The following is a 52409-nucleotide window of genomic DNA, read 5'->3' on the forward strand; positions in this document are numbered from 1 at the left end:
CACCTGCGCGTACATCCCGCACTCCGCACCTCGCACCACCCCGCCGCAGACTGCCCCGGAGGAGAAACACATGAGCCGCGCAGACGTACTGGTCGACGCCGACTGGGTCGAGGCCCACATCGACGACCCGCAGGTCGCCATCGTCGAGGTCGACGAGGACACCTCGGCGTACGAGAAGAACCACATCAGGAACGCGATCCGGATCGACTGGACGAAGGACCTCCAGGACCCGGTCCGTCGTGACTTCATCGACCAGGCCGGCTTCGAGAAGCTCCTGTCCGACAAGGGCATCGGGAACGACACCACGGTCGTCCTGTACGGCGGCAACAACAACTGGTTCGCGTCCTACGCGTTCTGGTACTTCAAGCTCTACGGCCACCAGGACGTCCGCCTGCTCGACGGCGGCCGCAAGAAGTGGGAGCTCGACTCCCGCGACCTCGTGGACGGCGACCAGATCCCGTCCCGCCCGGCCACCGCGTACAAGGCCCAGCCGCAGGACGCGTCGATCCGCGCCTTCCGTGACGACGTCGTCGCCGCGATCGGCAACCAGAACATCGTCGACGTGCGTTCGCCCGACGAGTTCAGCGGCAAGCTGCTCGCCCCGGCGCACCTCCCGCAGGAGCAGTCGCAGCGCCCCGGCCACGTGCCGAGCTCGCGCAACATCCCGTGGTCGAAGAACGCCAACGACGACGGCACCTTCAAGTCGGACGACGAGCTCAAGGCCCTCTACGAGGACGAGCGGGTCGACCTGTCGAAGGACACCATCGCGCTCTGCCGCATCGGTGAGCGTTCGGCCCTGACCTGGTTCGTGCTGCACGAGCTGCTCGGTGTCGACAACGTCAGGAACTACGACGGTTCGTGGACCGAGTACGGCTCCCTCGTGGGTGTGCCGATCGAGCTCGGCGCCAACAAGTAACTCCGTACGACCCGATCAGCCCACATCAGCAGGACCCCGACCAGAAGGACAGAACCATGTGTGGAGCACAGGCCGGCGGCCCCGACGCCTCGACGATCAAGCCGGGCGAGACGACCATCCAGGGCAGCGTGACCCGCGACGGCGAGCCCGTCACCGGCTACGTCCGTCTGCTGGATTCGACCGGTGAGTTCACCGCCGAGGTCCCGACCTCGGCGACCGGACAGTTCCGTTTCTACGCGGCCGAGGGAACCTGGACGCTCCGCGCCCTGGTCCCGGGCGGCACCGCCGACCGTACGGTCGTGGCGCAGACCGGTGGTCTCGCCGAGGTCGCCATCGCCGTGTAGTCCCACGCGTATTCGGCCGGAGGGCCGCACCCCAGGGGGTTGGACGCCACCTGAGCGGGGGTGCGGCCCTCCGCGCCGTACCACGCGGACACGACGGGCGATCCGGTTCTACGCTGGGGGTATGTACGCCCGGCGCAGACGCGCCTATTTCCTGATGATGGGCGGATGTCTCGTACTCTTCGTCTCCGCCTGGGCCTTCGTGCGCCTGTGGTCGGTCCCGGCGGCGGTGGCGATGTGTGTCGTCGCCATGGTCATCCCGCCGGTCGCGGCGGTGGTCGCCAACCGGCGGGGGCCGGAGGACCGTTGGTGGGACGACCCCTCCGGTGATCCGAAGTCCGACGAGTGGTGGGACGAGCTCGACGGCAGGAGGCGCCGCAGGTAGCCGCGGCCCTGGGTACCGGCCGGATCAGTAGACGAGTGCCTGCGCGCCGTCCGCCATGGCCTCCTGCACGAACACCTGGGCGCCGGCGATCCGTACGCCTTCCAGGACGTCCTTCTCCGTGATGTCGCGCCGGGCCGCGCACTGGGTGCAGAGCGTGATCCGGCCGCCCGCCCGGATCGACTCGATCAGGTCGGGCAGGGGCGCGGAGTGCGGCAGCTCGAATTCGGCGGCGCGCCCCGGCAGCGCGAACCAGGCGGACTCTCCGGTCAGCCAGAGGGAGACCTCGACCCCGCTCGCCACGGCCACGGCGGCCACGGTGAACGCCTGGGAGCAGCGCTCGGCGGAATCGGCACCTGCGGTCACCTTGATCACGAGCTTCTTCGACATGTACCGAACTGTAATCCTCCGGTGGACAACCTCCCCTGTGACCTGTGGGTCAGTTGTGTGCACAGGTAATGGAACCTGCGCCTCAGGTCTCTTTGGGGGGACCCCTTTTGGAACCGAACGACACCATTCCTGGTGTTCCGGCGGAGCCGCCGGTCACGCCGCCTGCCGTCACGCCGGCTCCTGTCATACCGCCCGCCGTCATACCGCCCGCCGTCACGCCGTCTGCCGTGACGCCGGCTCCGGTACGCGTGCGACCGCGTGGCCGTACGGCGCTGATCGTCGCCGCCGCCGCGCTGCTCGGCATCGCGGGCGGTACGGCAGTCGGCTACGGCGTCCAGGCGGAGCGACCGCCGACGCCGCTGCCCGCGCTGTCGCAGGCGGATCTGGTGTACCCGGCGAAGGCGCTGCCCGCGGACAAGGCTCCGGACCCGCTGCCCGCCTCGCAGGACCGCCAGGTGCGGACGGACGGGGATCTGCGCAAGCTGCTCATGGACCGGCCGGCGGGCTGGAGCGACAACGAGTCGGTGACCTGGCTGAGCGACGGGTGGATCGGCCTGGACGACTACGCGCGGGACTTCAAGAGCGAAGACTCCATGCTCACGTACCTCCTGGAGACCGACGTGCGCCGCGTCGCGGGTGCCGCCTGGAAGAAGGGCCAGTACCGCGAGGCCAACGTCTGGCTCGTCCAGTTCGGCTCCGGGGCGGGCGCGGGTGCCGTGGAACACGCCGAGGGCCAGCTCTCGTACATGCCGGGGACGAAGGACGGTGCCGGCAACGAGGGCGACCCGGTCGCGGGCAGCGGGAACGGGCGCTACTACGTCTACGACGTCGTCCGGGAGCCCGGCTACATGCCCTCGTACCGGGCCAGGGCGGTCGTGCAGCGTGGCGACATCATGATCGAGGTCAACATGTTCGACACCGAGCCGATCAGCAAGAAGGACATCCGGACGATGGCCGAGCGACAGCTGGAGCGACTGTGAACGACGTCATCCCGCCCGCCCCGGAACCGTCCGAGCCGGCCTCGGAACCGGTCGTGCCGACCGCCTCGGAACCGGTCGTGCCGACCCCGGAGGCCGCGTCCGCCCCGGAATCCGAGCCGGCCGCGTCCGCCCCGGAGCCGCCCGCGGTGCCGGTGGACACGCCCGCCCCGGCGCGCTCCGGGAAGGTCCGCCGGATCCTCCTCACCGCGCTCCCCGCGGTCCTGGTGATCGGTGCGATCGGCGGTGCTGCCGCGTACACGAAGATCACGGTGGACGACGCCGACCGCACGGTCACCACGACCGTCTGGTCGTTCGCCGGGAGCGAGCCCGGCAAGGACCCCGCCGGGGACACCGGCGCGGGCCGGGCCGACACCCCGCTCGCCGAACTGCTGCTGCCCGTGCCCGACGACTACCGGCTCGGCCCGGACATCAGGGAGCTGGGCAACGACGGCGAGGTCAGCGGCAAGCAGGCCACCGCCACGATGAAGGAGTCCAACCGCGGGCTGGCGGGCAAGGAGCGCCGCGAGTACGACAAGCGGATCGACAAGCTCCGGGTGCAGGGTCTCGCGGTCCGTTCGTACGTCTCGCAGGAGAACGATCTCGTGGTGAACGCCGAGGTCATGCGGATGAAGGACAAGAAGGCGGTCCGGGACTTCTACACCTTCGGGACCGAGTTGTTCGACGCCATCAATGTCTTCCGCGACGGTCCGAAGGTCACCGGCTACACCCGGAAGGCCACCTGTCACCTGTGGCCCAAGGACAGCGAGAGCACGCTGGAGGCCATGGTGTGCAGCGCGTACGACGGCGAACTGAGCATCACCTACACGGCGTTCGGCACGAAGCCCTTCGACGGGGCGGCCGTGGCCGGCCTCCTGAAGGACCAGCTGGACCACATCACGTCCCCGGGGGAGTACGTATGACCGAGAAGACGGTGGAGCCGGCCGGCGAGGTCGCCGCCGCCCCCGACCCGTTCGCACCGCCTGCCGTCCCGCCGGTCCCTCCCCTTCCGCCCCGGGCTGCCCGGGAGACCGCGACAGGCGAGCCCGGTGCGCCGGTGGGGCCCTGGCCGCCGGCCCCGCCGCGCCCGCCCCGCCGCGTACTGAGGGCCGTCGCCCGCTGGACGGTCGCCGTGCTGGTCCTCGGTGGGCTCGGCGCGGGCACCGCCGTCGGCATCACGTCGATGGAACGCACCGACGTGCCGGGCCTGGCCACCGAGGACGACGGGCGCTGGGACTACCCCCGGCTGTCGCTGCCCGCGCTCCCGGCCGGCGCACCGCGCCCGTTCGCCGACTCCAACGAGGCGGAGGTCCACCACGCCGACCTGCGACGCCTGCTGCTGCCGGCCCCGGCGGGGGCGACCGTGGACGAGGAGCTCGACGGCGGCTGGGTGACCGGAGCGCGGTACGCCACCGAGTACGGGAAGTCCGAGCGCGCCGACCTCACCCAGCGGCTGGACGACTCCGCCCTGCGGCACATCGCGGCCCGCGGCTGGACCATGCCGGACGGCACGTCGTCCCGGATCTATCTGCTCCGGTTCAACTCGGTGGCGTACGCCACCGCGTTCCAGGACGAGCTCTTCGGGCTGGAGTCGTTCCCGACAGCGCTCGCCGGCGCGACCGAGCCCGCGTCCGACGACGACTGGCCGGGCACGGGCGGGCCGGAGTACACGACGACCCGCGTCTACACGGAGGCGAAGCCCTACGGGGCGGAGCAGGTCCGCCACGCGTACGTGCTGGCAGGGGACACCGTGGCCCTGATCGTCCAGTCGCGGAAGGGCGCGGCGGGCACGGAAACCGTTCCGTTCCACCAGACGGTGGTTCTGCAGAACCAGCTGCTGGGCTGACCGGGCCCGGGAGAAACCCCGGGCCCACGTGCGGGGGCCCCACCCATTAGGCTGGGGCCCCGGCCCCGTACTGCCGTCATGTCGTTCGTCCCGAGGAGCACCCGTGCTTGAGGCATTCTTCTCCGCCCTGCTGGTCCTGGTCTGCGTCGGCGTGCTCGCGTTCGCCGTCGTGGCCGTGAAGAAGCTGTACCAGGGCCAGCGCTGACCCTCGCCGTACTCCTGCCCGCACACCCTCACAGATCGTCTGAGCCGCTCATGATCGAGATTCCGTCCGACCTCCACCCGGACCTCGTGCCGCTGGTCTTCCTCCTCGGCAACTGGGCGGGTGCGGGCGTCTCCGACTTCCCCGGTGCCGAGAAGTGCAACTTCGGCCAGGAAGTCACCTTCAGCCACGACGGCCGGGACTTCCTCGAGTACGTCTCGCACTCCTGGGTGCTCGACGCCGAGGGCAACAAGGTCAGGCCCCTGGAGTCCGAGTCCGGCTACTGGCGCATCGACAAGGACCGCAAGGTCGAGATCGTCATGGTCCGTGACCAGGGCATCGTCGAGGTCTGGTACGGCGATCTGGCGAAGCAGAAGCCGCAGATCGACGTGGTCACCGACGCGGTGGCGCGCACCGCGGCCTCCGGCCCGTACAGCGGAGGCAAGCGCCTCTACGGCTATGTGAACAGCGACCTGATGTGGGTCGGCGAGAAGGCCACCCCCGACGTGGAGCTGCGGCCGTACATGTCGGCGCACCTGAAGAAGGTCGTCACGCCCGAAGAGGTCGCCGAGATGGCGAAGAGCCTCGGTGACATGCCGGACGACGGCATCGCGTTCTTCAAGTAGTCCGCTTCCGGGCGGTCCGGCCCTCCGGGGGGCGGTCCGCCTTGTCCGGACAATGCGGGCCCTCGTCGTCGGTCCTGCGGGCCGGTGCTCGCTCCGCCCTACACTGGGGCTGTGGTGAGCACCGACTGGAAGACCGATCTTCGACAGCGCGGCTACCGGCTGACGCCTCAGCGACAGCTTGTCCTGGAGGCCGTCGACACCCTGGAGCACGCGACGCCCGACGACATCCTCTGCGAGGTGCGCAGGACCGCGTCGGGGGTGAACATCTCCACCGTCTACCGCACCCTGGAGCTCCTCGAGGAGCTCGGGCTCGTCAGCCACGCCCATCTGGGGCACGGCGCGCCGACGTACCACCTGGCGGACCGCCACCACCACATCCACCTCGTCTGCCGGGACTGCACGAACGTCATCGAGGCGGATGTGGAGTTGGTCGCCGACTTCACCGAGAAGCTGCGCGGTACGTTCGGCTTCGAGACCGACATGAAGCACTTCGCGATCTTCGGCCGGTGTGCCGACTGCACGGCGAAGGCCGCGGAGGCGTCCGGTCCGGACCGGGCAGCCGGTAGCGGGAGCTAGCGGCCCCGGGCCGAGTCGTACGCTGGTCGCATGAAGAGCCCCCTGCTGTCCCTGCCCGGCGCCGTTCCCGCCGAAGGGCGCGACGAAGGCGTCGCCGCGCACTACGGTGACCTGTTCCGCGAGCAGCGCGCACTCGCCGACGGCAACGGCCTCGTCGACCTGTCGCACCGCGGCGTCGTCGCGGTCACCGGTGACGACCGGCTGGCCTGGCTGCACCTGCTGCTCACCCAGCACGTCAGCGACCTGGCGCCGAACCAGGCGACCGAGGCGCTGATCCTCTCCGCCAACGGGCACATCGAACACGCCCTCTATCTGGTCGACGACGGTACGACGGTCTGGACGCACGTCGAGCCGGAGACTCAGGGCGAGCTGATCGCGTACCTGGAGTCGATGAAGTTCTTCTACCGGGTGGAGGTCGCCGACCGTACGGAGGACACCGCCGTCGTGCACCTGCCGGCCGGTTCCATCGCCGAGGTGCCGGACGGTGTCGTCGTACGGGAGACGGCGCACGGCCGTGACCTCTTCCTGCCCCGCGCGGACCTTGAGGCGTACGCCGCCGGGCACGGGCCTGCGGTCGGCATCCTGGCGTACGAGGCGCTGCGCGTCGAGACGCACCGGCCGCGCGTCGGCTTCGAGACCGACCACCGCACCATCCCGCACGAGCTGGGCTGGATCGGCACCGCCGTCCACCTCCAGAAGGGCTGCTACCGGGGGCAGGAGACGGTCGCCCGTGTCCACAACCTGGGGAAGCCGCCGCGCCGGCTCGTCTTCCTCCACCTGGACGGCAGCGAGGTGCACCTGCCCGGCCACGGCACGCCGGTGCGGCTCGCCTCCGACGGCGAGGAGGGCCGTCAGCTCGGTTTCATCACCACGTCGGCCCGCCACCACGAGCTGGGCCCGATCGCCCTGGCGCTGGTCAAGCGGAACGTGGCCGTGGACGCGGAACTGATCGCCGGGGACACGGCGGCGGCCCAGGAGACGGTCGTCGAGCCGTAGGCCGACGCGGCCCAGGAGACGGTCGTCGAGCCGTGGTTCGGCCCCCGCGACCGTCCTGCCGGTCCGGATCCCGGTCCCGGAGCACAGAAGCGGGCCCGGATCGCCTACGCGCGGCCGTCCACCCGGACCGGACGCCCCGCTACACCTCGATCAGCACGGTGAACGGGCCGTGGTTCGTGAGCGAGACGCGCATGTCCGCCCCGAACCGGCCCGTCCCCACCCGCGCGCCGAGCGCGCGCAGTTGTGCCACGACCTCGTCGACCAGCGGCTCGGCGACTTCGCCGGGCGCGGCGGCGTTCCAGGTGGGCCTGCGGCCCTTCCTGGCGTCCCCGTAGAGGGTGAACTGCGAAATGACCAAAAGCGGTGCATTCACGTCCGAGCAGGACTTCTCACCCTCCAGGATCCGCAGGGTCCACAGCTTGCGGGCGAGCTGTGCCGCCTTCTCCGCGGTGTCCCCGTGAGTGACCCCCACCAGCACACACAGTCCTTCGCCGACGATCTCGCCGACGATTCCGGTCCCCGACGGGTCGTCCGCGGCGCCCGCCACGGTGACGCTCGCGCCGTCCACTCGCTGTATCACTGCACGCATACAGACCAACCTATCTTGGGCTGAACGGGTACAGAGCACCTGCGTGAACACCGTGCGTAGTGGCACCATGCACGATGTCGGTGTGCCGACGCACCGGTCGAGGGGACGGAACATCATGAGTTCACATGGAATTGGGCCATCACCCGGTGCCGTACCGGTGACCCGTACACCCGGTGCGCTGCGACCGCCTGTGCAACGGACCGGTGCCTCGCCGCAGGGACCACTGCCCGCGCCGCTGCCCACGCCACTGCCGGGGACGGCATCCGGCCAGTCGTCCGGCCCGCTGTCCGGCCCGTTGTCCGTGCCGGGGCAGACGGGCGCCGCCGGGGCCGGGGAGGCGCTGGCCGCGGTGCGTCCGCAGGCCGGATTCCGCGGACTGCGGCTGCCGGAGCTGCGCACCCTGCGCCGGGACGCGCAACGTGACGAGGCGGACCTCAGCTACGTACGCCGGCTGGTGCAGGGCCGGATCGACATCCTGCGGGCGGAGCTCGCCGGCCGTGCGAGCCCGGGGTCACCGGTCGTGGACCGGCTCTCGGAGATCCTCGCCGACACCCCCTCCGCCCACCGCTCCTCGGCCCGGCACGTCACCCTCACCACGCCGCGCAGCGACGAGTACCGGCAGCTGGCCGCGGACACGCTCGCCGAGGTCGAGCTCTCCGACCTCGACGCCCGGACGGACGAGGAACTGCTGACGGCCATGGGGCGGCTGGTGCGCTACGAGCAGCAGGTGTCGCGGCGTCGTCACCGGCTGCAGCGGACCGTCGACGATTGCAGCGCGGAGATCGCCCGCAGGTACCGTGACGGGGAAGCACAAGTAGACGACCTGCTCGCCTGAGGCGATCCTTCCGGGGGCAGGTTCCGCCCGTCCCCGGAAGGCCGACCGCCATGACCTCCATATCCCCCTCCGCGTCCTTGGCGCACCCGGTCCTGGCCGAGGTCGTGCGGTCCGGTTTCACCGAGGGGCACCACCGGGGGTCGCTGGTCGTCCTGGCCGCCGACGGCAGCGTGGAACACGCGCTCGGCGATCCGGTGGCCCCGGTCTTCCCGCGCTCGTCCAACAAGCCGATGCAGGCGGCGGCAATCCTGCGGGCCGGGCTGGACCTCTCGGGGGAGCGGCTGGCCCTGGCCGCCGCGAGCCATTCCGGGGAGGACTTCCACCTCGGCCTCGTCCGCACGATGCTCGCCGAGCACGGACTGGAGCCGGACGACCTGCAGACCCCGCCGGACCTGCCGTTGGACCCGGTGGAGGCGGAGGCGTATCTCGCCGCGGGGCGGGTGCGGGAGCCGCTCACCATGAACTGCTCCGGCAAGCACGCGGCGATGCTCGCCGTCTGCCTGCGCAACGGCTGGGACACGGCCACGTACCTCGACCCGGCGCACCCGTTGCAGCAGCTGGTCGGCCAGGTGGTCGCGGAGGCTGCGGGCGAGCCGGTCGCGGCGGTGGGCACGGACGGCTGCGGGGCGCCGCTGATGGCGATCGGACTGGTGGGCCTGGCCCGGGCGTTCCGTTCGTTCGTGCTGGCGGAGCCGGGCACCGCGGAGCGCCGGGTCGCCGACGCGATGCGCGCGCACCCGGAGTACGTGGCGGGCACGCGCAGGCCGGACACCTGGCTGATGCGGGAGGTGCCGGGCACGCTCTCGAAGATGGGTGCCGAGGCGGTGCAGGCGGTGGCGCTCGCGGACGGCAGGGCGCTGGCCTTCAAGATCGACGACGGCTCGACGCGAGCCCTGGGCCCGGTGCTGGCCCGCTCCCTGGAACTGCTGGGCATCGACGCCCCGGTGGTGTCCCGTATCGGGCGGGCGCCGCTGCTGGGCGGGGCCCGAGAGGTCGGCGAGATCCGCGCGGCGTTCTGAGGACGGGCCGCCGCCGATATCCGCGAGACATTCCGGAGAGGGTCTGCCTAGCGTGGGGCACATGAGTTCTGATCTGCGTCATATCACCGCCTCCGAGTACCCCGAGTGGCTGCGCGCCGTGAGCACCGGGTTCCTGATGCCGTACGAGGCGACGGACGAGGAGATCGCGGTGCGGCTGGCCCATACGGATCTGGACCGCACCCAGGGCGTGTTCGACGCCGGGCGCTGCGTGGCGACCTTCCGTTCCTTCTCCCAGGAACTGACCGTCGTGGGCGGTGCCACGGTACGGGCCGACGCGATCAGCGCGGTCACGGTGACGGCCACACACCGCCGTCGCGGGCTGCTCAGCCGGATGATGGCCGCGGACCTGGCAGCGGCGAAGGAGCGCGGCGACGTGGTCGCCTCGCTGATCGCGGCCGAGTACCCGATCTACGGGCGGTACGGATTCGGTCCGGCGACCTGGACCTCGCAGTGGGAGATCGACGTGCCCCGGGCCGGCCTGGACCCGCGCGGGCGCGTCCCCTCCGAGGAGGACGGGGGCCGGATCGACCTGGTGGGCGGTGCTGAGGTACGGAAGATCGGACCCGAGCTGCACGCGCGCCTGGCGGCCCGGCAGCACGGTGTGGTCAGCCGGGACACCCACTGGTGGGAGCGGCACACCGGCGTCGATGTACCGGCGCACGAGAAGTGGACGGAGCCGTTCTACGCGGTGTACCGCTCGGCGGACGGGCAGGTCGACGGGCTGATGCCCTACCGGATCGACTCGAAGTGGAGCGAGGCGAAGCAGCCGCTGGACAAGGCGACCGTCCAGGGGATGATCGCCCTGACCCCGGCGGCGGAACGCTCGCTGTGGCGGTTCGTCTGCTCGATCGACTGGATCGCCACGGTCCGTACGGGACACCGGGCCACCGACGACCTGCTCCCCCTCCTCCTCCCGGACCCCCGTGCCGCGCACATCGTGACGCAGGCGGACTGGCTGTGGCTGCGCGTCCTGGACATCCCCCGGGCCCTGGAGGCCCGCACGTACGGGACCGCCGCGTCCCTGGTGCTGGACGTCCGCGACGGGACGGGCCTGACGGCCGGCCGCTTCCTGCTGGACGCCTCCCCGGACGGTGCCTCCTGCACCCCGACGACGCGGAGCGCCGACCTGGCCCTGGACGTACGGGAGCTGGGATCGCTGTACCTGGGCGACGAGTCGGCGGTACGGCTCGCCGCCCTCGGCTCGGTTGAGGAGCTGCGGACGGGTGCGGCGTCCTCGTCGGACGCCCTGTTCCGGGCCGACCGCCGGGCCTGGTGCCCGGACGTGTTCTGAGCGAGGCCCACCGGCGGATACTCCGGGGGCGGCCCGGCGGGTCCGGGTCGCCCCCGCCGTCACCGCGTCCGGATTCCGAACAGCACTCCCGAGGCCGCCACCGCCACGGTCAGGATGCCCGCGGCCCACGCGAGCGCGATCCACGGTGTGTCGCCCACCGGCTGGTCCAGCAGGAGGCCGCGGAGCGACTCGATGGCCGGGGTGACCGGCTGGTGGTCGGCGAAGCCGTGGAGCCAGCCGGGCATCGAGTCGACCGGGACGAACGCGCTGCTCGGGTAGGGCAGGAAGGACATGAAGAAGGTGAACCCGCCGGCCGCCTCCGGGGTACGGGCGAGGAGGCCGATGGCGGCCGAGATCCAGGACAGGGCCGTGATGTAGGCGAGGAGCACTCCGGTGACGGCGAGCCAGCCGCCCGGGGTGGCGGCGGGGCGGAAGCCGATGAGGAGGGCCACCCCGAAGACCAGGGTGGTGGAGACCAGGTTGCGTACGACGCTCGCCGCGACATGGCCGGCCAGGACCGGCGTGGCGCCGATGTCCAGGGAGCGGAAGCGGTCGATGATGCCGCCCTTCATGTCCTCGCTCACGGCCACCGCCGTGGTGGCCGAGCCGAATCCGGCGCACAGCAGCAGGACGCCCGGGACGACGTACATGACGTAGGAGTCGTAGGCGGGCCCCGTCTCGATCGCGCCGCCGAAGAAGTAGACGAAGATCAGCATCAGCATGACCGGCAGCATCATCGAGGTGATGACGGCGTCGATGTTGCGGCGGCTGATGCGCAGGCTGCGGCCGGTCATGACCGTGGCGTGGGTGAGGAATCCGGGTGCGGTCGTGGCGGTGTCAGACATGGGCGGGTGCCTCCGTGGTGCCCGCGGTCTCCGCGGTGCCCGCGGTCTCCGCGGTGAGGGTCAGGAACACGTCGTCGAGGGTCGCGCTGTGCAGCGAGAAGCGGTCCACGTCGGTGCGGTGCGGGTCGATCTCGTCGAGCAGGGCCCGGACGTGGGCCGCCGTGCCGTCCGTGGGCAGGCCCAGGGTGAGCGACCCGGGGGAGTGGTGGACGGCCCGGGTGGCGAGGCGGAGGTAGGCCTCGTGGGTGGTGAGTACCAGGTCCAGACGGTGGCCGGGGGCGCGGGCCTTCAGTTCCGCCGGGGTGCCCTCGGCGGCGATCCGGCCCTTGTCCAGGACGGCGATGCGGTCGGCCAGCTGGTCGGCCTCCTCCAGGTACTGCGTGGTGAGCAGCACCGTCGCGCCCCGGCCGGCGAGTTCGCGGACCACCTGCCAGAGCTCGCGGCGGCTGCGCGGGTCGAGACCGGTGGTGGGTTCGTCGAGGAAGAAGACACCGGGCTCGGGTGAGCCGACGAGTCCCGCCGCGAGGTCGAGGCGCCGTCGCATCCCTCCGGAGTACGTACGGGCCTGGCGGCGGGCGGCGTCGGTGAGGTCGAAGCGGCCGAGGAGTTCCTCGGCCCGCTCCCGTGCCCGGGCGCGGCTCAGGCCCGTCAGCCGCGCCATCATCCGCAGGTTCTCCTCGCCGGTCAGGGTCTCGTCGACGGCGGCGAACTGGCCGGTCAGGCTGATCGCGCGGCGCACCCGGTGCCGGTCGGTGACGACGTCGTACCCGGCGACGCGCGCCGTGCCGGAGTCGGCCGTGGTGAGGGTGGCGAGGATCCGGACCGTGGTGGTCTTGCCCGCGCCGTTGGGGCCGAGCAGGGCGAAGACGCCCGCGCGGGCCACCTGGAGGTCGATGCCGTCCAGGACGCGGACCCGGGCGGAGGGTTTTCCGTATGACTTGGTGAGGCCGTGTGCCTCGATCATCACGTCGGGCATGAGAGGTTCCCCGTTCTGCGTATGAAATACGCGTTACTGCGTAAGCATTACGCAAACCTAGGATGGTGGTCAAGACGGTCCCTGCGGAAGGCGGCTTCGCGTGACGGAGAAGAACGGCGCGTCGGGCGGTACGGGCCTCCCGGCCAGCATCGAGGCCGCCTGGGGGCTGAGGGACCGCCCGGTCAAGGGTCCGAAGCCGGGGCTGACGCTGGACCGCATCGTCGCCGCGGCCGTGGCGCTGGCCGCGTCCGAGGGACTGTCGGCCGTCTCGATGGGACGGGTCGCCAAGGACCTGGGCGCGTCGACGATGGCGCTCTACCGTTACGTCTCCGCCAAGGAGGAGCTGTACGTCCTGATGCAGGAGGCGGCCATGGGGCAGCCGCACCGGCTGCCCGCGCTGGAGACCGGGGCCGGCTGGCGGGAGGCGATCAGCCAGTGGGCGTGGGCCCAGCGGGAGATGTTCCACCGCCATCTGTGGGCGCTGCGCATCCCGATCTCCGGCCCGCCCGCCAGCCCGAATTCGGTCGCCTGGTGGGAGCAGGGCCTCCAGTCCCTGGAGGGCAGCGGGCTGAGCGAGGGCGACAAGATCTCCGTCATCCTGCTGATCTCGGGCTTCGTGAGGAACGAGGCGCTGCTGATGAGCGACCTGGCCGCCGCCGTGGAGGCGAAGGGCGTCCCGGCCCAGGAGGTCATGGCGCGGTGGGAGCGGACGGTGAGACGGCTCGCCGATCCCGTACGGCATCCGGCGCTGACCAGGCTGCTGGAGACCGAGGTCATGAGCGAGCCGGACGAGGCCGACTACGAGTTCGTGTTCGGCCTCGAACGGATCCTCGACGGGACCGAGGCGCTCATCCGGAAGGGCACCCCGTCATGAGCGGGGCCGGGGCCGGACCCGTGCCGCCCCGGCCCGGACTGCGGGAGCGCAGGAAGCAGCGGACCTCTCAGGCCGTCTCCGACGCCGCGGTCTCGATGTTCCTCCAAAGGGGCTTCGGCAAGGTCTCGGTGGCCGAGGTGGCGGCGGCCGAGATCTCCAAGCCGACGCTGTTCCGGTCCCGGCCGAGGAGGACCTGGTGCCGCACCGGTTCGCCGACCACGAGGAAGAGGCGGCCCGGCTGGTCGCCGGCGGCCGGACGGCACGTCACCGCTGGACGCGCTGCACCGGCACCACCTGGACGGCTGTGGGCGACGGCATATGCCTCACCCTGCCATCGGCTCGGCGTAACCCCAACCGGTTATCCGTACGCCTCGGCCGGGCGTCTCAGCCGGTCGGTCGCCTGCCCGCGTGGGAGGGGGTCACACGGCAGGCGGTGCCGCGTCAAGGTTCCCCTTACCCCGGACGAAGATCTCGGTGCCCGGCTGACGTCCGGAGAACCGGCCCGACGCCGAGACCTCCCGCAGCAGTTGCCGCAGGTCCGCCTCGAAGGCCGCGCGCCGAGGGCCGAACAGGTGCGGGGCAGAGTACGACATCGAGAGCTGCCCGGCGACGACCTCGTCGGCCGTGCGTTCCAACGGCTGTCCGCCGGGGACGACATGGTGCCGTGGGCCGGAGAACCCGGCCCGGGCCAGTACCTCCGCCTCACCACCGGGTGTTCCCTGTGGCAGCACACCCCGGCCGGCCCGTCGGACCGGTCCCAGGTAGCGCTTCACCAGGGTTTCCATGGCCGCATGGGGCACCGCCGGGTACGGCAGGCCGTCGACGGCGGGGTCCTCCGTCTTCACGTCGGCGATGTGCACCAGTGCCCCACCCGGCCGGAGCATCTCCCGGACGGTCGCCGCCACCAGGGCCTGATCCATCCAGTGGAAGGACTGGCCGAAGGTCGCCACGTGGAACGTGCCTAGCCCCGCGGGCAGTTCCTCGGCCCGTGCCCGTACCCACCGCGTCCTCCCGGCCACCGCGCGCTCCGCGGCCTCACGTCCGGCCTCGGCGATCATTCCCTCGTCCGGGTCGACTCCGACGGTCTCGCCGAAGAGGTGCGCCAGGTCCAGGGCCAGGGTGCCGGGTCCGCAGCCCACGTCGATGAGGCGCCCCTGCCCGTCGGGCTCCAGGACCTCGGCGAGCACGTCCACGAGCCCGGGGGCGTAGGGAAGCCTCCCGCGCCGGTAATAGGCCGCCGTACCCGCGAACAACGTGTCGTCCCACTCCCATCCGGCCACCACGCCCGCCACCGCCTTCCCGCGGATCCGTGCCCCTTCGGCACCCGATGGTTCCACGGCTCGGCCGCCGGCCGCCCGGACGCGGCCTGTACCGGTGGAAGCGGGACGACGGGCTGCCTCAGCGGCGTCCCAGCAGCTCGGCGATCCGGATGAACCCGTCGGCGCCGTAACCCTGCCCGACGGCCCGGCGCGCCATGCCCTCCGCCGCACGCATCACGCCCGCGTCGATGCCATGGGCTTCCGAGGTGTGGACGATGTGGGCCATGGACGATGCCGCCGAGGTGAGCGGGTTGCCCTCGCCGGAGAAGGTCCCGCCGTCCATCTCCTCGGCGAACTCCTCGAAGAGCGGCGGGAGGATGGCGCCGATCCCCTTGGCGAACGGTGCCAGCTGCCGCGCGGTGATCCCTTCCGCCCGCGCCACCGCCAGGGCGTGGGCGTAACCGGCCATGGCGGTCCAGAAGATGTCGAGCAGAGCGATGTCGTACGCCGCCGCCCGGCCGAACTCCTCGCCGAGGTGGGTGTGGGTGCCGCCCAGCGCCGCGAGCACGGGCCGGTGCTCGCGGTACAGGTCCTCCGGGCCGCTGTGGATGAACACCGCGGCCGGAGTGCCGATGGTCGTGGTCGGCGTCATGATCGCACCGTCCAGGTAGCGAACTCCGTGCTCGGCCGCCCACGCCGCGGTGTCCCGGGCCCGGTCCGGAGTGTCCGCGGTCAGGTTGACCACCGTGCGTCCCTTGAGCGCGCCGGTGACCTCCTCCCGCCGAAGGATGGCGTCCACCGCGTCGTAGTTCACCACGCAGACCACGGTGAGCGTGCTCGCGGCGACGGCTTCCTCGACCGAAGCGGCGCCGACCGCGCCCCGGGCGACGAGCTCCCGGTCCCGGCCCGGCGTCCGGTTCCAGACCGTGGTACGCAGACCGCCGTCCAGGAACGCCCCCGCCAGGGACCTGCCCATCGGCCCCAGGCCGAGGACGGTCACGGCAGACTGTTCGGTGTGCAGGGACATGGTTGAACTCCTCCGAAATGCAGGCGACATGTGATGAATGGAGTGAAGATGACGCGCGGTCGTGCCCAGGATCCGAATGTCTGCGGGGTCACCGCCGCGATCGCCGTGATCGACGGGAAGTGGAAGACGGCTCTGCTCTGGCTGCTGGAGTCCGGTCCGCAGCGCCCGGGCGAGCTGCGGCGGAGGCTGCCGGGCCTCAGTGAGAAGGTGCTGACTCAGGCGCTCCGCGAGATGGAGGCCGACGGCCTCGTGCACCGGGAGGTGCACGACGTACTTCCGCTGAAGACCACGTACTCCCTGACCCCGTTCGGCCGGGAGCTCTCCGCGTTGCTGGCCCCCCTCTCCGACTGGGGCCACCGGCGTCTGGAGACGCTCACGGATGCCCGGCCGGTCTCCTGACGTATCGCACAGCCCCTCCCCGCTTCCCGCGCCCCGGGGGCCTTCGCCCCTCCACCAGGATCGGTCCGCCACCGGACGCCGCCAAGTACCCACAAAAAAGTGGCTACCGGGGGTGGCCCGACGGCGACGGGTGCGCCTCCTCCCGGCCACACGCGGAGGCAGGGGGCCGCCCGGCACAGCCGCGCACCTGCCCGTCGCCTGCCGCCGTTAGTGTGTCGGTTCTGACGTGCACGGCCGTCAGCGCCTGCGGCGGAGACGGAAGTGGGGGGCGACGTGAGCGACATGTGGACCGGTGGGAAGGTGCGGCTGCGAGGTGTCGAGCCCGAGGACTGGACGGGCTTTCGCGACCTGGCCCGGAACACCTTCGACGCCCGCGACGCCGACATGGTCGAGCCTCCGCGCTCCGCCGAGAGCTTCCGTTCCTGGACCGCCGAGCGGGCCGGGCGGCCGCCGGGAGGGGACGCGTTCCGGCTGGTGATCGAGACGCTGGCCGACCACGCGTTCGCGGGTGCGGTGACCGTCGGGGAGACCGACAGCCGTGCGGGGCGGTTCAGGACCGGTGTCGAGATCACCCGCGAACACCGCCGCCGGGGGTACGCGGCCGAGGCGACCGGGCTCCTCCTCACCTACATGTTCGCCGAGCAGCGCCACAACAAGTGCGAGGTGGAGGTCTACGCCTTCAACGACGCGTCCCTCGCCCTCTACCGAAGGCTGGGCTTCGTCGAGGAAGGGCGGCTCCGCCAGCACGAGTTCTTCGCCGGCGGCTACCACGACGTCGTGCTCCTCGGCATCACCGCCGCCGAGTACTGGGCCACGCACGAGCGCCCGTCGGTGCGGTGATCCCCGGTGGCCGACGGCCAGGGGGACCGGCGACCTGAGATCCGCAATCCGTGACCCGGGATCAAGCGCCCGGTGACCCGCGACTCGCGACCGGCGACGCAGGATCCGCGACCCGTGACGGGTGATCCGAGATCCCGGATCGAACGGTCGGCGGCCGGCGATCGGCGATCGGCGACGCAGGATCCACGAGCCGCGACCGGCGATCCGCGATCCGGGGTCGCCCGCCGGGGCGGCACCGCCACCTCAGCCCTTGACCGCCTCCGCGATCCGCAGGGCGGCCTGCGCGGGCGTGAGGTGGGTGGTGTCGACGACCTCGGCCTCGTCGTGCAGCCAGGTGCGGGCCGCCTCGGCGTAGGGCTCCAGGTTTGCGAGACGGAAGGCGGAGGGGCCGAGATGGGCGTCCCCCTCGATGCGCCCGCGAAGGGTGTCCTGGTCCGCGTGGAGCACGAAGTGCCGTACGGGAATCCCGTGCCGGTCCAGGCCGGTGCTGATCTCGCGCCAGTACTGCTCGACCAGGACCGTCATGGGCATCACCAGGGTGCCGCCGGCGTAGTCGAGTACGTGGCGGGCGGTCTCGACCACGAGCGGCCGCCACGGCGGCCAGTGCTGGAAGTTGCCCGTCCAGGGCAGCCCCGGCGTGATGTCCATGAGCGTCTCGCCGACCTTCTCGGCGTCGAACACCCTTGAGTCCGGAATCAGTTGCTGCACGAGTGCGCTGGTCGTGGTCTTGCCCGCGCCGTGGGTTCCGTTGAGCCATACGATCACGGGAACCAACGCTATCGCTGTGCGGGAAGCAGGAACGGGCACAGCAGAAATTCAAGATCCTCGGCGTCTCCGGAGACCACCCGAGCCCTTCGCTACGATCGGATCGCCATGACTTCCGCCCCGAGTGATCCCATATGGCCCCCGGCCGCGGTGATCCGCGTGCCGGTGCGCGTGATGCGTCCCTCGCCCCTGGCGTTCGCGAAGGCGGTCTGGGGGTTTTCCGGGCGGTGCCACCGAAGCGGCCTTCACCAAGCGCTTGCGCCGCGCCATGCGTGACTCCGCGCCGGATTCGTCGCCGGACGTCGACGCCATGACCTTCGCGCCGCTGGCCCTGCGGGAGACCGGCGCGGCCTACTTCTTCGACCAGGGAGGGCTGCGACTGGAGGGCAGCTCCGAGGTCTCCCTCGCACTGTCCTGGAGTGAGGTGGACCGCGTGGCGCTGCAGGTGCAGCACTCCCGATTCCTCGGCCTGAAGATGTTGCGGTTGCTCGTGTGGCCGGCATACCCGCAGACCTTTCTGGCTGCCCATCCGGGAAGCGCGCCCGCCTGGGACGAGGGACTCGGGGGATGCGCGTTGGCGGTGGTCAAGGCCGTCACCATCCCGCAGGATTCCATCGACCTGACGCTGGCCGGCCTGGCCTTCGCGGGGATGCGGTTCGACGGACGGGTGGAGGAGATCCCGCTCGCCGGGTGAGCAGGGTCGGAACACGTCGAGCGGCCGGAACCCCACCGAGATGCGCGGCCCACGGCAGGCGGTGCTCCCAGGCGCGTTGGCACGAGCCGCGAGGCGGCCGGGCGCCGCGTATTCCGCCGCCGGACCCGGTAGCCCCACTCCACCGCCTCACAGGCCGCCCGCACCACCACGAACTCGGCCCCCCGACCGTTGGGGCCGATCCGCTCCGGCGGCCGGCGGTCCACCATCAGCCCCCCGAACATCGCCTCCCGCATGACACGGAACACTTTTGCAAGCAGGCGCTTGCAATAGTTAGCAAGGGTGGTGCAGTATCGAGGCATGGCATCACTCAACGTCGGCAATCTCGGTGAGTACCTGCGAGAGCAGCGGCGTACCGCGCAGCTCTCCCTGCGGCAGCTCGCCGACGCCGCCGGAGTGTCCAACCCGTATCTGAGCCAGATCGAACGCGGTCTGCGCAAGCCGAGCGCCGAGGTGTTGCAGCAGGTCGCCAAGGCCCTGCGGATCTCGGCCGAGACGCTGTACGTGCGCGCCGGGATCCTCGACGAGCGGGAGCGGGAGGAGCTGGAGACGCGGGCGGTCATATTGGCCGATCCGTCGATCAACGAGCGGCAGAAGAACGTACTGCTGCAGATCTACGACTCCTTCCGCAAGGAGAACGGTTTCGACGTCGTGCCCGACACCGGCGCCGAGGTCCCCGGTGTGCCGGACGCGGAGAGCACAATCGATGCCGACGCGGAAAGCGGTGCCGGTGACGAGAACGGTGCCGGTACGGATGCCCGCGGCCCCCGCACGGCCGGCGGCAGTGATGCAGACACACCCCTGAACTGACTTCTGATGATCCGGGAGGACCACAGTCATGGCCATCACCGATGACCTGCGCAAGACCCTCACCGACCCGACCCCCCTCTACTTCGCCGCCGGCACGGCCGATCTCGCCGTGGAGCAGGCGCGCAAGGTCCCGGCGCTGATCGACCAGCTGCGGGCCGAGGCGCCCGAGCGGATCGAAGCCGTGCGCAACACCGACCCCAAGGCCGTGCAGGAGCGGGTGACCACGCAGGCCAAGGAGGCCCAGGCCACCGTGCAGGCGAAGGTGAGCGAGGTCTTCGGGTCGCTGGACACCGACCTGAAGAAGTGGGGCGAGACCGCCCAGGACCTGGCGCTGCGGAGCGTCGGTGTGGCCGCCGAGTACGCGGTCCGTGCCCGGGAGACGTACGAGAAGGTCGCCGAGCGCGGCGAGCAGAGCGTACGGACGTGGCGCGGCGAGACGGCCGAGGAGATCGTCGAGATCGCCGCCGTCGTCGAGGCGGAGCCGAAGTCCGTGCCGAAGCAGAAGTCCGACGCGGCTGTTACCCCGGCGAAGCCCGCGCCGGCCGTGAAGCCCGCCCCGGCCGCGACGGCGAAGAAGCCCACGCCCGCCGCGCCCGCCAAGAAGCCCACACCGGTCCGCAAGCCCGCGGCGAAGAAGACGACCCCGCCGTCCGCGAAGTAACGGGACGGGCGGGAACGCGAGCAATGGTCCGGGCACCTTGGGGGTGGCCGGGTCGTTGTCCCGGTACCTTGGCCGCGAGGCGCTCATCCACTGACTAGGCGGTGCTCACCATGTTGCTCGCAGCATTCGGCTCGTTCCTCCAGCTGCTGTTCCTGGCCATGCTCGTCCTGGCCGTGGTCGCGCTGGTCTTCGCGGCGACGGCGCGCGAGGACGCCTACCGGGCCGCGGACAAGCAGAAGAAGTCGTTCTGGCTGATCATCCTCGGCGTGACCGTCGTGGTGAACCTCGTCATTCCGATCCTGTTCCTGCAGATCGCGGGCGTCATCGCGTCCATCGTCTTCATGGTGGACGTCCGGCCGGCGCTCAAGGCGGTATCGGGCGGTGGCGGCGGTGGCAGCCGGGGCGGTTCCAGCAGTGACGGACCCTACGGTCCCTACAACGGCGGGCGCTGAGCGCCTGCCCGCGGGGCCGAGCCGGGACGGGAGCGCGATGCGCTCCCGTCCCGTCGTCGTATCCGGGCCTCGTCGCGTTCCAGCAGCAGGACCGCCACGTCGTCGGTCAGCTCGCCGCCGTTCAGCTCCCGCGCCTGGGCGACCGCGGCCTCCAGCAGCGCCTCGCCGCCGAGCCCCCGGTCCAGCTGGCCGTTGACCATCGCGACCATGCCGTCCTGACCGAGCCGCTGCGTCCCGACCGGCCCGACACGCCCCTCGATGAGCCCGTCGGTGTACATCATCAGGCTCCAGGAGCCGCCCAGCTGGACCTGCCTGCGCGGCCAGCGGGCGTGCGGGAGCAGACCGAGCGCCGGGCCGCCGTCCTCGTACGGGAGCAGCTGCGCCGCCCCGCCCCGGCGGGCGATCAGCGGTGCGGGGTGGCCCGCGATGCAGAGTCCGGCGCGGCGGCCGTCGGGGGCGATGTCGACGGTGCAGACCGTCGCGAAGATCTCCTCGCTCTGCCGTTCGTGCTCCAGGACCTGCTGCAGCGTCGAGAGCAGGGCGTCGCCGCAGAGCCCGGCCAGGGTCAGTGCCCGCCAGGCGATGCGCAGTTCGACGCCGAGCGCCGCCTCGTCCGGGCCGTGCCCGCAGACGTCGCCGATCATCGCATGGACCGTGCCGTCGGGTGTGCGGACCGTGTCGTAGAAGTCCCCGCCGAGCAGGGCACGGCTGCGGCCCGGCCGGTAACGGGCGGCGAAGGCGAGGTCGGAGCCGTCGAGGAGCGGTGTGGGCAGCAGTCCGCGTTCCAGCCGGGCGTTCTCCTGGGCGCGAAGCCGGGACTCGGTCAGCTGGTGCTGGGCGATGTCCGCGCGCTTGCGCTCCACCGCGTACCGGATGGCGCGGCTGAGGAGGCGCCCGTCGAGTTCCCCGCGGAAGAGGTAGTCCTGTGCGCCGACCCGTACCGCTTCGGCGGCCCGCTCGGCGTCGTCCTCGGCCGTGAGGGCGAGGACGGCGTGGCGGGGCGCGATGCGCAGGACGTGTTCGAGGGTGGCGAGCTCGTCGTGGGCGGGGGCGTCCGTCGTCCCGTCGGCGCGGGCGCCGGTGGGCAGGGCCAGGTCGAGGTCGAGCAGGATGCAGTCGACGTCGTCGGTGAGCAGCCGGCCGGCCTCGGTGAGATTGCGCGCGGTACGGACACGGATCCGGGTCCCGGCGGCGGACGGCAGCTCGGGGACGGTGAAGGTGCCCGCAGGGTCGTCCTCGATCACCAGGAGGGTGAGTTCGGCGCCATGAGTGGTCTCCGCGACGGGAACAGCGCGTTGCCGCGGTACGGGTACGGGCATCGGTTCGGGTTCCTTCCCTCCCCCGAGGGCGCGGCGGGGCGACGATCGACGACCTGCCAGACGGGGACGATAGCGGTCCGGAGCGGAGGAGCGGAATGGTGTTCGAAGATCGGCACGTGGCATATGCGCGGCCATAAGCCGCTTCCTGTCACGGATCCGGACCGATGTGCGTGGACGAAGCGGACACGGGAGCCATGACAAACATCACCCGCCCCGGGGGCGGGTGAGGGGGAGCGGTGCGCGTGCCGCGGCGAGTTCCTATCCTGGCCCGATGGCGACACCAGATTTCATCCTCGCGCTGCGAGAGAAGATCGGGAACGACCCGCTGTGGCTGTCGGGGGTGACGGCGGTCGTCCTCAGGGAGGGGCGCGTCCTCCTGGTGAAGCGCGCGGACAACGGCGCGTGGACGTCAGTGACCGGGATCATCGACCCCGGGGAGCAGCCGGCGGACGCCGCGGCCCGGGAGGTCCTGGAGGAGACGGGTGTCGAGGCGGTTCCCGAGCGCCTGGTCCTGGTGCACGTCACGGGGCCGGTCGTCTACGGGAACGGGGACCAGGCGCAGTACCTCGACCTCGTCTTCCGGTTCCGCTGGCAGTCCGGTGACCCGTATCCGGCCGACGGCGAGAACACGGACACCCGCTGGTTCCCCCTGCACGAACTGCCTCCCATGTCCGACGACATGCGCGCCCGGATCGCCGCCGCCGTGGCCGACGAGCCCGCCGCCCGGTACGTCGTCTCCCCGCAGCCCGCTCCGCACGTGTAGGCGTGCCCCGGACGGCCCGCCGCACCCCTCCGCCACCGGGGCGGGGCGACCGGATTGCGGGCCGCTCGTGGGCGGCAGTCCGCGGGGGCTGCTTGTCCGGGCGGGCCGGGTGGTCCGGGGAACTACTTGTCCGGGCGGGCCGGGTGGTCCGGGGAACTACTTGTCCGGGCGGACGACTCCGAGGATCTCCATCGAGCCCGCGCCCGCCAGCGTGACGTCCCGGCCGGGCCGGGGTGCGTGCACGATCATGCCGTCGCCGACGTACATCCCGACGTGGCTGGCGTCGTCGTGGTAGATGATCAGGTCGCCGGGGCGCATGTCCTGGATCTGGATGCGTGACAGCTGCCGCCACTGCTCCTGGGACGTCCGGGGGATCGGCCGCATCGCCGCGGCCCAGGCCTGCGACGTCAGCCCCGAGCAGTCGTACGAGCCGGGGCCTTCGGCGCCCCAGACGTACGGCTTGCCGATCTGGGCGGTCGCGAAGGCCACCGCCTGCTTGCCGCTCGCGCTCGCCTCGCGGTTGATGTCCTGGAGCGCCCCGGAGGAGAGCCAGGCGCTCTGCGCGGTGGACGCCTCGTCCTTCTCCATCTGCAGGAGCCGGGCCAGCTCCGTCTTCTCCAGCTGCGATTCGAGCTTCTTCGCCGTCGCGATCTGCGCGTTGATGCTCTTCCTGGCCTTGGCCTGCTTGACGCGATTGGCTTCGAGCTTCGCCCAGTTGAGGCTGGCGTCCTTGGTGTACGTCTCCAAGTCCTCCTGGCCCTGTTCGAGTTCGGTGAGCATCCCCCTGGACGCCTGCTGGCCCTGTCTGAACTGGTTCACGCCGTCCAGGAAGAGGTCCGGGTCGCCGCTGAGCACCAGCTGCGCCCCCGGCGGGAGCCCGCCGTTGCGGTACTGCTCACGGGCCTCGGCGCCCGCCCTGCTCTTCAGCTCGGCGATCCGTGCCTGTCCCTCGGCGATCGACTCGGCCAGCCGGACGATCTCGCCGGACTGCTTCTTCGTCTGCTCCTCGGCGAGGTTGTACGCGTCCGTGGCCGCCCCGGCCTTGCGGTAGAGCAGGTCGATCTCCTCGCGCACCTCGGCGAGGCTCTTCTTCGCGGGAGCGGAAGGAGCGGAAGGAGCGGAGGGCGCGGCGGAAGTGGTGGGGGAGGGCTCGGGAATCGGAGCGGCCATGGCCTGGACCGGCGCGGTCAGCAGGGCCAGTGCGCAGACCAGAGTGATCGCGGCACTGGCACAGTGGCGTCGGTTCACAAGCTCCCCCTCCGGGCGAAAGGCAATGAAAGCCGTATCGCGCACATGTGACTTACCGTCAGTAACTTGCAGGTGATGACGCGATCGTGCCATGTCGCCCCGTAAAGCAACAGAGGCACGCGGCACCTGACGCGTCACAGAGGGGGACGAACGGTGATCCGTCGGTGTTCCCGCTCCGGGTCCCGAAGTTCGGTCGACGTCCGGCGTTCAGCCGGCGTTCGAAGCGCCTACGCCCGGAGTGGGTGAAGGGCACCCGAAGTGGGCGGAGGACGGCCGAAGGACATGGCGGACAGTCGAAGCGCGTCGAAGGGCGCCCGTCCGGTCCGCTCAGTGCGCGCCCGGGCGCAGCGCGGACCACCGCACCGTGATCTCGCCCTGCCGCCACCGCCGTACGTCGTCCGTCAGCGGCCAGTCGGTGGACACCGCCCGCACCGTCGTGATCCAGCGCTGCCGCGCCCCCAGTGACGCGTACGGGGAGGCCGCGGCCCACGCCCGGTCGAGGTCGCGCAGGAAGGCATGGACGGGCTCGCCCGGCACATTGCGGTGGATCAGGGCCTTGGGGAGGCGTTCGGCGAGGTCCGACGGACGTTCCAGCGAGCCGAGCCGGGTGGCGAAGGTGACCGTGCGCGGGCCCTCGGGACCGAGCGCCACCCAGACGTGCCGGCGCCCGATCTCGTCGCAGGTGCCCTCCACCAGAAGGCCGTCGGGGGCCAGCCGCGCGCACAGCCGCTGCCAGACCGCGGCGACCTCGGTCTCGTCGTACTGGCGCAGGACGTTCGCCGCCCGGACCAGGGAGGGGCGGCCGGCGAGCGGGATCTCGAAGCCGCCATGGACGAAGGTGAGGCCCGCGCGCTCGTACGGCTTCGCCGCGGCGACCCGCGCCGGATCGATCTCGATGCCGACGACCCGCGTGCGCGGTTCGGCGGCCCGCAGCCGTTCCAGCAGCTCGACGGCGGTCCAGGGGGCCGCGCCGTACCCGAGGTCGACGGCGACGGGAGAGTCCGCACGCCGCAGGGCGGGGCCGTGGGTGGCGGCGATCCAGCGGTCCATGCGGCGCAGCCGGTTGGGGTTGGTGGTCCCGCGGGTCGCGGTGCCGATGGGGCGCTGGTGCATGACAGCGAGCGTATGCGAAGCGCCGGAGGGACGATGCGGAGCGGGCTGGGGCCGCCGGGGCGTCCGGCACGCCGAGGTGAACGCAATGATTTGGCAAAGTGGAAATGAAAGGCTGGGTTCCACTGTTTTTGCTCTTGCAAGGGGCCGTGTGCCCCTGACGCGTCGTGCCCGAGCGGAGGAGGAGCGGACCACGTGAGCCAGTACGTCTCTCGGCTCGGAAGCGGTCGTGTGACACCCCGCATCCGCTTCCCGGGTGGTTTCGCGGGCGGCCACCGCAAGCCGCGCCGTATCGCGATGCTCTCCGTGCACACCTCCCCCCTGCACCAGCCGGGCACCGGCGACGCGGGCGGTATGAACGTCTACATCGTGGAGCTGGCCAGGCGCCTCGCCGCGATCAACGTCGAGGTCGAGATCTTCACCCGGGCCACCACCGGCGCACTGCCCCCCTCGGTCGAACTGGCGCCCGGTGTGCTGGTGCGCCACGTCGACGCGGGCCCGTACGAGGGCCTGGCCAAGGAGGAGCTGCCCGCCCAGCTCTGCGCCTTCACGCACGGCGTGATGCAGGCGTGGGCCGGCCAGCGCCCCGGCTACTACGACCTCGTCCACTCCCACTACTGGCTGTCCGGCCAGGTCGGCTGGCTGGCCGCCCAGCGGTGGGGCGTCCCCCTCGTCCACGCCATGCACACCATGGCGAAGGTCAAGAACGCCGCGCTCGCCGAGGGCGACACCCCCGAGCCCGCCGCCCGTGTCATCGGCGAGACACAGATCGTGAACGCCTCCGACCGGCTCATCGCGAACACCGCGGAGGAGGCGGACGAGCTCGTCCGCTTCTACGAGGCCGACCCGGCCGCGGTGGCCGTCGTCCACCCCGGCGTCAACCTGGAACGCTTCCGTCCCGCCGACGGCCGGGCCGCAGCCCGGGCCCGCCTCGGACTGCCGCAGGACGCGCTGATCCCCCTCTTCGCCGGCCGCATCCAGCCGCTGAAGGCCCCCGACGTGCTGCTGCGTGCCGTCGCCGTCCTACTCGACCGCGACCCCTCGCTGCGCTCCCGCATCGTCGTACCGGTCGTCGGCGGCCCCAGCGGCAGCGGCCTCGCCAAGCCGGAGGGCCTGCAGAAGCTGGCCGCGCGGCTGGGCATCGCCGACGTCGTACGGTTCCACCCGCCGGTCGGGCAGGACCAGCTGGCCGACTGGTTCCGCGCCGCGTCCGTGCTGGTCATGCCGTCGTACAGCGAGTCCTTCGGGCTGGTCGCCATAGAGGCCCAGGCGTCCGGCACCCCGGTGGTCGCGGCGGCGGTGGGCGGCCTTCCCGTCGCGGTGCGCGACGGGGTCAGCGGCTTCCTGATCCCGGGGCACGACCCCGAGGCGTACGCGCAGGCACTGGGCCGGTTCGCGGACAGCCCACAGCTGGCCGACCGGATGGGCGCGGCGGCAGCCGCGCACGCCCAGTCGTTCGGCTGGGACACGGCTGCCTCGGCCACCGCCGATGTGTACACGGCGGCGATGCACGACCACCGCCGCCGCGCCCGCTCACACCACGGCTGAGGCCTTCACGCCGCCGCGCCCGCCCGCGTCGGGCCGGGACCCGGCGCCGTCGCGCCCGCCCGTCCCGGGCTGAGGCTCTCGCGCCGCTGTCGTACGCTCGCACCATGGCTGACGTATCCGAGGAAGCAGCAGCGGCGCAGGTCATCGAGGCGACGCTGAACGACGCGGAGCTCGCATGGGAGAGCCCCGGCCCCGGCAGTTACGTCGTGACGCTGCCCGGCACCCGGAAGCTGTCCACGACCTGTTCCCTGCGCGTCGGCAGGCACTCCCTCTCCCTCAACGCCTTCGTCATCCGTCACCCGGACGAGAACGACGCGGCCGTGCACCGCTGGCTGCTGGAGCACAACCTGCGCCTCTTCGGGGTCAGTTACGCGATCGACCCGCTCGGCGACATCTACCTCGTCGCCCGGCTGCCGCTCTCCGTGGTCACCCCCGAGGAGCTCGACCGGCTGCTGGGCGTGGTCCTCGAAACGGCGGACGGCGCCTTCAACCCCCTGCTCGAACTGGGCTTCGCGAGCGCGATCCGCAAGGAGTACGCCTGGCGGGTCGAGCGCGGCGAGTCCACCCGGAATCTGGACGCCTTCAGTCACCTGACGCGGCGCCCGTCCGACTGATCGCCACCACGCCGTCCGGAGCCACCACCGCCGTCCGGAGCCACCACGCTCTCGAGAGCCACCGCGTCCTCCAGAGCCGCCAGGAGCCGCGGCGCCACCCGCGTACGCGTCCACTCCAGCGCGTCCGCCGGCACGCCCCGGGGGACCGTCCCAATGAGCATGATCAGGTACAGGTAGCTGCGGTAGAGGGCGAGCCGGAGCCGTACGGACGGGGTGAAGACGACGGGGCCGCCCGCCGGACGCGTAACCGGCCAGGAAGTCCCGGTCCTCCTCCACGTCCCCGAACAGTGCCGCCGAGACGAAGTCGGCGACCGGATCGCCCCAGAACATCCGCTCACCGTCGACGATCCCGCCGATGGACCGGGCGCCGGGCTCCCCGGCCACCAGCAGATTGCCCTGCCACAGATCGAAGTGGACCAGGGCGGGCCGGGTCACGTCGTCCAGTACGTACGCCGCGCAGCCGAGCAACGCGCGGATCTCCCCGGCCGGACGCGGCAGTTCCGCGCCGTACACCTCCGCGTCCGCGAGCACCGCACCGGTCATCGCGGTGAACGCCTCCCCCGCCAGGTCGGTGCCGGCGGGCCGAAGGGCTCGGCGGGATATCCGAACCCGGCCGGGCCCGTCACGGTGTGGAGGCGCCCGACGAGTTCCCCGAGCTCCGTACGCAGCCGCCGTCGCTCACCGTCCGTCAGCTCCTCCGCGAGGTCGCTCCAAGGCCGTCCCGGACACGCGGTCATGACGACGTACGCCCCGGTCGGCGCCCCGGCGTCGATGGCGCTGTGTACGACCCGTGGGATCGTGCCGCCGCCCACGGCCGCCGCGGCCCTGTAGAAGGTGACCTCGTTGACGCTCAAACGCTGTTCGTAGCTCATCCCGGCACCGTGGAGGGGCGGGCTCTTCACCACCCAGTCGCGGCCGTCCTGGAAGGTCACCCGGGCGACGGTGTTGTACGTGCCGCCGGTGAGCGGCTCGCAGGAGACGACCGTGCTTCCCGGGCCCGCGACGGCCTCGACCGCGCGGCGTACGGCAGTTGTCGCGTCGACGGGCACGGGCGGGTCTCCTGGGATTCGGCCGCGGCGGCCCCACAGGGGCTCCACAGAGTGATCACATCAGGGTCACGATCACACCCGTGACCGCGTGGAGTGATCATCGGACAAATGTCCGATCGTAGAGTGTGACGCACCACAACCGCCCTCCCGTGGCCGCCGAAGTTCCGCACCGGAGACAGGCTGTTGACCCGTCGGTCGCGAACCTTCCGGCCGCGAACCCCAGACGTGACTTCCCACGCTCGACCTTTCGGACATGATTTTGCAGACGGAGAGACGAACCATGCGCGCCACCGCCGTACGCCGTACCGCCCTTGCCGCTTCCGCAGCGGCCCTGGCCCTGCTGGCCGCCGCCTGCGGCGGCTCGGAATCCACGGACACGGATGACGCCGCGAAGCCGGGTGCGAAGGACGACGCGAAGACCGCGGTCAAGGCGCTGACGTCGGCCGAGCTGGAGAAGGTGTCGCTGGAGCAGGGTGACGTCGCCGCCCACAAGATCACGAAGACCGGCCCGGAGGACATCGCCGAGGCCGGCGACGTCGTCGTCGACAAGAAGGAGTGCGAGCCCATCGGCCACGCCTTCTACGGGGTGAAGCGCGGCACGCCGGTCGGGAACGCGGGGCGCAAGGCCGTCAGCGAACCCAAGAAGCCCACCTCCGCCTCGAAGGACGCGCTCGCCGGCGCACTCGACGCGACGTCCTCACTGGTCACGCTCGCCTCCTACGAGGGCGACGGCGCCGCGAAGAGCATCGCCGAGCTCCGGGAGTCCGCGGCCAAGTGCGCCACCGGCGGCTTCACCCTGACCATGAAGGACTCGAAGCAGAAGGTCGTCAAGCTGACCGAGGAGAAGGTCACCGGCGGCGAGGAGGCCGTCGCGTGGACGGTGCTGATGGGTGAGGCGGACTCGCTCGTCCCGTTCAAGCTCGTGACGCTGCGCCAGGGCGGCACGGTCGCCACCGTCTTCGCCTTCAACCTCAGCGCCTTCGGCGGGGAGGCCCCGGACTTCGACATGCCGACCGAGGTCGTCGACGCGCAGGTCAAGAAGCTCGGCTGAGGCCGGACCCCGCCCTCCGGGTCACGGCAGCGGTACGAGCCTGACCACGGTGACCGTCAGCACGGACCCGGAGACGTAGTAGAGGACGATGGCCCCGGACACGGTCGCCTCACGCCGGTCACGTTCACGCTTGACGGCGGTCGAGGCGTGCCCGTACGGATCCCGGCCCAGGGTGCGCGCCATCTCGTCCCGGAAGGCGTAGCCGTCCCGCATCTTGGCCAGGGTGTCGTCGGCGGGCGGCGCGTAGGAGATACGGAAGCTCAAGCGACGTTCCGCCTCTCCGCCTCGTCCTGCGCCAGCCGGTCCAGGATCTGCTCCGCCTCGGGATCGGGGACGGATTCGAGCATCCAGTGCCGCATCACGGCCTGGATCTCGTGCACACCCGCCTCGTTGATCGCGTGGTCGAACTCCTCGCGTCTCCCCTCGGGCAGCGCGGCACGGATCGCCGGGATGCTGTTGGGCACCTCGACCTCGGTACCGCCGACGAAGGTCTTCAGAGACTCGCCCATGATCGCTCTCCCCGATCTCCTTGCTCTCCGCGCTCGGCCTGTCCGTCCCACGCCCCGCGCGTGGTGAACGGGCGGGTACGGGGGCCACGTTAGCGGCTGCCGCTCGAACCCGGACCGCGCCTACGGACAGCACGCACGACGCGTCGCCCGGCCGGAAGCGCTCGGAAGTGGCCGGAAATGTCCGGTCCCGGGCGCATGCGGGCGACGCTCGGGGCGCACGGATGGTCCGAGCTGTACCGACCGACGTGAACGCCCTCCACCCCACCTCGTACGCTGCCGCCCATGACGCCACCCGAACCGGACACCGAGGCACGACCGGAACGCCCGACTCTGCTGTGGGGTGTCTCCCTCGCCTCGGCGGGCGTCCTCCTGATCACGTGGGCCCTGCTCTGGCTGAACGCGTACGCGATCAACGACGACCTGCCCAACACCTGTCAGAACGTGCGGAGGCAGAGCTTCCCGCCGGAGGTGACGTGCGCCTCCACGGCCGGCGGCTCGGTCACAGGCGGGAGCGCCGGGTGGCTGGAGGCGCTGTTCTTCGCCTCGCTCGTGGTGACGGTGCTGACGACGACCATGGCGGTCGCGATAGCCCTGGCCACCCGCAAGAGGTGACCGGGCCCGCTATGCGCTGCGAGCTTCCACCAGGGAGGCGAAGAGATGCAGCCCGAAGGCGGCCGCGGCCACCAGGACGACGACCCCGATCACGCAGACCGGCGCGACGGCGGTCATGACCCAGGCACACCCCTGGGCCGGGTCGCTGCCGGCCTCGTCGTCCCACCTCTGATCAAGCATCACGCTCCCATGAGCAGGGCCATTTTACCGAGCGGCTGGGGGATTTTGGGCCTCACCCTGACCTTGCGGTGGCCTTGCGCTTATAGCGAGCCCGCAGGCCACGGGAGGCTCGCAGGACGGCTCGCAGGACGGGTGGGACGACCTCGGGAACAATCAGCGGTTCGGAACCTCTTTGTCCCTCTCAGCGCAGTTGCTCGGCCAGCCCGACGATGATGCCCTCGGGACCGCGGACGTAACAGAGCAGATAACTGTCCTCGAACCGGGCGACCTCGCCCACGAGTTCGGCTCCGTGGGGGCGCAGCCGGGCCACGGTGTCCTGGATGTCGTCGACGGCGAACATGACGCGGTGCGTACCCAGAATGTTGTGCGGCCGGTTGCGCGGACCGACGCTGATCGCGGCGGGGCTGCGGTACCTCGCCAGTTCGAGCCGACTGTGACCGTCCGGGGTCCTGACCATCGCGATGTCACAGTGGACACCGTCGAGTCCGGTGCACTGATCGGCGACGAGGCCCTCGACCTCCGCCCTGCCCTCCAACTCCATACCGAGCTCCACGAAGAACGCGATGGCGGCATCAAGGTCCTCGACGACGATGCCGACGTTGTCCATCCGCTGAATGGCCATGCTGTGACTCTCCTTCTGCCTGGTGCGGCCGGTGACGGCTGCTATGCCCTTGGAACGGAGCCGCTGACACGTTCTCGCCATCCTCAGACCTCTGAACCTGGCCACCGGGCGACCACCCGTGCTGAACGCGCAAGACCACAGGCCTGGCGGCAGCCACCGTACCGATGGCAACCGCATCGCCGCGCTGAGGGCCCACAGCGGGCCCAGGCCGTGAAAATGCCCCCGCACCGCACCGTAAGTGCAGTCGGGGGCATGATCACGAAGGCTACTTCTTCTTGCCCTGGGTCTTTCGGTAGATCGCGGCGACCAGGGTTTTCGCAGGTGGAGACGCTGATCGGCTGCGGGTGAGTAGTCGTCATTGGTCGTCATCGGGTGCCGTTGAGCAACCTCGGACGGCCCAGAGACGGCCCAGGAACGGCCCTCTCACCGATCGCCGCGCGGGTCAATGCCGACCGATGGGGACTTCGTAAACGATCTCGCACAGCGCTGCGGGAAGGACGATGTCCGCCGTCTCTACAGGGCGCCCCTGATCGCTGTAGTAGGTCCGCTTGATGTGCGTCACGAGAGCGGATTTCTGGATCCCCAGGAGCGAAGCTTCCTCGGCGGTCGCCAACCGCGGCTCCGGCTGCTCGACGGCGTGGCTGACCGTGACGCCGATTTCCGCCATGCGGTTGACCACTCCTTGCCCGGCATGCGGCCCGCCCTCCGGGAGGACGACAAGAGTTCCGGCGGTGAGGTCGTACGGCTCCCAGCTCGTCGACAACTGCACGGGCCTGCCGTCAGCGAGGAACTCGTACACGGTGCGGACGCAGAGATCACCTTCGGCGACACCAAGACGCGACGCGATGTCTGCGGGGGCCGACACCTTGGCATCCGTCCGACTTTCCCAGTCGCTTTGCCTGCCCACGGCCTTCATGTCGGCCCGGAAGGGTGACCCGGTCGGCTGCTCGCGTGCCGACGATCGCACCACCCGCACGCGCGGTCGGGGCTCGGCGACGTAGGTGCCCGACCCGGCGCGGCCCTCCAGCACGCCTTGGGAAATCAGCAACTCCTGCGCCCGGCGAACGACGTTCTCGCCTACGCCGCACTCCGCGCCGATCTGGGCGCGGGAGGGCAGACGGTCTCCCGGCTCCCACACGTGCTCCACGATCCGCTGCCGGAGTTCATCGGCGACGCGGAGATAAGGCGGCTGCTCAGGCATATGGAAAATCTAGTCCACTAGCTCTAATCTAGTTAACTAGCTTCACTGAAAGTGATCGCTGGTGACGGAGGCTGCCCTGTGCCCGCTTCGGGAGTTAGTGCGGCGGCCATCGCCGCCCGACTGTCGGCCCTCGGGCTGCCTACGCGAACGGAGGAACACCCTCGGCACACGTCGGTGGAAACGGAGGTGCCCGACGGGCTCTCCGCCGAGTCATGGCGGGAGGTCCTGGACGTGGTGGCTGAGGCAGATCGATTCGGGCTCCTCGCCACCAGTTTGAACGGCCGCACCTTATGGGCGGTCGTACATAAAGCGGTCCCCGCGACGGGCGATGTCGGGGGACCGAGCTATCAGCGATAGGAGCTGAACAGCGTGCTCAACCGTATCCGCCGCGCCTTCACCCTCACCAGGGCGCGGAACCCCTCAAGTGGCAGACACCGGCGTGTGTTAACGCCTTGCTGCCCTCCGGCGTCTCCTCCCGCCTCCTATGAACCCGTTGGCGGGCCGACTCTTTTCCTGGGCCGGGCAGTCTCCGGTGCGGCAACCCACCGAAACCGGCTCCCGGGGGAGGATGTTGCACTCGTCCGCCCGTACGTGCTGGCGTCAGAAAGACGTATTCGCGCACGCTCGACGGTCATCGCTCCTCACCTGCCGTCGGGTGCTTGGCCGTTCCTGGCTGGGGGCCACTGATGCCGCCTCGTCGACAACTGCACATCTCGAATACCTCAGCCGTCCCCTACCGCTCGACCGCTTGCAGGATCGGCACACACTCCTCCTGCACGGAATCCTCCCCGGTCCCGATACCAGCTGACCTTCCGGTGATCCGCGAAGCGTGTGACTGCCCGTGCCACTCGTCCGCCGGCCCGTCTCTGCGCACGGAGGTAACGCAGTGAGCGCCTGGACCCCCGGCGGTGCGCTGGCTTCCAGCGTCGAGATCACCGCGGCCACCGTCCAACGCGGGGACGTCATCCAACTCGGGGGCTGTGCATGCCGGGTGGGAGATCTCTTCCAGCTTCCTCAGGGAGCGAAGCAATTGGTCTTCGAGTCGGGCGAGCTGCTGACGATGCACGCGCGTACCCGGTTCGTCGCCGTGCGCGTGCTGAGAAGGCGGTGACTGACTCGATGCGCTCACGTCACCACGACATCGCCGACGATCTCCGGCAGCAGATCACCGCGGGCAGTATGCAACCCGGCGAACGCCTTCTGTCCGAAGCTGGCCTTGCCGACCGATACAAGGTCAGCACGGTGACTCTGCGGAGAGCGCTCGCCGTGCTCCAAGGCGAAGGCCTCGTGGAGAAGATCCACGGCAAGGGCAACTTCGTCCGCCGACCTCACCGCAGGATGTTGTACGTCGGTGGCTGGGGCACCCTGGACCCGTGGACCGCCGCCGAGCCGGCATTGCGCGTAACCGTCCGCACCACCACCGTTCAGGCCCAAGCGAACCTCACAGCCCTGCTGAAGGTGCCCGCAGGAAGCCCCATCGTGGAGACCACCTGCCTCAGCTACGGGGGTGAGTCGCCGCACGGCCTGGCTCGCATTTACGTGCCGCGGGACCTGGCCCCGGCCGGAGTGCTCGATGACGACTCCACGTGCCGAAATGCCGTTACGAGATTCGCAGTCCTCGGCTCGCCGCCGGCCGCTCTGCGAGAGACGGTGTGCGCTCGACCTCCGACGCCGGACGAAGCATCGGCCCTCCGGATCGGCTACGCGTCGGTCGTTCTCTCCGTCACTCGCATTGCCACCGACTCCATCGGCCGAGTCGTCGAAGCCGCGCTCCTGGCGTTTCCCGGAGATCGTGTAGACGCCGTCTTCACCACCCACCACGTGCTCGACGAGAGGCAGACCCAAGGATGACAGCGCCAAACGAAGTGCGGCTTCTCCCGTGGTCGGGCCTGGACGGCAAGTCCTGCTACCTGAGTACCGATGACGGGGGTGGCTACGTGTCCCGCCTGGCGAACAACATCGAAGCGGTCCAACTCAGCTCGGCGACCGAGCTGCTGAAGCAGGTTCCCGAAACCCTCGGCGACCAGGACGCGACCCTTGACGAGATGCGGCACTTGGTCAAGCATTTGACCGGGGCTCTTCGGGATGTTCTCCGTGTTGCGACCAGCCGCGGCCACCTTATGGCGGTGAGCGAACCGCGTGAGCCCGCCTCCTGATCTACGCTCCTGCTGACCTGAACAACAAGAGGAAGTCCACGGCTCTGACCAGCTCAGACCCGTGGACTTCTGGCGTTCCTAGCCGACTTCGGCTGACCTTGGACTGATTCATCCCGAAGTAACTCGTATAGGCGCACGGCCTTGGGTTGCTGTGTCTCTCACTTGTGACGATGGCCCGCAGACGTCTGCGCGTGTCCGCTGCTGTGCGTCAGCGTTGTCACGCAGACGAGTCCGGTTTTAGCGGGCACTGGACCCAGGCTGGCCTCATGCTTTCTGGCCCTTGAGAACACTCGCGGCGAGGTCGTCGACAGACCGACGGAGCTCTCGTTCCGACAGTGAATCCTTGGGCCCGAATCGCTCAACGTAGAGCGTTGCTCCATCACCTACATCAACGGTGAGCTGAGCTTTCCAGGCATCGCCGTACAGGACTTGGCGGGCAGCGGCACGCCCCTCGATCAGCAGCGGCTCTGCCTTCTCTGGGATTACGTCCGTGCCATCCACCGTTTGCTGCAAGGACTCTGTGGTGGGGTAGAAGGCGACCACGAACCCAGCTGGTTCAGCCGCGTCTTCCTCCGTCATCAGCAGGTAGCAGGAGGCGCCACCCTGCTCTTCAGCTATAGGAGATGCCTCTCTGATGCTGAGCTGCTGTTGCATCGCGCTGCTCACAAGCTTGCAAACAGTCTTTTTGCTGACCCCGCCAATGATCGGAGCGTCTTCGGGCGCCGAGGCGCTTGAAGACCTAGCGGAGTACGCAATGGCGTAGCCGAGGCCGACGCCGACAGTAAGAGAGAGCACCGCGGTGACGACCAGCATGCTCGTTGCAGGGTTACGTCGCCGCTTCGTGAGAGCCGTAGGCGCTTCCTTGGAGGAGCCCATGGCTGGGCCACTGTTGTGAGTTGAGGTGTCCTCGCTAGCCATAGCGAGATCATCACACCGGTACCGTGGCCGCTGTCGTGATGATGCTTGATCGTTACGGGCCGAATGGCGAGCTATCAGCTTGGGAGGGCGAGCGCTGCCTTGTAAGCCTGGCGCTGATCCAGAGACGGTCTTGGCTGGTCAGCAGCCGTACAGCAGGGCCAAGCCTGTCAGCGTGTGCCTGCTCCGCCTCACGCCCCAATTGACCGTGACTGACCGCTCGTTCTGGCACAGCTCTGGCACGCGCGCGCTGCCGACACGCGCCTTGTAAGTTCGATCACCGCTCCGGCTGTTGCATACCAGCGACACGACGACCGGACAGGAAATACCGGGGCCCCCTTTGGTTGATGTCGCTGGCTGGGGGCCTGTAGAGCCGTCCACAGATAGCCCACGAGAGTCGCCCCCTCACCGCTCGGCGAGTTGCTCCGCAATCGCAGCTGTCAGAAAATAGACGAGTACGCCATCACGGCGCGAACTCGGTTCCGGATGAGCCTCTGGCTTTCAGCCTGGCGGTGCTGAGGCGGTCACCGTTGAGCGGGACCCACTTGGAATCAGCCGATCAACGAGCTGCTCGAACCGCGCAGATGAGTTAACTGCACCGGCGAATCAAGAGGAGGGAAATACCCATGACGTACATAGTATTCTCTAGCCATTCCCCCAATATCCCGATTCAATGGTTCAGCACCCGAAAGCAAGCGGAAGACTTCATCGGCCGAGAGCCTTTGGCTGTGCGCAACAACTACTTCATTCGCGAGGATAACCCCTCTGCCTACGTACCACCTGGCGCGACATACACAAACCGTCCGGCGCCTTAAACCCGTCTGTAAGCCGTGGCGGCTGCGGTCGGCCTCGCACGGCAGTGAGATGACCCAGGGGTGATCGATCCGCCCCTCCGACGGGCGGTGACACGACAGATTCGAGGCCCTCAGCACGGGACTCGCGAGGGGTGGGGTGGCGCTACTATCTCGTGAGCCTCAGATTCGTGAGCCTCTGGATCTCATCCTGCGACACCACGGCGTCGTATCACCCGGAATGGTCTGACAGCAGAGATACTTGTCAAGTGGAAAATCAGGGAGCATGCATCAAGGCGGCAGTTGCCATTAGTGCCGTTATTGCTGGCCTCGCCGGGATCGCTCAACTCGTAGACTTCTTCGCAACAGCTGAAGTCGACTCCGATGATCCGCCACCATCTCAGGTCACCGATAGACCGCCGCCGCGAGAAGAGTCGACTACTGAAACTCAGCCAACAAAGAAAACCAGAAATCCACCCTCAGAAACGAAGTATTTGGTGGACGTCACACCTCTCACTGACGAATACGGGGCGACTAAGGGATCAGCCGACGTACGGGACCGGACTCTCCCGCAAAGTATTTCCATGCGCGTGGACAAGTACTCCCTTCCAGTCAATCAGGTCGAATACAATCTCGGCTCACGCTGGAAGCAATTCGACGCGACTATCGGGGTACACAATGACTCACCCACCGGGGGGCGGCTCACATTCGAGGTATCCGCAGACGGAAGCTCCCTCTTCAGAAAGGAGCTAGCCAAGGGGCAACTGCGGGAATTGCATGTCAAGATCGAGGATACCCAGACACTCAAACTAAAGGTCACTTTTACCGCAGGCGAGTATTACAATGACTACTCTTTCGGCGTATGGGGGGACGCGCGCCTAATCGGCTAGCTGGAGCCTGCCGCCGGTCAACAACACAAGATACCTTTTTCACCACGCCCGTTAGGTCCCGACCTGCCGGGCGGACACTAGGCGCGCACCCTAGGCGGCAGTTTTTCCGACAACTCGAAGAGTGCGTCTTGCATGGCAGCACCCTTTCACCGAGCTCTGACAGTCGACCTTGGCTGCGAACAGACGCGCATGCCCCTCAGGCGACACCGGCTTTGTAAGTTCGCTCGGACAACGGTCGTACCTGCTCGCAGTATGGGCAACGCGGCTATTGGTGGCCGTTCAGCGCTGCTGCTGTCCGCCATCGTTGATGTCAGCTGTGGATGTCAGACTGCCCCTCGATGCAAACTACCGGCACAGCCGTCGCTGAGGACTGTCGCCTCTCTTCCTGAATGGTCTTATGGCTTCACGCTGAAGCCCTGGAGGTGAACTTAACCCGAATGCCTCACCTTGGAAGCCCCCGGTATGCGAGCTGAGAACATATGGTGCACAGTAGGGCGAACAGCGTACTGCTGAGAGTTGTGCAGAACATCTAGCGATAGGACTTCAACCATGCCTGGAGATAACGAAGAGCTGAGCCGAAGCGAGCTAGCCGCTTTTGAACTGCTGATTGCGGTAATGGAAGAGGAGGGCCTTACTTCCGTGAACCTCCGAGACCTCATTCTGGCAGACGGGGATTCGATCGGCAGGTATCGCCGGGCCCGGCGAGCGCTGGTACAGGTCCGGAACGTAACTGCCGACCACCCCCGACTACTCTCCGACTCCCTGGACGAGAAGATCTTCGATGATCTAACAATGGGTGACCTCGACGTTAACGTTCCAATCGAAAAGCTTATTGAGTTTAAGGAAAGGAATGCGAGGTGATTTTGACTCGTGCCGCGAGGGGTCTCCAGTATCCAACCCATCCCTTAAGAGAGTTTAAATGAAGTGGATGATGGAGTACGCAATCTACTTCTGCCTAGGCTGCTGGTTCGCCGTCTCAGTAGTCGCACAGTTCTCCGACCGAGTTGGCGAGTGGTTTCCATTCGCGGCGAGGCTCGGGCTCATCCCGCTCTGGACTTTCTTCGCCCCAAAGCCTGGCATGCACGACATGCATCTTCTTTACCGTGACAGGCTACGCAACGGAGAATTGGGAGCACTATCGTACGTTCCCAGTACTGAGAAGAGGAGCTGGTGCCATGCAATTTGGAACCCAGGGAAGTACCGCAACAAAGTGGTGGCCGACCTGGCTGATAGCCTCACGCGACACCTTGCGGTTGCTGCGAGCCGGAATCTAGACATTCGCATTGTGGCGCTATCCAATCCTTACCTTATCTTGGCGAGTCTAGCAATACAGATGCCGCGCCCTGAAGACGCAGCGGAACGGCAGTTCATCCTCGCTCGCGACACTGGTTTCGGATCGCATCCTGACCGGAGTCTTGCATTTATGAGCAGCTTCCACCCTCTTGGCGAAAACTAGGCGGAGTCATTTCAGTGAGCGCGGAGGCGGTTTTTCTTCTGTGCGGCCGGATTGCCGGTGTATGGGTAATGGTGCATTCGGCAGAAAGAGCTTGGGCAGTAGCGCGAGAGCTCAGGCCAGGGGGCGTATATGACCTGCGGGTGAACGGCGCGGAAGTCGGCATCATTTTCCGCGCCGGTGCCGGCAGGGAACTGATTTTCACTGTCCTGGGCGCGCGCCTTGCCGCTGGGCTGGTCTTGCTGTTGAGTTCGAAGATGTCTCCAGCACTCGGCATCGCTTGGCTCGTTGTGGCCGCAGGAAACATTTTGATCGACACTCGCTTCCTATTCGCTGGAAGTGATGGATCAGACCAAATGGTCACCATCGTGAGCGTCACCTTGGCGGTCTCGTCGGTGCTCGGTAGCGACTCACAGCTACTGGGGGCGGGGTTATTCTTCATCGGAGCGCAGGCTTGCCTCGCGTATTCTGCCGCAGGAGTAGCGAAGCTGATCAGCCCGGCATGGCGCAACGGTGACGCAATCCGAGGCGTACTTTCTACCCGAGCATATGGCGTAGCAGCCGTAACCGTATTCGTGCAAAAGTCGCCGATGCTCGCTTTATCCCTGTGTTGGGGGGTAATCGCATTTGAGGTGACGTTTATTCTCGCACCGATTTTGCCGTTGCCGGTACTTGCTGCTTTGCTCGGCACTGCGGCGCTCTTTCACCTGTGCTGCGCAGTAGTGATGGGCCTCAATGGGTTCTTCTGGTCTTTCCTTTCCGCGTATCCAGCGGTCATCTTCCTGAATCGAGCCGTCACCGGCTTGCTGCTCTAATCTGTCGGTGAAGGATTTGCTATCCCGAACGATTAAGATCAGTTACCTCTGTGAGCGCTGAGAGGAGCGCTGCGAGCGCGTCCACGGCAGCCGAACTCACTTCGTACTGCCCTCGATGAGAACTTGACAACCAGCCAGCATGCACCAGCTGGCGCAGATGATGGTAGATCTGTCCGGTAGTTCCCATACCAGAGAGCGCTTTTAGTTCGCTCGTCTTACTAGCGTGTTCAAGGCAAGCAAGGACGAGGCGCAAGCGAACCGGATGAGCGAGGGCACTCAGGCGGGTTCCCAGGAAGTCAAGATCCGTACTCGACAGGATGGCAGCGGTGACTGCGCGAGGGCCACCTTCGACAGGTGAGCTGTTCTTCCTTTCGGGTGCAGCATCCGCTGCCAACGTCGGACACCTTTCAACCAGCTGCGATACGCGATCTTCCAGGATTTCGAGACGCCGACTCAGATCGGCATTGGGGGAAACATCGGTCATGAGGCTCAGGATACGTGCGGGCGAACCGTCGCCTCCTCCGGCTGAGGGCCCCTCGGGCTTCCCGGTCTCGTGGCGTGACGGCGCACTTCTGCGCGCTTTAGCTTGACTGGGTTTGGGGCCCCACGGTGGAATGCGGTCGGCTATCGGAGCTCTCCAGCCCACCACTCACCCAGCTCCCATCCCGTCCGCCTTCGACCCACACACCGTGGAGCGGGCGTGGTTCAGGGCGTCAAGGTGGAGCGCGCCACTGTACGAACGACCTTGACGCCCTGGGCCGCGACTGCTCGGCTCTGCCTGGGTCGAAGGTGGTCGGGATGGGAGCCCACAACGCTCACCACGAATCCGCCGACACTCGCGAACGGCGCCCCAACCATCCCGGAGTCTGAGCGCCCCCGCCGGAGGCATATCTTATGCCTTCCGTCTCCTCCTGGTCAGGATCTCTCGCTCTAGTTGCGCGACCGGCGTAGCCGGGGCCCAGAGCGGGGCGGAGACAGGAGCGCAGGGCCCCGGCGGTGAGCCGGGGAGCGCGCGACGAGCGGAGCGAGGAGCCTTGATGAAGTAGGGAAAGTTCTATCGCACCGGCGTCAGGCGCTTGCCGTCGTGGCTTCGCACGTGGGGCCCGTTCCCGTCGAGGGCATCCAGTAGCCGGACCGCGTAGACCTCGGACATCCACTCGGTGACCTCGCCCGGCGTGAGCCAGCCAACCGCGGTCGATTCGCTGGATGTCCGCTCGCTTCCGCCGGCGGGCTTGCATCGGAAGACCAGGGCCACGATGCCGCGCGTGGTGTTCTTGTAGACCCCCGTGAGCTCGTCCACCTCGACGTGGATGCCCGTCTCCTCCAGGACCTCGCGCTGAACGCCCGCCTCCGGGGTCTCGTCAAGTTCGAGTACGCCGCCGGGCAGCTCCCAAGTGCCGTTGTCGGCACGGCGGATCGCCAGGAGCCGCCCGTCCTCGCGCACGACCACTCCGGCTACGGACACGGAGTGGAGCGGCGTTGACGTGCCTTCCTGCGCACTGTTACTCATGTACAGGAGCATAGGAGGAAGAGAAGGACTATGGAAACAGCGGTAGGAGGTGGGAAGTCCGTACCTCGGTACGTGCAGATCGCCGAGGAGATCGTTCAGCAGATCCGCGCAGGAATCCTCAAGCCCGGTGACATGGTGCCCAGCGAATCGGAGCTCGTGGAGCGCTACGGCGTCTCCGGCGGCACCATCCGCAAGGCCATGGTGGAGGTCCGCGCGAGTGACCTCGTGGAGACCCGCCAGGGCAAGGGGTCCATGGTGAAGGCCCGGCCCCCGGTGCGGCACCGATCCTCGGACCGCTTCAAGCGCTCCCATCGGCAGGGCGGCAAGGCCGCGTACCTTGCCGAGTCGGAGCAGTCCGGCGCCAAGGCTGGCGTCAGCGTTCTATACATCGGTCCGACGGATGTACCGAACGACATCGCGGAGCGGCTCGGCGTCCCCGCCGGCACTCAGGTGCTCGCCCGGCGTCGTCTCTACTTCCGCAACGAGACCCCCGTGGAGACGGCCACGTCGTACCTCCCGTGGGACGTTGCGAAGGACATCCCCGAGCTGTTCGCGAAGAACCCCGGCGGTGGTGGCATCTATGCCCGCCTCGAAGACCATGGGCACGAGTTCGCGGAGTTCGTCGAGACGCTGCAAGCCCGGCTGGCGACCAAGGCTGAGGCCTCCGAACTGGCCCTGAGCCCCGGCGCTTCGGTGGTTCACCTGATCCGTGAGGCACGAACGACGGAGGATCGCGTTGTAGAGGTGTGCGACACGCTCATGGCCGCTGACCAGTTCGTTTTCAGTTACCGGATCCCCGCCTCCGACTGACGCACACTCAACTCAGCGCAGCACGCCGCGACTTCTCCGTCTCGGCGGGTTGACTCATGTATAGGAGTGATGCACTCTTTTTTATGTCACTCATGTACATGAGTGGCTGAGTCGAACACATCTATAGGAGTGATCTTCTGTGCGTACGATCCCCGTCGACACCTCCGCCGCGTCCGTGATGGTCGCCAAGCCCCCGCAGATCAAGGTCAAGGACCGCCGGACCGGCGAGATCGCCGTGGACGTCGAGAGCGGCGCGAAGCTCATGACCGTGGACGTGATGTTCGCGGCGAACGAGGAGGTGGAGATCCTTTCGGTCACCGTCCCTGAGCCGGGCATCTCCGGTGAGCTGATGATGGGCACTCCTGTCGCCGTCACAGGACTGATCGCTCGGCCGTGGGAGAACGAGTTCAATGGGCAGAAGCGACACGGCATCGCCTTCCGTGCGGTGGCGGTCACCTCGCTCGTCGCCGCTGCCGAGAAGCCCAGGGCGGCCTGATCATGACCGGGTCCCTGGTCACGTTGCTGCTGGTCGTCGTCACCGCACTGATCCTGCGGTGGCGGCGTCCCGCCTGGTACTGGATGACCTTCGGGGTCACCCTTGCCGCGCTGCGGGTAGCGGTCCGATACGCATCGGTCATGGACGCCTGCGGGCTCACCGTTCCGCCCGCGCGTTGGCGCCTCTCCCTCGCCCGGATGACGAACCGCCCCGTTCCCGAGTCGAGGGCCCCGCGCATTCTCCGGCTCCGGCCCACTCGTACCGGGCTGGTCCTGCGGATCAAGCTTCGTCCCGGTCAGGATGCCTTCGACGTCGCTTCGGCCACCGACCGCCTCCGGCACTCCTTCGGGATGTACGGGGTCACCTCCCGCGAACTTCGCTCGGGAATCGTGGAGTTACGGATGACGGGATACGACGTCCTCCGGCGGGTGCAGATGCCCGCCGAAACCGACCCCGCGCCGATGCGTATCCCCGTCGCACTGCGCGAGGACGGATCCGTCCACTACCGCGACTATCGGGCTGTGCCTCATGGGCTGACGCTCGGCGCGACCGAGTCGGGGAAGTCCGTCTACCAGCGCAACCTGGTCGCCGGCCTCGCGGCGCATGACGTCGCGCTCGTCGGGATCGACTGCAAGCAGGGCGTCGAGCTCTTCCCACTCGCCCGGCGCTTCTCCGCCCTCGCCGACAACCCGGACACCGCGCTGGAACTCCTCGAAGCACTCGTGCAGCACATGGAGGACGTCTACCAGCTCATCCGTTCCGCTCAGCGCATTACCGTCGACGTTCCGGACGCCGACATAGCCGCCGACATCTGGGACCTGCCGGCCGACATCCGCCCGACTCCGGTCGTGGTCCTGGTCGACGAGGTCGCCGAGCTGGCGCTCTTCGCCACCAAGGACGAGGAGAAACGCCGCGACCGGATCGTCACTGCTCTGGTCCGCCTCGCCCAGCTCGGCCGTGCCGCGGGGATCTACCTGGAGATCTGTGGCCAGCGCTTCGGCTCCGAACTCGGCAAGGGCATCACGATGCTCCGTGCTCAACTCACGGGTCGGACCGCCCACCGCGTCAACGACGAGTCCAGCGCCAACATGGCCTTCGGAGACATTGCTCCGGACGCCGTCCTTGCCGCGATCCAGATTCCCACCGACGTCCCCGGTATCGCGGTCTCGGGTGACTCGACCGGTGGATGGACCCGCATCCGAGCTCCGCACACCTCACTGCGCCAAGCCGTGAACATCTGTAACCGGCATGCCGACCGCACTCCGGATATGCCCGCCCTCGCGGCCTTCCGGCCCGCCGTCACACCCCTGGCCTCGGCCACCGCGCCGCTCACCAAAGCCGCGCCCACCACCGCCTGACCTCCCGCACACCGGTCGGCGTGACCATTCCCGCGCCAAGTCCCTACCCGCCCCATGCCGAAAAGGAGAAGTCCGATGGCCCGTCCCTCCGTGCGCGTGGATGCCGTACTGATCCAAGCCGTGATCGCTGGCGCGCTCTCCTTCGCCCACCTCCACGACCTCGCCGCCGCCGCGGGCCAGGACGGCTGGAAGGCATGGGCCTACCCGATCAGCGTTGATCTGCTCCTGGTTGCTGCCTGGCGTCGGCTACGAAAGGACGGCCCGTCCCGGCTCGCCTGGAGCTGGTTCCTGATCGCGCTAGTCGCTTCGCTCGGTGCCAACGTCGCCACCGCCGGATTCCTCGATCTCGCGCACCCTCCGGCCTGGTTGCGCTTCGGCATCGCTGGATGGCCCGCGCTTGCCTTCCTCGGCGGGACGCTCCTCGCCCACACCGAGACCCCGGTCGAGGACCGCACGCCCGTTCCGGCGGTGCCTACGGCTGATCCCTCGGCGCCGGAGCTCGTCACCGAGGAACAGGCCCCGGAGCTGAAACCAATGCCGATTCCTGCCGCTGAGGAGTCTCCGGTCCTGCCTCCCGCCGACGCGTCTCCGCCCGTGCCGGCCGCGCTCGTCGACCACGCCCGGAAGGTCGCCGACGACCACCGCGCCCGTACCGGTTCACCGATCGACACCGACACGCTCCGCGCCCGACTCGGAGTTCCGCCCCAACTCGCCGCCGCGATCGCCGCTCAGCTCGCCTGACCCGAGAGGAGATCCGCCATGCCCGCCCGCGACCACTTCCACTCCGTGATGCGGATCGGACCGGTGCAGATCGGTACCCACCGCGACCGGCACGGCCGCACCCAGCACTCCGCCGTGTGCACCGCCGATCGCTGCGGTTGGTCGTCCGACTTCAGCAGCCGATCCGCCGCCCAGCTCGCCGCCCGCACCCACCGCTGCAAGGTCCGCTGAAGGAGACCCGCCATGGACGTACCGCTCTGGCTCGCCCTGATCGTCGTCGGCTGGCTCGGCGTGAAGCTGATCCGCCCGCCCTGGTGGCTCGTGCTCGTGCTGCTGCTCGGCGGCTATCTCCTCGCCGACAGCCTCCTGACCCCCGTGATCGACACCGCCGTCAAGTAATCCCCACCGAAGGGAGAACCGCCATGCTCCGCCCGAAGATCCCCACCAACCCGTTGCCGACGGGAATCGTCACTGGAACCGCCCGGAGCGACGTCCCCGCCGTGCCCCACCAGACCCCGGCCCCTACGGCTCCCGTACGTCCCACGGTTCAGCTCACGCCTGGTGCCGTTGTCGCCGTCATCGGTGGCGGCACGGCCGTGGTGCTGGTCGTCGGCGCGGTCCTGGTCTCCATGCTCCTCGCGGTCGCCGTCACCGCCGCGTCGCTCGCTATCAGCGCCCTGGTCGTCCGATCGCTCGTGGCGTCGCAGAACCACCGCTGACCGGCTTCCGGGCGGCCTCGATACCGCCAAGCATCCGCCGCCCGGAAGCCGTGCTCCTGCCCGAACCACAGATCCGGAAGGAAGCACCATCATGACCGACCGCACCGCCCGCCGCCGGGGGAGTGCACATGCCTGAGTCGCTCCTCGACCGGCTCACCCTCGGCGACCTGCTGAGGGTCGCCTCGGCCCCTGAGTTCCACCGCTGGGAGGACCAGATCCGCCGCACCGGTGGCTGCTCCGACCCCATCCACCTGACCGGTTGGACCCTCACCAAGGACAAGACCACCGGCGAGACCCTTCACCACTACTCGACCGAGACCGAGCCCGGCGGACGTCTCCGCCTCGCCTGCGGAAATCGCCGCGCTTCCCGCTGTCCCTCCTGTGCCTGGACGTACGCCGGAGACACCTACCACCTGATCCGCGCGGGCCTGGCCGGAGATGACCGCCGCGATGTCCCCGCCACTGTGCGGGATCACCCCCGGGTCTTCGCCACCCTTACCGCCCCGTCCTTCGGCCCAGTCCATAACCGTCCCGAACGTGGCACTTGCCGTTGCGGTGGCCGGCACTCGGCAGACGCACCCGAGCTCGGTACTGCCCTGGACCCCGAGACGTACGACTACGCCGCATCGGTCCTGTTCAACAACCACGCCGGCGACCTCTGGATGCGGTTCACCACTCGCCTCCGACGGGAGATCGCGGCCCGCGCCGGACTCACGCAGGTGGAACTGAAGGAATCGGCTCGGCTCTCGTACGGCAAGGTCGCGGAGTTCCAGAAGCGCGGGGCGATCCACTTCCACGCCGTGATGCGGATCGATGGACCGGACGGGCCCGGCACCCCTCCTCCCTCCTGGGCGACCGTCGACCTGCTCACCGATGCGATACACGCAGCCGCTCGGCATAACTACACCTCGGTGTCCGCACCCGCCGTCGGCGAGCAGCCCGCTCGTACCTTCCGCTGGGGCACACAACTCGACGTCCGCCCGGTCGTTGCCTTCGGCGACGGCTCCGATGTCACCGAACAGGCTGTGGCGTCCTACGTCGCGAAGTACGCCACCAAAGCGGCGGAAAACACCGGCACTCTGGACCGCCGCATTGGCGAACTCTCCGAGCTCGATCGCCACGGCGTTCCCGACCACGCCCGCCGTCTCATCGCCGCATGCCACCTCCTCAATCCGCTCTACCCCGAACGCCGGCTGCGTGCCTGGGCGCACATGCTCGGGTTCCGCGGGCACTTCTCCTCGAAGTCCCGCCGCTACTCGACCACCCTCCGTGAGCTCCGCCAGGCCCGCGCCGACTTCCGCGCTGCTCAGGAACGGCAGTCCCTCGGCCTGGAGGACCGCGTCCCGGACACCGTGCTCGTCCTGGCCGACTGGCAGTACGCCGGCCACGGTCACTCGCCCGGCGAATCCGTCCTCGCCGCGACCATCGCCCGTGGTCTTCAGCTCAACCGCGAAACCGCCCGTGAAGCCATGGCGGAGCTGGTCGACGAGGGGGAGTGGTGACCATGGCGCTTCCTCTGCCGAGTCGCTATCTGACGCCGGACGACCTGGTCGAGATGTTCGAGCTGCCCAGCGTCGAGACGGTCTACCAGTGGCGCCGGAAGCGGACCGGACCCCGCGGCTTCCGTGTCGGCCGGCACCTCCGCTTCGACCCCGACGACGTACGGGCTTGGGTCGACTCCCGCCGGAGCGAGGCGGCTGCCTGATGGCCGGACACATTCAGGACCGCTGGTTCGTGACCGTGACCGGTCCTGACGGTAAGCCGCGCAAGGTGAAGTCGGATCGCTACGGAGTGGGGTCCCGCTACCGCGCGCGCTACGTCGGGCCGGACGGCACGGAGAAGTCGAAGAGCTTTCCAGACCGACAGAAGCGGCTCGCCGATCAGTGGCTGGCTCATACCGAAGCGGACATGGCGCGGGGACAGTACATCGATCCCCGCGCGGCCCGAACCACCTTCCAGCAGTACGCGGATGGCTGGGTGTCCACCCAAGGGGCGGACCCCAACACGCAAGCCTCGATGGAGTCGCAGCTCCGGCTGCACGCGTTCCCGTACCTCGGCACGCGTCCGCTCGGTTCGTTCCAGCCGGCGCACATCCGCGACTGGGTTCAGCAGCTTCAGGCGAACGGTGTCCGCGGCTCGTACGCCCGGACGATCTACTCCAACGTGCGCGCGGCTCTCAGCGCGGCCGTGGATGACGGGCACCTTCCACGGAACCCTTGCGCCGCGCGTTCGGTACGGCCGCCGACCGTGGACACGAAGCGCGTCACGCCTTGGACGACGGAACGGCTCTTCGCTGTGCGCGCGGGCATGCCGGAGCGGTATCAGGCGATGGTCGACCTGGGCGGCGGCTGCGGCCTCCGGCAAGGCGAGATCCTGGGTGTCGCGGTGGACGCGATCGACTTCCGGTCGGACACGTTGCACGTCGTCCAGCAGCTCAAGCTGAGCCGCAGCAAGCCCGTCTTCGCTCCGCCCAAGGGCGGCAAGCTGCGGGACGTACCGCTCCCCGGGCCCGTCGCTGACGCGCTGCGGACACACATGAGGCAGTTCCCGCCGGTCGAGATCACGTTGCCGTGGAAGGTCGCGGGCGGACCGCTGGTGACCAAGCGGCTCATCTTCATGGGTCCACGCGGTGGTCATGTCTGGCGCACCTCGCTGAACGAGGAGGCGTGGAAACCCGCTCTGGCCTCGGCCGGAGTGATCCCGGTCCCGGCGGCCGGCGCCCCGCACGCCGAGTCACGTGAGAACGGCATGCACGCGATGCGGCACTTCTACGCGTCGGTGCTGCTGGACGCCGGGGAGAACATCAAGGCGCTCGCCGAGTACCTCGGGCACTCCGACCCTGGCCTGACGCTCCGGGTATACGCGCACCTGATGCCGTCGAGCCAGGAGCGCACGAGGAAGGCTGTGGGCGCGATCTTTGCTCGCTGCTGAACGAGATCGGCTGAGGAATCTCAGATTCCAAATCGCACATTCCAAATGTCGGCGTCATGCTTCGCTGGCTGGCATTGCAATGTGTGTTGGTGTCGCACATTCCAAATGTCGGCGTCATGCTTCGCTGGCTGGCATTGCAATGTGTGTTGGTGTCGCACATTCCAAATGTCGGCGCCATGCTTCGCTGGCTGGCATTGCAATGTGTGTTGGTGTCGCACATTGCAAATGCCAGTCTCATGATTCGCTGACATGCAAGGCGTCAACCTGCGCAGTCGTGCGACCGGTGGGGCGGCTGGGTAAGCTCTGTGCCCTCGCCCACGGGCATGGGCGTCCTGTCCAAATTTATGGACAAGGGGCCGCGCCTTATGCAGGCAAGCCATTATGCATGTAGAACCGGAAGGAACCGGGTAGATCCTCGAAGAATCGCTCCCGCGCTACGTGGGTTTGGCTCCGTAGCGCTCTTCATGGGAAAGTCTCCATGGCATAAGAATGCCGTCCGGCTAGGGACGGCATTCGCCTCCATGCCGCTTTTCAGTCGCGACCCTGATCCGGTCAACCGAAGCACAGCAGGAGAACCCCATGGTCCCACGTCCACACATGCGCCTAGACCTCCGTGTTCGCGATCTACCGTTCGTCCTGATCGGTATGGGGGGCGGGGCCCTCGCGCTCTGGGAAGGTGCGCCCGCCGAGATCACCGTCTTCGTTGCTGTTCTGATCATGTTCGACTTCCGCTTGCGCTTCTGGCGCCGTCAAGCCTGACGGCCCACACACGGCCCAGCGCACCAAGAAGCCCCCCGCCTCGCGGAAAACCCGCAGGTGGGGGGCTTCTTGGTGTCGCGTTACTTCTTCTTGCCCTGGTTCTTCACGGCCTCGATGGCGGCCTTCGCAGCCTCCGGGTCGAGGTACGTGCCGCCCGGCTTCAGCGGGCGGAAGTCGGCGTCCAGCTCGTAGGCGAGCGGGATGCCGGTCGGGATGTTGAGGCCCGAGATGGCGTCGTCGGAGATGCCGTCCAGGTGCTTGACCAGGCCGCGCAGGCTGTTGCCGTGGGCGGCGACGAGGACGGTCTTGCCGTCGAGGAGGTCCGGGACGATGCCGTCGTACCAGTACGGCAGCATGCGGTCGACGACGTCCTTGAGGCACTCCGTGCGAGGGCGCAGCTCCGTCGGGATGGAGGCGTAGCGCGGGTCGGCGCTCTGCGAGAACTCGGTGCCGTCCTCGAGGGCGGGCGGCGGGGTGTCGTACGAGCGGCGCCAGAGCATGAACTGCTCCTCGCCGAACTCGGCGAGGGTCTGCGCCTTGTCCTTGCCCTGGAGGGCGCCGTAGTGGCGCTCGTTCAGCCGCCAGGAGCGGTGGACGGGGATCCAGTGGCGGTCGGCGGCTTCCAGCCCGAGCTGGGCGGTGCGGATCGCACGCTTCTGGAGGGAGGTGTGCACGACGTCGGGGAGCAGGCCGGCGTCCTTGAGCAGCTCACCGCCGCGGACCGCCTCCTTCTCGCCCTTGTCGGTGAGGTCTACGTCCACCCAACCGGTGAACAGGTTCTTCGCGTTCCATTCGCTCTCGCCGTGGCGGAGGAGGATCAGCTTGTACGGTGCGTCGGCCATGAGTCCGAGCGTAATCGAACCCGCGCGGCCTCCGCGCGCCCGGTCACAGGGCGGACAAGGGCGTCCGGACTGCGGGTACGGCGTGACGTTTGACGGTCGGCGTCAATCGAGTGGCGGTCGGGGATCCCGGATTCGTAATGTTCGGTCAGCTACCGGGCCACTTACAGGAGCCCGCATCCGTTCCGTACGTCCCCGGGGGGAAGCCCTATGTCCGTCGCCGGTCTCAGAAAGGCGGCACACGAGACGGTCGCCGGGCTCCCCAGGGAGTTCTGGTGGCTGTGGATCAGCACGCTGGTCAACCGCCTCGGCGGGTTCGTCGCCACGTTCATGGCGCTCTACCTGACCCTGGACCGGGGTTACTCGGCCTCGTACGCCGGACTGGTCGTCGCCCTCCACGGGCTCGGCGGGGTCGTCTCCTCGCTGGGGGCCGGGGTGATGACGGACCGGCTGGGGCGTCGGCCCACGATGCTGATCGCGCAGCTCTCGACCGCCGTGTCCGTGGCCGTGCTCGGATTCATGGTCCATCCGGGAGCGATCGCCGGTGTCGCCTTCGTGGTCGGCATGGCGAGCAACGCGTCCCGGCCGGCCGTGCAGGCGATGATGGCCGACATCGTCCGGCCCGAGGACCGGGTGCGGGCCTTCTCGCTCAACTACTGGGCCATCAACCTGGGCTTCGCCATCTCCTCGGCCGGAGCCGGTTTCATCGCCGAGTACAGCTATCTGGCCGGTTTCATGGGTGAGGCCGTGATGACGCTGGTCTGCGCCGTCGTCGTGTTCCTCAAGGTGCCGGAATCGCGGCCCGAGGAGGTGCCCCTGGCGGCAGGGGCCCGCGCCCCGGACGACGTGAGGCTGAGCACCGTCCTGCGCGACGGGCGCTACATGGGAGTCGTCGGGCTGTCGTTCCTGGTGGCCCTGATCTTCCAGCAGGGGTACGTCGGGCTGCCGGTGGCCATGGGCGCGGACGGGCTCTCCAGCTCCGACTTCGGCACGGCCATCGCCGTCAACGGGGTGCTGATCGTCGCCCTGCAGATTCCCGTGACCCGCTTCATCCAGCACCGGGACCCGCGCCGCCTGCTGATCATCTCGTCCGTGCTCGCCGGGTACGGCTTCGGGCTGACCGCCTTCGCGGGCTCGGTGGGGGTGTACGCGCTGACGGTGTGCGTGTGGACCATCGCCGAGATCGTGAACGCGCCTACACAGACGGGCATCGTCGTCCAGCTCTCCCCGGCGCACGGCCGGGGCCGCTACCAGGGCATGTACACGATGTCGTGGTCCGCGGCGGCGCTCGTCGCCCCGCTGATGTCGGGCTTCGTGATCGACCACTACGGTGCCGACTGGCTGTGGGGCACCTGCGCGGTGCTGGGCACGGTGGCCGCGGTCGGCTACTGGCTGCTCATGCGGCATCTGCCGGATCCGGTGACCGGGTCCCCGGCCACGCGCCCGGTCGCCGAGCGGGCGGTCACGGAGAAGGCCGTCACGGAGAAGGCCGTCACCGTGCGGAATGTCACCGAGCAGGCCGCCGTCGAGCCGACGGCCTGAAGGGCCGGAGGCCGCGGAAGCCCCGAGCCGCGGTGGAGCCGGTGGTGCCGTGCGGGGGACGGGTGTCCCCCGCACGGCACCACCGCGTGTCTCCGGTCAGCCGGAACATCCACCGCACTGGCACGGCGCGCCGGACTGGCAGCCGCACCCGCAGCCCGAGCCACAGCCGCAGGCGCCGAGCACGGTCAGATGCACCACTTCGGTCGGGGTCTCCTGCTGGGGTTCGGTCATGGGGGAATCGGCCATGGTCCCTCCTCAGGGCGTACGACTCGACGGCGTACGACGCATGCGTACGACGGGGGCGTACGGCATCCGTGCCGCGCCCCCGCCCCCATTGCATGCCCAACCCGGCGGGCGCATCAACGGCGCACGCGTGCGGGAACAGACGTGCTACCCCCGCGCGCCTCTTGCGCCCCTACGCCCCCTCCACCGGCGCCGCCGCCTGGATCTCGTCCGCGTGCTCGCCCGTCACCAGGTAGACGACGCGCTTGGCGACCGATACGGCGTGGTCGGCGAAGCGCTCGTAGTAGCGGCCGAGCAGCGTCACGTCGACGGCCGTCTCGATGCCGTGCTTCCAGCGGTCGTCCATCAGGTGCTGGAACAGCGTCCGGTGCAGCAGGTCCATCTCGTCGTCGTCCTGCTCCAGCTGGAGCGCGAGGTCGACGTCCTTCGTGATGATGACCTCGGCGGCCTTCGCCATCAGGCGCTGTGCGAGCTGCCCCATCTCCAGGATGGTGGCGTGCAGGTCGTGCGGCACCGCCGTCTGCGGGAAGCGCAGCCGTGCCAGCTTGGCGACGTGCTGGGCGAGGTCGCCCGAGCGCTCCAGGTCCGCGCTCATCCGCAGCGAGGTGACCACGATCCGCAGATCGGTCGCGACCGGCTGCTGGCGGGCCAGCAGCGCGATGGCCCGCGCCTCCAGGTCGTGCTGCAGGTCGTCGACCTTCTGGTCCGCGGCGATCACACTCTCGGCGAGCTTGAGATCGGCGTCGAGCATGGACGTCGTGGCTCGTCCGATCGCCGATCCGACGAGCCTGGCCATCTCGACCAGGTCCTCGCCGATCGAATCGAGTTCCTCGTGATAAGCGTCGCGCATGGAAGTCCCTCTCCAGATCCTTACTGAGGCCGGGGTCTCTGGGCCGACCCCCACGCTCCCACGGTGAGGTGCCAACGCGTCGGGATCCGGCCTCCTAAATGAACCAGCACTATCCCCATGGTGAACTCTGGGCGACGAGTGTTCGAGATGGCACCCGGA

General features: G+C 69.0%; 64 protein-coding genes and 2 pseudogenes. 44 read left to right on the forward strand and 22 right to left on the reverse strand.

The genetic code is table 11. The annotated features are described in order from the left end of the window. Nucleotides 1-70: 70 nt before the first annotated feature. The 3 genes from ACFWVP_RS23690 (at nt 71) to ACFWVP_RS23700 (ending at nt 1642) form a co-directional block, all read left to right on the forward strand. The gene (locus ACFWVP_RS23690; RefSeq protein ID WP_384499482.1) at nt 71-916 is read left to right on the forward strand and encodes a sulfurtransferase; all 846 of its coding nucleotides are present in this window, start codon (nt 71-73) and stop codon (nt 914-916) included. 56 nt (nt 917-972) lie between these two features. Further along, nucleotides 973-1260 (forward strand): DUF1416 domain-containing protein, encoded by a 288-nt coding sequence (locus ACFWVP_RS23695; RefSeq protein WP_014154938.1) that lies wholly within the window; start codon nt 973-975, stop codon nt 1258-1260. Between the two features lie 121 nt (nt 1261-1381). After that, nucleotides 1382-1642, forward strand: a complete 261-nt coding sequence (locus tag ACFWVP_RS23700; protein WP_384499484.1) for a DUF3099 domain-containing protein — start codon at nt 1382-1384, stop codon at nt 1640-1642. 24 nt (nt 1643-1666) lie between these two features. On the opposite strand, the gene ACFWVP_RS23705 is transcribed toward ACFWVP_RS23700, so the two are convergent. Next, nucleotides 1667-2029 (reverse strand): DsrE family protein, encoded by a 363-nt coding sequence (locus tag ACFWVP_RS23705; protein ID WP_384499485.1) that lies wholly within the window; start codon nt 2027-2029, stop codon nt 1667-1669. Between the two features lie 107 nt (nt 2030-2136). Here ACFWVP_RS23705 and ACFWVP_RS23710 point away from each other — a divergent pair, with 107 nt between their 5' ends. The 6 genes from ACFWVP_RS23710 (at nt 2137) to ACFWVP_RS23735 (ending at nt 7252) form a co-directional block, all read left to right on the forward strand. Beyond that, nucleotides 2137-3009, forward strand: coding sequence for a hypothetical protein (locus tag ACFWVP_RS23710; protein WP_384499486.1), 873 nt, complete (start codon nt 2137-2139; stop codon nt 3007-3009). A 152-nt stretch (nt 3010-3161) separates the two neighbouring features. Further along, complete coding sequence (locus tag ACFWVP_RS23715) at nt 3162-3929, forward strand: hypothetical protein (protein WP_384499569.1); 768 nt, start codon at nt 3162-3164, stop codon at nt 3927-3929. Next, on the forward strand, nt 3926-4852 hold the full coding sequence (locus tag ACFWVP_RS23720; protein WP_384499488.1) for a hypothetical protein: 927 nt from the start codon (nt 3926-3928) through the stop codon (nt 4850-4852). The genes ACFWVP_RS23715 and ACFWVP_RS23720 overlap by 4 nt, the downstream gene beginning before the upstream one ends. Nucleotides 4853-5107: 255 nt before the next feature. Continuing rightward, nucleotides 5108-5680, forward strand: coding sequence for an FABP family protein (locus tag ACFWVP_RS23725; RefSeq protein ID WP_384499490.1), 573 nt, complete (start codon nt 5108-5110; stop codon nt 5678-5680). Between the two features lie 111 nt (nt 5681-5791). Further along, complete coding sequence (locus ACFWVP_RS23730; RefSeq protein WP_384499492.1) at nt 5792-6256, forward strand: Fur family transcriptional regulator; 465 nt, start codon at nt 5792-5794, stop codon at nt 6254-6256. Between the two features lie 30 nt (nt 6257-6286). Next, nucleotides 6287-7252, forward strand: a complete 966-nt coding sequence (locus ACFWVP_RS23735; protein ID WP_384499494.1) for a YgfZ/GcvT domain-containing protein — start codon at nt 6287-6289, stop codon at nt 7250-7252. A 139-nt stretch (nt 7253-7391) separates the two neighbouring features. Here ACFWVP_RS23735 and dtd read toward each other — a convergent pair whose 3' ends face one another. After that, nucleotides 7392-7841: a D-aminoacyl-tRNA deacylase gene (gene dtd, locus ACFWVP_RS23740; protein ID WP_384499496.1), complete on the reverse strand. Its 450-nt coding sequence runs from the start codon at nt 7839-7841 to the stop codon at nt 7392-7394. A gap of 115 nt (nt 7842-7956) precedes the next feature. Here dtd and ACFWVP_RS23745 point away from each other — a divergent pair, with 115 nt between their 5' ends. From ACFWVP_RS23745 to ACFWVP_RS23755, 3 genes are all read left to right on the forward strand, one after another. Then, nucleotides 7957-8676, forward strand: a complete 720-nt coding sequence (locus ACFWVP_RS23745) for an ABC transporter substrate-binding protein (RefSeq protein WP_384499498.1) — start codon at nt 7957-7959, stop codon at nt 8674-8676. A gap of 50 nt (nt 8677-8726) precedes the next feature. Beyond that, a complete protein-coding gene (locus ACFWVP_RS23750) occupies nt 8727-9695 on the forward strand; it encodes an asparaginase (RefSeq protein WP_384499499.1) in 969 nt (322 codons plus the stop codon). Between the two features lie 61 nt (nt 9696-9756). Next, nucleotides 9757-11007 carry a GNAT family N-acetyltransferase gene (locus tag ACFWVP_RS23755; RefSeq protein ID WP_384499501.1) on the forward strand — a complete coding sequence of 417 codons (1251 nt, stop codon included), beginning with the start codon at nt 9757-9759 and terminating at the stop codon, nt 11005-11007. A 59-nt stretch (nt 11008-11066) separates the two neighbouring features. Here the strand turns inward: ACFWVP_RS23755 and ACFWVP_RS23760 are convergent, their stop codons facing one another. Continuing rightward, nucleotides 11067-11852: an ABC transporter permease gene (locus tag ACFWVP_RS23760; protein WP_384499503.1), complete on the reverse strand. Its 786-nt coding sequence runs from the start codon at nt 11850-11852 to the stop codon at nt 11067-11069. Beyond that, nucleotides 11845-12828 (reverse strand): ATP-binding cassette domain-containing protein, encoded by a 984-nt coding sequence (locus tag ACFWVP_RS23765; protein WP_384499505.1) that lies wholly within the window; start codon nt 12826-12828, stop codon nt 11845-11847. Before ACFWVP_RS23765 ends, ACFWVP_RS23760 begins: the two co-directional genes overlap by 8 nt. Nucleotides 12829-12928: 100 nt before the next feature. Here ACFWVP_RS23765 and ACFWVP_RS23770 point away from each other — a divergent pair, with 100 nt between their 5' ends. Together ACFWVP_RS23770 and ACFWVP_RS23775 are read left to right on the forward strand one after the other, a co-directional pair. Next, complete coding sequence (locus ACFWVP_RS23770) at nt 12929-13702, forward strand: TetR/AcrR family transcriptional regulator (protein WP_384499507.1); 774 nt, start codon at nt 12929-12931, stop codon at nt 13700-13702. Further along, nucleotides 13699-14017, forward strand: a pseudogene (locus ACFWVP_RS23775) (TetR/AcrR family transcriptional regulator); the annotation flags it as partial. The gene ACFWVP_RS23770 and the pseudogene ACFWVP_RS23775, both read left to right, overlap by 4 nt. A gap of 104 nt (nt 14018-14121) precedes the next feature. On the opposite strand, the gene ACFWVP_RS23780 reads toward ACFWVP_RS23775, so the two are convergent. Both ACFWVP_RS23780 and ACFWVP_RS23785 read right to left on the reverse strand, forming a co-directional pair. Continuing rightward, on the reverse strand, nt 14122-14985 hold the full coding sequence (locus ACFWVP_RS23780; RefSeq protein ID WP_384499571.1) for a class I SAM-dependent methyltransferase: 864 nt from the start codon (nt 14983-14985) through the stop codon (nt 14122-14124). Between the two features lie 115 nt (nt 14986-15100). After that, the gene (locus ACFWVP_RS23785; protein ID WP_384499508.1) at nt 15101-15988 is read right to left on the reverse strand and encodes an NAD(P)-dependent oxidoreductase; all 888 of its coding nucleotides are present in this window, start codon (nt 15986-15988) and stop codon (nt 15101-15103) included. Between the two features lie 48 nt (nt 15989-16036). Between ACFWVP_RS23785 and ACFWVP_RS23790 the strand changes: the two genes are divergently transcribed. Together ACFWVP_RS23790 and ACFWVP_RS23795 are read left to right on the forward strand one after the other, a co-directional pair. Further along, on the forward strand, nt 16037-16387 hold the full coding sequence (locus ACFWVP_RS23790) for a winged helix-turn-helix transcriptional regulator (protein WP_384499510.1): 351 nt from the start codon (nt 16037-16039) through the stop codon (nt 16385-16387). A 273-nt stretch (nt 16388-16660) separates the two neighbouring features. Continuing rightward, a complete protein-coding gene (locus tag ACFWVP_RS23795) occupies nt 16661-17227 on the forward strand; it encodes a GNAT family N-acetyltransferase (RefSeq protein WP_384499511.1) in 567 nt (188 codons plus the stop codon). A 243-nt stretch (nt 17228-17470) separates the two neighbouring features. Here the strand turns inward: ACFWVP_RS23795 and ACFWVP_RS23800 are convergent, their stop codons facing one another. After that, a complete protein-coding gene (locus ACFWVP_RS23800; protein WP_384499513.1) occupies nt 17471-17992 on the reverse strand; it encodes an ATP-binding protein in 522 nt (173 codons plus the stop codon). Nucleotides 17993-18260: 268 nt separating this feature from the next. Here ACFWVP_RS23800 and ACFWVP_RS23805 point away from each other — a divergent pair, with 268 nt between their 5' ends. From ACFWVP_RS23805 to ACFWVP_RS23820, 4 genes are all read left to right on the forward strand, one after another. Then, nucleotides 18261-18686, forward strand: coding sequence for a hypothetical protein (locus ACFWVP_RS23805; protein WP_384499515.1), 426 nt, complete (start codon nt 18261-18263; stop codon nt 18684-18686). Nucleotides 18687-19004: 318 nt separating this feature from the next. Beyond that, nucleotides 19005-19514, forward strand: coding sequence for a helix-turn-helix domain-containing protein (locus ACFWVP_RS23810; RefSeq protein ID WP_384499517.1), 510 nt, complete (start codon nt 19005-19007; stop codon nt 19512-19514). Between the two features lie 28 nt (nt 19515-19542). Then, a complete protein-coding gene (locus ACFWVP_RS23815; RefSeq protein WP_384499518.1) occupies nt 19543-20175 on the forward strand; it encodes a hypothetical protein in 633 nt (210 codons plus the stop codon). Between the two features lie 110 nt (nt 20176-20285). Next, nucleotides 20286-20627, forward strand: a complete 342-nt coding sequence (locus ACFWVP_RS23820) for a DUF2516 family protein (protein ID WP_384499520.1) — start codon at nt 20286-20288, stop codon at nt 20625-20627. Here ACFWVP_RS23820 and ACFWVP_RS23825 read toward each other — a convergent pair. Then, on the reverse strand, nt 20609-21946 hold the full coding sequence (locus ACFWVP_RS23825; protein WP_384499521.1) for a PP2C family protein-serine/threonine phosphatase: 1338 nt from the start codon (nt 21944-21946) through the stop codon (nt 20609-20611). The genes ACFWVP_RS23820 and ACFWVP_RS23825 overlap by 19 nt on opposite strands. A gap of 271 nt (nt 21947-22217) precedes the next feature. Between ACFWVP_RS23825 and ACFWVP_RS23830 the strand changes: the two genes are divergently transcribed. After that, nucleotides 22218-22709 carry an NUDIX domain-containing protein gene (locus ACFWVP_RS23830; RefSeq protein WP_384499522.1) on the forward strand — a complete coding sequence of 164 codons (492 nt, stop codon included), beginning with the start codon at nt 22218-22220 and terminating at the stop codon, nt 22707-22709. 156 nt (nt 22710-22865) lie between these two features. Here ACFWVP_RS23830 and ACFWVP_RS23835 read toward each other — a convergent pair whose 3' ends face one another. Together ACFWVP_RS23835 and ACFWVP_RS23840 are read right to left on the reverse strand one after the other, a co-directional pair. Next, on the reverse strand, nt 22866-23957 hold the full coding sequence (locus tag ACFWVP_RS23835) for a C40 family peptidase (RefSeq protein ID WP_384499523.1): 1092 nt from the start codon (nt 23955-23957) through the stop codon (nt 22866-22868). Between the two features lie 327 nt (nt 23958-24284). Then, a complete protein-coding gene (locus ACFWVP_RS23840) occupies nt 24285-25070 on the reverse strand; it encodes a class I SAM-dependent methyltransferase (RefSeq protein WP_384499525.1) in 786 nt (261 codons plus the stop codon). A 192-nt stretch (nt 25071-25262) separates the two neighbouring features. Between ACFWVP_RS23840 and mshA the strand changes: the two genes are divergently transcribed. Then, nucleotides 25263-26615 carry a D-inositol-3-phosphate glycosyltransferase gene (gene mshA, locus ACFWVP_RS23845; protein ID WP_384499527.1) on the forward strand — a complete coding sequence of 451 codons (1353 nt, stop codon included), beginning with the start codon at nt 25263-25265 and terminating at the stop codon, nt 26613-26615. Between the two features lie 104 nt (nt 26616-26719). Beyond that, nucleotides 26720-27229: a YbjN domain-containing protein gene (locus ACFWVP_RS23850; RefSeq protein ID WP_384499528.1), complete on the forward strand. Its 510-nt coding sequence runs from the start codon at nt 26720-26722 to the stop codon at nt 27227-27229. Here ACFWVP_RS23850 and ACFWVP_RS23855 read toward each other — a convergent pair. Then, nucleotides 27202-28278, reverse strand: a pseudogene (locus tag ACFWVP_RS23855) (phosphotransferase family protein). The gene ACFWVP_RS23850 and the pseudogene ACFWVP_RS23855 overlap by 28 nt on opposite strands. A gap of 280 nt (nt 28279-28558) precedes the next feature. Between ACFWVP_RS23855 and ACFWVP_RS23860 the strand changes: the two are divergent. After that, nucleotides 28559-29329 carry a hypothetical protein gene (locus ACFWVP_RS23860; RefSeq protein WP_384499530.1) on the forward strand — a complete coding sequence of 257 codons (771 nt, stop codon included), beginning with the start codon at nt 28559-28561 and terminating at the stop codon, nt 29327-29329. 21 nt (nt 29330-29350) lie between these two features. Here ACFWVP_RS23860 and ACFWVP_RS23865 read toward each other — a convergent pair whose 3' ends face one another. Then, nucleotides 29351-29593, reverse strand: coding sequence for a hypothetical protein (locus ACFWVP_RS23865; protein WP_384499532.1), 243 nt, complete (start codon nt 29591-29593; stop codon nt 29351-29353). After that, the gene (locus ACFWVP_RS23870) at nt 29590-29838 is read right to left on the reverse strand and encodes a hypothetical protein (protein WP_124273995.1); all 249 of its coding nucleotides are present in this window, start codon (nt 29836-29838) and stop codon (nt 29590-29592) included. Before ACFWVP_RS23870 ends, ACFWVP_RS23865 begins: the two co-directional genes overlap by 4 nt. A gap of 282 nt (nt 29839-30120) precedes the next feature. Between ACFWVP_RS23870 and ACFWVP_RS23875 the strand changes: the two genes are divergently transcribed. Next, nucleotides 30121-30450, forward strand: a complete 330-nt coding sequence (locus ACFWVP_RS23875) for a hypothetical protein (RefSeq protein WP_384499533.1) — start codon at nt 30121-30123, stop codon at nt 30448-30450. Between the two features lie 9 nt (nt 30451-30459). Here the strand turns inward: ACFWVP_RS23875 and ACFWVP_RS23880 are convergent, their stop codons facing one another. From ACFWVP_RS23880 to ACFWVP_RS23890, 3 genes are all read right to left on the reverse strand, one after another. Continuing rightward, on the reverse strand, nt 30460-30630 hold the full coding sequence (locus tag ACFWVP_RS23880) for a hypothetical protein (protein WP_384499535.1): 171 nt from the start codon (nt 30628-30630) through the stop codon (nt 30460-30462). A gap of 181 nt (nt 30631-30811) precedes the next feature. Then, nucleotides 30812-31252: a VOC family protein gene (locus tag ACFWVP_RS23885; RefSeq protein WP_384499536.1), complete on the reverse strand. Its 441-nt coding sequence runs from the start codon at nt 31250-31252 to the stop codon at nt 30812-30814. A gap of 442 nt (nt 31253-31694) precedes the next feature. Next, a complete protein-coding gene (locus ACFWVP_RS23890; protein ID WP_384499537.1) occupies nt 31695-32453 on the reverse strand; it encodes a GntR family transcriptional regulator in 759 nt (252 codons plus the stop codon). 78 nt (nt 32454-32531) lie between these two features. Here ACFWVP_RS23890 and ACFWVP_RS23895 point away from each other — a divergent pair, with 78 nt between their 5' ends. The 4 genes from ACFWVP_RS23895 to ACFWVP_RS23910 all read left to right on the forward strand — a co-directional run bounded on the left by ACFWVP_RS23895 (nt 32532) and on the right by ACFWVP_RS23910 (nt 34609). Next, nucleotides 32532-32810 carry a hypothetical protein gene (locus tag ACFWVP_RS23895; RefSeq protein ID WP_384499538.1) on the forward strand — a complete coding sequence of 93 codons (279 nt, stop codon included), beginning with the start codon at nt 32532-32534 and terminating at the stop codon, nt 32808-32810. 529 nt (nt 32811-33339) lie between these two features. Further along, on the forward strand, nt 33340-33564 hold the full coding sequence (locus ACFWVP_RS23900; RefSeq protein WP_383808414.1) for a hypothetical protein: 225 nt from the start codon (nt 33340-33342) through the stop codon (nt 33562-33564). 8 nt (nt 33565-33572) lie between these two features. Then, complete coding sequence (locus ACFWVP_RS23905; protein ID WP_384499573.1) at nt 33573-34304, forward strand: GntR family transcriptional regulator; 732 nt, start codon at nt 33573-33575, stop codon at nt 34302-34304. Then, nucleotides 34301-34609, forward strand: a complete 309-nt coding sequence (locus ACFWVP_RS23910) for a hypothetical protein (RefSeq protein ID WP_384499539.1) — start codon at nt 34301-34303, stop codon at nt 34607-34609. The genes ACFWVP_RS23905 and ACFWVP_RS23910 overlap by 4 nt, the downstream gene beginning before the upstream one ends. 264 nt (nt 34610-34873) lie before the next feature. On the opposite strand, the gene ACFWVP_RS23915 is transcribed toward ACFWVP_RS23910, so the two are convergent. Further along, entirely contained in the window at nt 34874-35422 is a 549-nt protein-coding gene (locus ACFWVP_RS23915) for a hypothetical protein (protein ID WP_384499540.1), read from the reverse strand. A gap of 1084 nt (nt 35423-36506) precedes the next feature. On the opposite strand from ACFWVP_RS23915, the gene ACFWVP_RS23920 reads away from it, so the two are divergent. From ACFWVP_RS23920 to ACFWVP_RS23930, 3 genes are all read left to right on the forward strand, one after another. Next, nucleotides 36507-37205, forward strand: a complete 699-nt coding sequence (locus ACFWVP_RS23920) for an NPCBM/NEW2 domain-containing protein (protein WP_384499542.1) — start codon at nt 36507-36509, stop codon at nt 37203-37205. 549 nt (nt 37206-37754) lie between these two features. Further along, nucleotides 37755-38066, forward strand: a complete 312-nt coding sequence (locus ACFWVP_RS23925) for a hypothetical protein (protein WP_384499543.1) — start codon at nt 37755-37757, stop codon at nt 38064-38066. A 735-nt stretch (nt 38067-38801) separates the two neighbouring features. Continuing rightward, nucleotides 38802-39473, forward strand: a complete 672-nt coding sequence (locus ACFWVP_RS23930; protein ID WP_384499544.1) for a hypothetical protein — start codon at nt 38802-38804, stop codon at nt 39471-39473. Nucleotides 39474-39492: 19 nt separating this feature from the next. On the opposite strand, the gene ACFWVP_RS23935 is transcribed toward ACFWVP_RS23930, so the two are convergent. Next, nucleotides 39493-39957 carry an ArsR/SmtB family transcription factor gene (locus ACFWVP_RS23935; RefSeq protein ID WP_384499546.1) on the reverse strand — a complete coding sequence of 155 codons (465 nt, stop codon included), beginning with the start codon at nt 39955-39957 and terminating at the stop codon, nt 39493-39495. A 570-nt stretch (nt 39958-40527) separates the two neighbouring features. Beyond that, nucleotides 40528-40995, reverse strand: a complete 468-nt coding sequence (locus ACFWVP_RS23940) for an NUDIX hydrolase (protein WP_384499547.1) — start codon at nt 40993-40995, stop codon at nt 40528-40530. An 18-nt stretch (nt 40996-41013) separates the two neighbouring features. On the opposite strand from ACFWVP_RS23940, the gene ACFWVP_RS23945 reads away from it, so the two are divergent. The 11 genes from ACFWVP_RS23945 to ACFWVP_RS23995 all read left to right on the forward strand — a co-directional run bounded on the left by ACFWVP_RS23945 (nt 41014) and on the right by ACFWVP_RS23995 (nt 48265). After that, complete coding sequence (locus ACFWVP_RS23945) at nt 41014-41793, forward strand: GntR family transcriptional regulator (RefSeq protein ID WP_124284643.1); 780 nt, start codon at nt 41014-41016, stop codon at nt 41791-41793. Nucleotides 41794-41932: 139 nt separating this feature from the next. Further along, nucleotides 41933-42289, forward strand: coding sequence for a hypothetical protein (locus ACFWVP_RS23950; RefSeq protein WP_360469487.1), 357 nt, complete (start codon nt 41933-41935; stop codon nt 42287-42289). Between the two features lie 2 nt (nt 42290-42291). Continuing rightward, entirely contained in the window at nt 42292-43647 is a 1356-nt protein-coding gene (locus ACFWVP_RS23955) for an FtsK/SpoIIIE domain-containing protein (RefSeq protein ID WP_384499549.1), read from the forward strand. Nucleotides 43648-43722: 75 nt separating this feature from the next. Further along, the gene (locus ACFWVP_RS23960) at nt 43723-44388 is read left to right on the forward strand and encodes a DUF2637 domain-containing protein (RefSeq protein WP_384499550.1); all 666 of its coding nucleotides are present in this window, start codon (nt 43723-43725) and stop codon (nt 44386-44388) included. Between the two features lie 18 nt (nt 44389-44406). Continuing rightward, complete coding sequence (locus ACFWVP_RS23965; protein WP_384499552.1) at nt 44407-44598, forward strand: mobile element transfer protein; 192 nt, start codon at nt 44407-44409, stop codon at nt 44596-44598. Between the two features lie 12 nt (nt 44599-44610). Then, nucleotides 44611-44766, forward strand: a complete 156-nt coding sequence (locus tag ACFWVP_RS23970; RefSeq protein WP_106972203.1) for a hypothetical protein — start codon at nt 44611-44613, stop codon at nt 44764-44766. Between the two features lie 23 nt (nt 44767-44789). Next, nucleotides 44790-45086: a SpdD-like protein gene (locus tag ACFWVP_RS23975; RefSeq protein ID WP_384499554.1), complete on the forward strand. Its 297-nt coding sequence runs from the start codon at nt 44790-44792 to the stop codon at nt 45084-45086. 128 nt (nt 45087-45214) lie between these two features. Then, nucleotides 45215-46588: a replication initiator protein RepSA gene (gene repSA / locus ACFWVP_RS23980; protein WP_384499556.1), complete on the forward strand. Its 1374-nt coding sequence runs from the start codon at nt 45215-45217 to the stop codon at nt 46586-46588. A gap of 2 nt (nt 46589-46590) precedes the next feature. Continuing rightward, the gene (locus ACFWVP_RS23985) at nt 46591-46791 is read left to right on the forward strand and encodes an AlpA family transcriptional regulator (RefSeq protein ID WP_030636111.1); all 201 of its coding nucleotides are present in this window, start codon (nt 46591-46593) and stop codon (nt 46789-46791) included. Continuing rightward, a complete protein-coding gene (locus ACFWVP_RS23990) occupies nt 46791-48017 on the forward strand; it encodes a tyrosine-type recombinase/integrase (protein ID WP_384499558.1) in 1227 nt (408 codons plus the stop codon). Before ACFWVP_RS23985 ends, ACFWVP_RS23990 begins: the two co-directional genes overlap by 1 nt. A 56-nt stretch (nt 48018-48073) precedes the next feature. After that, nucleotides 48074-48265, forward strand: coding sequence for a hypothetical protein (locus ACFWVP_RS23995; protein ID WP_384499559.1), 192 nt, complete (start codon nt 48074-48076; stop codon nt 48263-48265). A gap of 591 nt (nt 48266-48856) precedes the next feature. On the opposite strand, the gene ACFWVP_RS24000 is transcribed toward ACFWVP_RS23995, so the two are convergent. Then, nucleotides 48857-49618: a phosphoglyceromutase gene (locus tag ACFWVP_RS24000; protein WP_384499560.1), complete on the reverse strand. Its 762-nt coding sequence runs from the start codon at nt 49616-49618 to the stop codon at nt 48857-48859. A 207-nt stretch (nt 49619-49825) separates the two neighbouring features. Here ACFWVP_RS24000 and ACFWVP_RS24005 point away from each other — a divergent pair, with 207 nt between their 5' ends. Beyond that, nucleotides 49826-51157, forward strand: coding sequence for an MDR family MFS transporter (locus ACFWVP_RS24005; RefSeq protein WP_384499562.1), 1332 nt, complete (start codon nt 49826-49828; stop codon nt 51155-51157). A 96-nt stretch (nt 51158-51253) separates the two neighbouring features. On the opposite strand, the gene ACFWVP_RS24010 is transcribed toward ACFWVP_RS24005, so the two are convergent. Further along, on the reverse strand, nt 51254-51403 hold the full coding sequence (locus tag ACFWVP_RS24010; protein WP_164494140.1) for a hypothetical protein: 150 nt from the start codon (nt 51401-51403) through the stop codon (nt 51254-51256). A 169-nt stretch (nt 51404-51572) separates the two neighbouring features. Next, nucleotides 51573-52250, reverse strand: a complete 678-nt coding sequence (gene phoU / locus ACFWVP_RS24015) for a phosphate signaling complex protein PhoU (protein WP_384499564.1) — start codon at nt 52248-52250, stop codon at nt 51573-51575. Nucleotides 52251-52409 lie beyond the last annotated feature (159 nt).

The organism is Streptomyces sp. NPDC058637 (assembly GCF_042717325.1).
In the GTDB taxonomy this organism is placed as follows: Bacteria; Actinomycetota; Actinomycetes; order Streptomycetales; family Streptomycetaceae; genus Streptomyces.

Bases quoted from the DNA above. Each gene is read 5' to 3' on its own strand.
- ACFWVP_RS23690 (WP_384499482.1), top strand. From the start codon at position 71: ATGAGCCGCGCAGACGTACTGGTCGACGCCGACTGGGTCGAGGCCCAC.
- ACFWVP_RS23695 (WP_014154938.1), top strand. From the start codon at position 973: ATGTGTGGAGCACAGGCCGGCGGCCCCGACGCCTCGACGATCAAGCCG.
- ACFWVP_RS23700 (WP_384499484.1), top strand. From the start codon at position 1,382: ATGTACGCCCGGCGCAGACGCGCCTATTTCCTGATGATGGGCGGATGT.
- ACFWVP_RS23705 (WP_384499485.1), bottom strand. From the start codon at position 2,029: ATGTCGAAGAAGCTCGTGATCAAGGTGACCGCAGGTGCCGATTCCGCC.
- ACFWVP_RS23720 (WP_384499488.1), top strand. From the start codon at position 3,926: ATGACCGAGAAGACGGTGGAGCCGGCCGGCGAGGTCGCCGCCGCCCCC.
- ACFWVP_RS23725 (WP_384499490.1), top strand. From the start codon at position 5,108: ATGATCGAGATTCCGTCCGACCTCCACCCGGACCTCGTGCCGCTGGTC.
- ACFWVP_RS23735 (WP_384499494.1), top strand. From the start codon at position 6,287: ATGAAGAGCCCCCTGCTGTCCCTGCCCGGCGCCGTTCCCGCCGAAGGG.
- dtd (WP_384499496.1), bottom strand. From the start codon at position 7,841: ATGCGTGCAGTGATACAGCGAGTGGACGGCGCGAGCGTCACCGTGGCG.
- ACFWVP_RS23745 (WP_384499498.1), top strand. From the start codon at position 7,957: ATGAGTTCACATGGAATTGGGCCATCACCCGGTGCCGTACCGGTGACC.
- ACFWVP_RS23750 (WP_384499499.1), top strand. From the start codon at position 8,727: ATGACCTCCATATCCCCCTCCGCGTCCTTGGCGCACCCGGTCCTGGCC.
- ACFWVP_RS23755 (WP_384499501.1), top strand. From the start codon at position 9,757: ATGAGTTCTGATCTGCGTCATATCACCGCCTCCGAGTACCCCGAGTGG.
- ACFWVP_RS23760 (WP_384499503.1), bottom strand. From the start codon at position 11,852: ATGTCTGACACCGCCACGACCGCACCCGGATTCCTCACCCACGCCACG.
- ACFWVP_RS23765 (WP_384499505.1), bottom strand. From the start codon at position 12,828: ATGCCCGACGTGATGATCGAGGCACACGGCCTCACCAAGTCATACGGA.
- ACFWVP_RS23785 (WP_384499508.1), bottom strand. From the start codon at position 15,988: ATGTCCCTGCACACCGAACAGTCTGCCGTGACCGTCCTCGGCCTGGGG.
- ACFWVP_RS23790 (WP_384499510.1), top strand. From the start codon at position 16,037: ATGACGCGCGGTCGTGCCCAGGATCCGAATGTCTGCGGGGTCACCGCC.
- ACFWVP_RS23805 (WP_384499515.1), top strand. From the start codon at position 18,261: ATGCGTGACTCCGCGCCGGATTCGTCGCCGGACGTCGACGCCATGACC.
- ACFWVP_RS23810 (WP_384499517.1), top strand. From the start codon at position 19,005: ATGGCATCACTCAACGTCGGCAATCTCGGTGAGTACCTGCGAGAGCAG.
- ACFWVP_RS23815 (WP_384499518.1), top strand. From the start codon at position 19,543: ATGGCCATCACCGATGACCTGCGCAAGACCCTCACCGACCCGACCCCC.
- ACFWVP_RS23820 (WP_384499520.1), top strand. From the start codon at position 20,286: ATGTTGCTCGCAGCATTCGGCTCGTTCCTCCAGCTGCTGTTCCTGGCC.
- ACFWVP_RS23825 (WP_384499521.1), bottom strand. From the start codon at position 21,946: ATGCCCGTACCCGTACCGCGGCAACGCGCTGTTCCCGTCGCGGAGACC.
- ACFWVP_RS23830 (WP_384499522.1), top strand. From the start codon at position 22,218: ATGGCGACACCAGATTTCATCCTCGCGCTGCGAGAGAAGATCGGGAAC.
- ACFWVP_RS23840 (WP_384499525.1), bottom strand. From the start codon at position 25,070: ATGCACCAGCGCCCCATCGGCACCGCGACCCGCGGGACCACCAACCCC.
- ACFWVP_RS23850 (WP_384499528.1), top strand. From the start codon at position 26,720: ATGGCTGACGTATCCGAGGAAGCAGCAGCGGCGCAGGTCATCGAGGCG.
- ACFWVP_RS23860 (WP_384499530.1), top strand. From the start codon at position 28,559: ATGCGCGCCACCGCCGTACGCCGTACCGCCCTTGCCGCTTCCGCAGCG.
- ACFWVP_RS23870 (WP_124273995.1), bottom strand. From the start codon at position 29,838: ATGGGCGAGTCTCTGAAGACCTTCGTCGGCGGTACCGAGGTCGAGGTG.
- ACFWVP_RS23875 (WP_384499533.1), top strand. From the start codon at position 30,121: ATGACGCCACCCGAACCGGACACCGAGGCACGACCGGAACGCCCGACT.
- ACFWVP_RS23880 (WP_384499535.1), bottom strand. From the start codon at position 30,630: ATGCTTGATCAGAGGTGGGACGACGAGGCCGGCAGCGACCCGGCCCAG.
- ACFWVP_RS23885 (WP_384499536.1), bottom strand. From the start codon at position 31,252: ATGGCCATTCAGCGGATGGACAACGTCGGCATCGTCGTCGAGGACCTT.
- ACFWVP_RS23890 (WP_384499537.1), bottom strand. From the start codon at position 32,453: ATGCCTGAGCAGCCGCCTTATCTCCGCGTCGCCGATGAACTCCGGCAG.
- ACFWVP_RS23905 (WP_384499573.1), top strand. From the start codon at position 33,573: ATGCGCTCACGTCACCACGACATCGCCGACGATCTCCGGCAGCAGATC.
- ACFWVP_RS23910 (WP_384499539.1), top strand. From the start codon at position 34,301: ATGACAGCGCCAAACGAAGTGCGGCTTCTCCCGTGGTCGGGCCTGGAC.
- ACFWVP_RS23915 (WP_384499540.1), bottom strand. From the start codon at position 35,422: ATGCTGGTCGTCACCGCGGTGCTCTCTCTTACTGTCGGCGTCGGCCTC.
- ACFWVP_RS23925 (WP_384499543.1), top strand. From the start codon at position 37,755: ATGCCTGGAGATAACGAAGAGCTGAGCCGAAGCGAGCTAGCCGCTTTT.
- ACFWVP_RS23935 (WP_384499546.1), bottom strand. From the start codon at position 39,957: ATGACCGATGTTTCCCCCAATGCCGATCTGAGTCGGCGTCTCGAAATC.
- ACFWVP_RS23940 (WP_384499547.1), bottom strand. From the start codon at position 40,995: ATGCTCCTGTACATGAGTAACAGTGCGCAGGAAGGCACGTCAACGCCG.
- ACFWVP_RS23945 (WP_124284643.1), top strand. From the start codon at position 41,014: ATGGAAACAGCGGTAGGAGGTGGGAAGTCCGTACCTCGGTACGTGCAG.
- ACFWVP_RS23955 (WP_384499549.1), top strand. From the start codon at position 42,292: ATGACCGGGTCCCTGGTCACGTTGCTGCTGGTCGTCGTCACCGCACTG.
- ACFWVP_RS23960 (WP_384499550.1), top strand. From the start codon at position 43,723: ATGGCCCGTCCCTCCGTGCGCGTGGATGCCGTACTGATCCAAGCCGTG.
- ACFWVP_RS23965 (WP_384499552.1), top strand. From the start codon at position 44,407: ATGCCCGCCCGCGACCACTTCCACTCCGTGATGCGGATCGGACCGGTG.
- ACFWVP_RS23970 (WP_106972203.1), top strand. From the start codon at position 44,611: ATGGACGTACCGCTCTGGCTCGCCCTGATCGTCGTCGGCTGGCTCGGC.
- ACFWVP_RS23975 (WP_384499554.1), top strand. From the start codon at position 44,790: ATGCTCCGCCCGAAGATCCCCACCAACCCGTTGCCGACGGGAATCGTC.
- repSA (WP_384499556.1), top strand. From the start codon at position 45,215: ATGCCTGAGTCGCTCCTCGACCGGCTCACCCTCGGCGACCTGCTGAGG.
- ACFWVP_RS23985 (WP_030636111.1), top strand. From the start codon at position 46,591: ATGGCGCTTCCTCTGCCGAGTCGCTATCTGACGCCGGACGACCTGGTC.
- ACFWVP_RS23990 (WP_384499558.1), top strand. From the start codon at position 46,791: ATGGCCGGACACATTCAGGACCGCTGGTTCGTGACCGTGACCGGTCCT.
- ACFWVP_RS23995 (WP_384499559.1), top strand. From the start codon at position 48,074: ATGCTTCGCTGGCTGGCATTGCAATGTGTGTTGGTGTCGCACATTCCA.
- ACFWVP_RS24000 (WP_384499560.1), bottom strand. From the start codon at position 49,618: ATGGCCGACGCACCGTACAAGCTGATCCTCCTCCGCCACGGCGAGAGC.
- ACFWVP_RS24005 (WP_384499562.1), top strand. From the start codon at position 49,826: ATGTCCGTCGCCGGTCTCAGAAAGGCGGCACACGAGACGGTCGCCGGG.
- ACFWVP_RS24010 (WP_164494140.1), bottom strand. From the start codon at position 51,403: ATGGCCGATTCCCCCATGACCGAACCCCAGCAGGAGACCCCGACCGAA.
- phoU (WP_384499564.1), bottom strand. From the start codon at position 52,250: ATGCGCGACGCTTATCACGAGGAACTCGATTCGATCGGCGAGGACCTG.